At 37.4% G+C, this 57671-nt stretch carries 54 protein-coding genes (2 of these 54 running past the window's edge); 22 read left to right on the top strand and 32 right to left on the bottom strand.

The genetic code is table 11. The features are described from left to right. Positions 1-56: the 3' portion of a flagellin gene (locus tag ACRXC1_RS09835; RefSeq protein ID WP_392909494.1), read on the top strand. The gene continues 763 nt to the left of window position 1, outside the view; the window shows 56 of its 819 coding nt (coding positions 764-819); its start codon lies beyond the left edge, outside the window; its stop codon occupies positions 54-56. On the opposite strand, the gene ACRXC1_RS09830 is transcribed toward ACRXC1_RS09835, so the two are convergent. Next, positions 53-2233, bottom strand: coding sequence for a protein-disulfide reductase DsbD family protein (locus ACRXC1_RS09830; protein ID WP_433658405.1), 2181 nt, complete (start codon positions 2231-2233; stop codon positions 53-55). The two genes, ACRXC1_RS09835 and ACRXC1_RS09830, sit on opposite strands and share 4 nt — an antisense overlap. Positions 2234-2476: 243 nt before the next feature. Here ACRXC1_RS09830 and ACRXC1_RS09825 point away from each other — a divergent pair, with 243 nt between their 5' ends. The 4 genes from ACRXC1_RS09825 (at position 2477) to guaA (ending at position 7579) form a co-directional block, all read left to right on the top strand. Continuing rightward, positions 2477-3196 carry a tetratricopeptide repeat protein gene (locus ACRXC1_RS09825; protein ID WP_103219163.1) on the top strand — a complete coding sequence of 240 codons (720 nt, stop codon included), beginning with the start codon at positions 2477-2479 and terminating at the stop codon, positions 3194-3196. Further along, on the top strand, positions 3162-4442 hold the full coding sequence (locus ACRXC1_RS09820; protein ID WP_433658402.1) for a hypothetical protein: 1281 nt from the start codon (positions 3162-3164) through the stop codon (positions 4440-4442). Before ACRXC1_RS09825 ends, ACRXC1_RS09820 begins: the two co-directional genes overlap by 35 nt. 93 nt (positions 4443-4535) lie before the next feature. After that, positions 4536-6014, top strand: coding sequence for an IMP dehydrogenase (gene guaB / locus ACRXC1_RS09815; RefSeq protein ID WP_433658400.1), 1479 nt, complete (start codon positions 4536-4538; stop codon positions 6012-6014). A gap of 11 nt (positions 6015-6025) precedes the next feature. Then, positions 6026-7579, top strand: coding sequence for a glutamine-hydrolyzing GMP synthase (gene guaA / locus ACRXC1_RS09810; RefSeq protein ID WP_433658398.1), 1554 nt, complete (start codon positions 6026-6028; stop codon positions 7577-7579). 504 nt (positions 7580-8083) lie between these two features. Here the strand turns inward: guaA and ACRXC1_RS09805 are convergent. The 9 genes from ACRXC1_RS09805 to ACRXC1_RS09765 all read right to left on the bottom strand — a co-directional run bounded on the left by ACRXC1_RS09805 (position 8084) and on the right by ACRXC1_RS09765 (position 16969). Next, positions 8084-8431, bottom strand: coding sequence for a hypothetical protein (locus ACRXC1_RS09805; RefSeq protein ID WP_433658396.1), 348 nt, complete (start codon positions 8429-8431; stop codon positions 8084-8086). 104 nt (positions 8432-8535) lie between these two features. Continuing rightward, complete coding sequence (locus ACRXC1_RS09800; RefSeq protein WP_433658394.1) at positions 8536-11310, bottom strand: fibronectin type III domain-containing protein; 2775 nt, start codon at positions 11308-11310, stop codon at positions 8536-8538. Positions 11311-11601: 291 nt separating this feature from the next. Beyond that, positions 11602-12513, bottom strand: a complete 912-nt coding sequence (locus ACRXC1_RS09795) for a hypothetical protein (protein ID WP_433658392.1) — start codon at positions 12511-12513, stop codon at positions 11602-11604. 106 nt (positions 12514-12619) lie between these two features. Further along, on the bottom strand, positions 12620-13696 hold the full coding sequence (locus ACRXC1_RS09790) for a hypothetical protein (protein ID WP_433658390.1): 1077 nt from the start codon (positions 13694-13696) through the stop codon (positions 12620-12622). Next, entirely contained in the window at positions 13693-14556 is an 864-nt protein-coding gene (locus ACRXC1_RS09785) for a TIGR02147 family protein (protein WP_433658388.1), read from the bottom strand. Before ACRXC1_RS09785 ends, ACRXC1_RS09790 begins: the two co-directional genes overlap by 4 nt. Position 14557: 1 nt before the next feature. Beyond that, positions 14558-15064, bottom strand: a complete 507-nt coding sequence (locus ACRXC1_RS09780) for a hypothetical protein (protein WP_433658386.1) — start codon at positions 15062-15064, stop codon at positions 14558-14560. Positions 15065-15081: 17 nt separating this feature from the next. After that, a complete protein-coding gene (locus tag ACRXC1_RS09775; RefSeq protein WP_433658384.1) occupies positions 15082-15711 on the bottom strand; it encodes a hypothetical protein in 630 nt (209 codons plus the stop codon). A 24-nt stretch (positions 15712-15735) separates the two neighbouring features. After that, positions 15736-16362, bottom strand: a complete 627-nt coding sequence (locus tag ACRXC1_RS09770) for a hypothetical protein (protein ID WP_433658382.1) — start codon at positions 16360-16362, stop codon at positions 15736-15738. A gap of 133 nt (positions 16363-16495) precedes the next feature. Then, on the bottom strand, positions 16496-16969 hold the full coding sequence (locus ACRXC1_RS09765) for a CBS domain-containing protein (protein WP_392909508.1): 474 nt from the start codon (positions 16967-16969) through the stop codon (positions 16496-16498). 97 nt (positions 16970-17066) lie between these two features. On the opposite strand from ACRXC1_RS09765, the gene ACRXC1_RS09760 reads away from it, so the two are divergent. From ACRXC1_RS09760 to ACRXC1_RS09735, 6 genes are all read left to right on the top strand, one after another. After that, entirely contained in the window at positions 17067-17504 is a 438-nt protein-coding gene (locus tag ACRXC1_RS09760; protein ID WP_433658380.1) for a YqaA family protein, read from the top strand. Positions 17505-17582: 78 nt separating this feature from the next. After that, a complete protein-coding gene (dnaE, locus tag ACRXC1_RS09755; RefSeq protein WP_433658378.1) occupies positions 17583-21212 on the top strand; it encodes a DNA polymerase III subunit alpha in 3630 nt (1209 codons plus the stop codon). Between the two features lie 36 nt (positions 21213-21248). Further along, positions 21249-22646 carry a hypothetical protein gene (locus ACRXC1_RS09750; RefSeq protein WP_433658376.1) on the top strand — a complete coding sequence of 466 codons (1398 nt, stop codon included), beginning with the start codon at positions 21249-21251 and terminating at the stop codon, positions 22644-22646. Continuing rightward, positions 22643-23566 carry a hypothetical protein gene (locus tag ACRXC1_RS09745; protein WP_433658374.1) on the top strand — a complete coding sequence of 308 codons (924 nt, stop codon included), beginning with the start codon at positions 22643-22645 and terminating at the stop codon, positions 23564-23566. Before ACRXC1_RS09750 ends, ACRXC1_RS09745 begins: the two co-directional genes overlap by 4 nt. Next, positions 23566-24606: a quinone-dependent dihydroorotate dehydrogenase gene (locus ACRXC1_RS09740; protein ID WP_433658372.1), complete on the top strand. Its 1041-nt coding sequence runs from the start codon at positions 23566-23568 to the stop codon at positions 24604-24606. The genes ACRXC1_RS09745 and ACRXC1_RS09740 overlap by 1 nt, the downstream gene beginning before the upstream one ends. Positions 24607-24703: 97 nt before the next feature. After that, positions 24704-25525: a hypothetical protein gene (locus tag ACRXC1_RS09735; protein ID WP_433658370.1), complete on the top strand. Its 822-nt coding sequence runs from the start codon at positions 24704-24706 to the stop codon at positions 25523-25525. Here the strand turns inward: ACRXC1_RS09735 and sfsA are convergent. Further along, positions 25520-26272, bottom strand: coding sequence for a DNA/RNA nuclease SfsA (gene sfsA, locus ACRXC1_RS09730; RefSeq protein ID WP_433658368.1), 753 nt, complete (start codon positions 26270-26272; stop codon positions 25520-25522). The genes ACRXC1_RS09735 and sfsA overlap by 6 nt on opposite strands. An 81-nt stretch (positions 26273-26353) precedes the next feature. On the opposite strand from sfsA, the gene ACRXC1_RS09725 reads away from it, so the two are divergent. Next, positions 26354-27706 carry a hypothetical protein gene (locus ACRXC1_RS09725; protein WP_433658366.1) on the top strand — a complete coding sequence of 451 codons (1353 nt, stop codon included), beginning with the start codon at positions 26354-26356 and terminating at the stop codon, positions 27704-27706. A gap of 10 nt (positions 27707-27716) precedes the next feature. Here ACRXC1_RS09725 and ACRXC1_RS09720 read toward each other — a convergent pair whose 3' ends face one another. From ACRXC1_RS09720 to ACRXC1_RS09710, 3 genes are all read right to left on the bottom strand, one after another. Next, on the bottom strand, positions 27717-29588 hold the full coding sequence (locus tag ACRXC1_RS09720; protein ID WP_433658364.1) for an Lnb N-terminal periplasmic domain-containing protein: 1872 nt from the start codon (positions 29586-29588) through the stop codon (positions 27717-27719). 58 nt (positions 29589-29646) lie between these two features. Continuing rightward, positions 29647-30078, bottom strand: a complete 432-nt coding sequence (locus ACRXC1_RS09715; RefSeq protein WP_433658362.1) for a DUF3015 family protein — start codon at positions 30076-30078, stop codon at positions 29647-29649. A 130-nt stretch (positions 30079-30208) separates the two neighbouring features. Further along, entirely contained in the window at positions 30209-31573 is a 1365-nt protein-coding gene (locus tag ACRXC1_RS09710) for a hypothetical protein (protein WP_433658360.1), read from the bottom strand. 179 nt (positions 31574-31752) lie between these two features. Between ACRXC1_RS09710 and pyrE the strand changes: the two genes are divergently transcribed. The 3 genes from pyrE (at position 31753) to ACRXC1_RS09695 (ending at position 34888) form a co-directional block, all read left to right on the top strand. Beyond that, positions 31753-32385, top strand: coding sequence for an orotate phosphoribosyltransferase (pyrE, locus tag ACRXC1_RS09705; protein ID WP_433658358.1), 633 nt, complete (start codon positions 31753-31755; stop codon positions 32383-32385). A gap of 130 nt (positions 32386-32515) precedes the next feature. Further along, the gene (locus tag ACRXC1_RS09700) at positions 32516-33787 is read left to right on the top strand and encodes a citrate synthase (RefSeq protein WP_392909533.1); all 1272 of its coding nucleotides are present in this window, start codon (positions 32516-32518) and stop codon (positions 33785-33787) included. A 69-nt stretch (positions 33788-33856) separates the two neighbouring features. Next, entirely contained in the window at positions 33857-34888 is a 1032-nt protein-coding gene (locus ACRXC1_RS09695; protein WP_392909535.1) for a small ribosomal subunit Rsm22 family protein, read from the top strand. Between the two features lie 80 nt (positions 34889-34968). On the opposite strand, the gene ACRXC1_RS09690 is transcribed toward ACRXC1_RS09695, so the two are convergent. Both ACRXC1_RS09690 and ACRXC1_RS09685 read right to left on the bottom strand, forming a co-directional pair. Further along, on the bottom strand, positions 34969-35463 hold the full coding sequence (locus ACRXC1_RS09690; RefSeq protein WP_433658355.1) for a hypothetical protein: 495 nt from the start codon (positions 35461-35463) through the stop codon (positions 34969-34971). A 214-nt stretch (positions 35464-35677) separates the two neighbouring features. Next, the gene (locus ACRXC1_RS09685) at positions 35678-36103 is read right to left on the bottom strand and encodes a hypothetical protein (RefSeq protein ID WP_392860119.1); all 426 of its coding nucleotides are present in this window, start codon (positions 36101-36103) and stop codon (positions 35678-35680) included. Positions 36104-36342: 239 nt separating this feature from the next. Here ACRXC1_RS09685 and ACRXC1_RS09680 point away from each other — a divergent pair, with 239 nt between their 5' ends. Beyond that, the gene (locus ACRXC1_RS09680; RefSeq protein WP_433658353.1) at positions 36343-36927 is read left to right on the top strand and encodes a hypothetical protein; all 585 of its coding nucleotides are present in this window, start codon (positions 36343-36345) and stop codon (positions 36925-36927) included. Between the two features lie 56 nt (positions 36928-36983). On the opposite strand, the gene ACRXC1_RS09675 is transcribed toward ACRXC1_RS09680, so the two are convergent. Together ACRXC1_RS09675 and ACRXC1_RS09670 are read right to left on the bottom strand one after the other, a co-directional pair. After that, positions 36984-37250: a type B 50S ribosomal protein L31 gene (locus tag ACRXC1_RS09675; RefSeq protein ID WP_392860122.1), complete on the bottom strand. Its 267-nt coding sequence runs from the start codon at positions 37248-37250 to the stop codon at positions 36984-36986. Between the two features lie 123 nt (positions 37251-37373). Continuing rightward, complete coding sequence (locus ACRXC1_RS09670; protein WP_392860124.1) at positions 37374-37670, bottom strand: hypothetical protein; 297 nt, start codon at positions 37668-37670, stop codon at positions 37374-37376. A gap of 126 nt (positions 37671-37796) precedes the next feature. Here ACRXC1_RS09670 and rpmG point away from each other — a divergent pair, with 126 nt between their 5' ends. Next, positions 37797-37973 (top strand): 50S ribosomal protein L33, encoded by a 177-nt coding sequence (gene rpmG, locus ACRXC1_RS09665; RefSeq protein ID WP_021268365.1) that lies wholly within the window; start codon positions 37797-37799, stop codon positions 37971-37973. A gap of 114 nt (positions 37974-38087) precedes the next feature. On the opposite strand, the gene ACRXC1_RS09660 is transcribed toward rpmG, so the two are convergent. The 10 genes from ACRXC1_RS09660 to ACRXC1_RS09615 form a co-directional block, all read right to left on the bottom strand. Further along, entirely contained in the window at positions 38088-38588 is a 501-nt protein-coding gene (locus tag ACRXC1_RS09660) for a hypothetical protein (RefSeq protein ID WP_433658350.1), read from the bottom strand. A 16-nt stretch (positions 38589-38604) separates the two neighbouring features. Continuing rightward, positions 38605-39129 carry a hypothetical protein gene (locus tag ACRXC1_RS09655; RefSeq protein ID WP_433658348.1) on the bottom strand — a complete coding sequence of 175 codons (525 nt, stop codon included), beginning with the start codon at positions 39127-39129 and terminating at the stop codon, positions 38605-38607. Between the two features lie 113 nt (positions 39130-39242). Continuing rightward, complete coding sequence (locus ACRXC1_RS09650) at positions 39243-40184, bottom strand: ABC transporter ATP-binding protein (RefSeq protein WP_392912494.1); 942 nt, start codon at positions 40182-40184, stop codon at positions 39243-39245. A gap of 15 nt (positions 40185-40199) precedes the next feature. After that, complete coding sequence (locus ACRXC1_RS09645; RefSeq protein WP_433658346.1) at positions 40200-41162, bottom strand: ABC transporter ATP-binding protein; 963 nt, start codon at positions 41160-41162, stop codon at positions 40200-40202. 11 nt (positions 41163-41173) lie between these two features. Next, complete coding sequence (locus tag ACRXC1_RS09640; RefSeq protein WP_392860132.1) at positions 41174-42070, bottom strand: ABC transporter permease; 897 nt, start codon at positions 42068-42070, stop codon at positions 41174-41176. Continuing rightward, a complete protein-coding gene (locus ACRXC1_RS09635) occupies positions 42070-43095 on the bottom strand; it encodes an ABC transporter permease (RefSeq protein ID WP_433658344.1) in 1026 nt (341 codons plus the stop codon). The genes ACRXC1_RS09640 and ACRXC1_RS09635 overlap by 1 nt, the downstream gene beginning before the upstream one ends. Positions 43096-43108: 13 nt before the next feature. Beyond that, positions 43109-44710 carry an ABC transporter substrate-binding protein gene (locus ACRXC1_RS09630; protein ID WP_433658342.1) on the bottom strand — a complete coding sequence of 534 codons (1602 nt, stop codon included), beginning with the start codon at positions 44708-44710 and terminating at the stop codon, positions 43109-43111. A gap of 249 nt (positions 44711-44959) precedes the next feature. Then, the gene (locus ACRXC1_RS09625) at positions 44960-46201 is read right to left on the bottom strand and encodes a hypothetical protein (RefSeq protein WP_433658340.1); all 1242 of its coding nucleotides are present in this window, start codon (positions 46199-46201) and stop codon (positions 44960-44962) included. Positions 46202-46400: 199 nt separating this feature from the next. Then, a complete protein-coding gene (gene ald / locus ACRXC1_RS09620; RefSeq protein WP_392860138.1) occupies positions 46401-47510 on the bottom strand; it encodes an alanine dehydrogenase in 1110 nt (369 codons plus the stop codon). A gap of 85 nt (positions 47511-47595) precedes the next feature. Then, complete coding sequence (locus ACRXC1_RS09615; protein ID WP_433658337.1) at positions 47596-48384, bottom strand: MBL fold metallo-hydrolase; 789 nt, start codon at positions 48382-48384, stop codon at positions 47596-47598. A 66-nt stretch (positions 48385-48450) separates the two neighbouring features. On the opposite strand from ACRXC1_RS09615, the gene ACRXC1_RS09610 reads away from it, so the two are divergent. Both ACRXC1_RS09610 and ACRXC1_RS09605 read left to right on the top strand, forming a co-directional pair. Beyond that, positions 48451-49839 carry a M16 family metallopeptidase gene (locus ACRXC1_RS09610; protein ID WP_433658335.1) on the top strand — a complete coding sequence of 463 codons (1389 nt, stop codon included), beginning with the start codon at positions 48451-48453 and terminating at the stop codon, positions 49837-49839. A gap of 19 nt (positions 49840-49858) precedes the next feature. After that, positions 49859-51238, top strand: a complete 1380-nt coding sequence (locus tag ACRXC1_RS09605) for a M16 family metallopeptidase (protein WP_433658333.1) — start codon at positions 49859-49861, stop codon at positions 51236-51238. Here the strand turns inward: ACRXC1_RS09605 and ACRXC1_RS09600 are convergent, their stop codons facing one another. Continuing rightward, a complete protein-coding gene (locus ACRXC1_RS09600) occupies positions 51239-52168 on the bottom strand; it encodes a hypothetical protein (RefSeq protein WP_392912512.1) in 930 nt (309 codons plus the stop codon). Between the two features lie 134 nt (positions 52169-52302). On the opposite strand from ACRXC1_RS09600, the gene ACRXC1_RS09595 reads away from it, so the two are divergent. Beyond that, positions 52303-52914, top strand: a complete 612-nt coding sequence (locus ACRXC1_RS09595; RefSeq protein ID WP_433658331.1) for a hypothetical protein — start codon at positions 52303-52305, stop codon at positions 52912-52914. Between the two features lie 17 nt (positions 52915-52931). Here ACRXC1_RS09595 and ACRXC1_RS09590 read toward each other — a convergent pair whose 3' ends face one another. From ACRXC1_RS09590 to ACRXC1_RS09580, 3 genes are read right to left on the bottom strand one after another with little or no spacing between them, the layout of a single operon-like run. After that, a complete protein-coding gene (locus tag ACRXC1_RS09590) occupies positions 52932-53270 on the bottom strand; it encodes a bactofilin family protein (RefSeq protein ID WP_021268087.1) in 339 nt (112 codons plus the stop codon). 9 nt (positions 53271-53279) lie between these two features. Further along, positions 53280-54017 (bottom strand): hypothetical protein, encoded by a 738-nt coding sequence (locus tag ACRXC1_RS09585; RefSeq protein ID WP_392860146.1) that lies wholly within the window; start codon positions 54015-54017, stop codon positions 53280-53282. Positions 54018-54028: 11 nt separating this feature from the next. Next, positions 54029-55090 (bottom strand): L,D-transpeptidase family protein, encoded by a 1062-nt coding sequence (locus ACRXC1_RS09580; RefSeq protein WP_433658328.1) that lies wholly within the window; start codon positions 55088-55090, stop codon positions 54029-54031. A gap of 226 nt (positions 55091-55316) precedes the next feature. On the opposite strand from ACRXC1_RS09580, the gene ACRXC1_RS09575 reads away from it, so the two are divergent. Both ACRXC1_RS09575 and ACRXC1_RS09570 read left to right on the top strand, forming a co-directional pair. Continuing rightward, complete coding sequence (locus ACRXC1_RS09575; protein ID WP_433658326.1) at positions 55317-56954, top strand: hypothetical protein; 1638 nt, start codon at positions 55317-55319, stop codon at positions 56952-56954. A gap of 8 nt (positions 56955-56962) precedes the next feature. Beyond that, on the top strand, positions 56963-57671 hold the 5' portion of the coding sequence (locus ACRXC1_RS09570; protein WP_433658324.1) for a GGDEF domain-containing protein. 254 nt of this gene lie beyond the right edge of the window; the window shows 709 of its 963 coding nt (coding positions 1-709); its start codon is at positions 56963-56965; its stop codon lies off the right edge, out of view.

The raw sequence follows: 57671 nt of genomic DNA, 5'->3' as shown, positions 1-57671 counted from the left end.
CATTCCTAGCGCAAGCTAATACTGCGCCAGGAGCAATTGCAAAGCTTATTGGCTAGTTAACTCCAAGGGCCTTCTTTACTTTTCCAAGTGTAATAGTTTCACCAAGTTTAATTAATTCACCATTTTTATTAATCACAAAATAAGCTGGAACTCCAACCATACCTTGAGACTCTAGCCATTTTCCTATGGCCTCGTCTTTACGTGTCCAGTCACCAAGAAGAAGGTCAACTTGATTCTCTGCAACCATATCTTTAAATGAGTCAGTGTTGATCACAAGTTTTTCATTTACCTTACAAGTTATACACCAGCGTGCTGTGAAGTCGATAAATGTGAGCTTCCTTTGATCAATACGCATATTCATTTCGTCCTCTGTCCACTTCGTCCAGTTAAGACCCTCTCTCTTCTTGTCTTCAATGAGAGAGTTTCCGTTTCCACCAGTATTAAGAGGAGTTGTAATGGCCGAGTATCCTAAGTATAAAACAGGCATGATGATAAGTAGTGTTGTTACTACTTTCTTCGTCATATGTTTTCTCATATAGAAAAGGAAGAAAGTAAAAACAAGGGCCGAATTAATATACATCATTGCAACAGGAGAGCCTACAAGTGCTGAGTAGACATCAAGTAGCCAGACAACTGTTAGGATAAGCGTTAGCCCTAAAATCTTCTTAACGTGATCCATCCACATTCCTGGCCTTGGAAGAAAGCGAATAAGTGCTGGAAAGATACCTGTTAGAATAAATGGAGCACTTAAACCAAATCCAATTGCCAAGAAAATCATGACGATATTTGTGCTTGATTCAGAAAAAGCAAAAGTCAGAGCTGTTCCAAGAAATGGAGCTGAACATGGTGTTGAAAGAATTGTTGCTAGGACCCCACTAATAAAGTCTCCGTAGAAAGTATTTCTAACTTCAACATTTCCAAGCTTTGTTCCTCCTGGAGTTTTAAATTCAAAAAGGCCAAAAAGATTTAGGGCCATTGTAAAGATGACAAATACCATGATGGCAACAAACATCGGTGATTGAAGCTGAAAACCCCAACCAATTTGCTCTCCAGATGCCTTTAGTCCTACAACAGTAAAGGCGAGGGCCGCAAAAGTAGCGAGAACACCTAGTGAGTAGAATAAGTTATGCTTTAAAACTTTTGAACGACTTTCATTTGAGTGCTTGATTAATCCAAATAGCTTAAGTGAAATTACAGGTAATACACAAGGCATGATATTAAGGATTAATCCTCCGATAAATGCCATTAGTAAGAAGTAAGGCAGTGAAGAAGAGCCTTCTTCATTACTTACAATTTTTGTATCTTGAATCGGTTTATCATTATTAACTTTAGTCAGACGTGAGTAGAATGTTTTGAAAGATTCTTCATTTGTTCCAAAAGAATTGATATCGAAATCAACTCGATATGTCTCCCCATTAACAGGATCATTAAAAACAAATTTAAAGGCCAGGGGCTCATTAAAACGGCCATCTGTTGGTAGGGGATATTCTGGTTCTAAGTATTCTCCATCCCAGTCCAGTTGATAAAGCCCATAGTGGTTTCCCTTGGTGTCCTTATAAAGAGCTTCTCTTTTAAAACTAATAGGGCTTGTCGTGTATGGAGTTAATACATTTTGTCCGGGACTAAGCTTTTGATTCTCTCCTGTAATATTATAGACGAGAGCTAGTCCGCCTTCATACTTTGTAAGTTGTAGGTTTAGGTATGTCGGAGTTTCTCTTAGTGTCGGAAGATTATTAAATCTTTTTTCCATTTCAGAGTTTGCAACTCGAAACTGATTATCATTTGACTTATAGATCCCGTCGTTAAAGTCACCCTTAATAATTCTTTCCTGTGGGATACAAATGTCGTGGCAAATTAAATACTTTAAATGAACTTCGAAATTTTTTGCGTTATCAAATGAATTTCCTAAATAATAAAAGTAAGTGTAGTCACCTTTATGACCAAAGGTTTGAATATCACCTTTCTCAATAAATTTATGAGGAGTTGGCCATTCTACTAAATCAAGTACGATCTTATCGCCACCTTGTCTAAACTCAACTTCAGTTGCTAGTCCTGAATCACCAGGGTTTTGCCAGTACGTATGCCAACCATCTTTGTTTCTTAAGTTGATTGTAAGGTATTTATTACTGTCCTTCTCAATTGTTGTTACCTGGGCCTTTAGTAGGTCTGAGTAATCTTCTTTATCGGCGTAGGCAAAGAGGGTGATGGCAAGGGCCAGTAGGATTTTGTACATTATTTTTTCCTTAAAATTTCTTAATTAATTTCATACCTTAGCGGTATTATACGCTAAAGCATGACGCTAAATCTAGGAATTGACAAAGATTTGACGATAAAAGCTGATTCCTTAACATTGTGAAGAGATCTTAACATTCGCATTGGTAAATCCTTGAAAATACGTAGTTGCAAATTTTGCTAAATATTTTAGTCCATTATCCGAAAAGATGAGCGAAGAGGTACTAATAACGAGGAAAAAAAAGTGAAAACCGTTAATTCTTTATTCTTTGGACTTGCATTGATGTCGCTAACATCGTGTAGCTATGTGGAGCATTTTGAAAAACGCGCCCAGGCCATTAACGAGTTAGAGGATAAGATTTTAGTTTTATCAAAAGAGAATCAAGAGATGAATAATAAGCTTATGCAAGCTAATTACAAAATCAAAACTCTTGAAAGTAAGAATTACTATCTCGAAACACAATTGAAAGATAAGGCTCCAAAGAAGGAGAGTTATACAAAGAGAACAATTGCAAGTGTTGCTCGTGTCGACAGTAATGATCTTGTTAAATATGACGTGTACAAGTGGGACGCTAAAGAGATGGTCTCAATTGCACAAAAAGAATTCGATTCTAAGAATTATGAAAAGAGTGCACAGTTCTTCAATGCGTATACAAAGAATTTTCCTAATTCAAAAGAGCTTGATGCGGACTTCCTATTTCAGGCCGGTGTTGCAAGCTATGAGTCAGGGAAGCACTATGATTGGAGTGAGAAATACTTCACTTATTTAACAAAGAAGTATCCTACTTCAAAGTACTACCTAGGTGCAAAGCTATGGCTAGGTATGAGTTATTTAAAGCAAAATCGTAAAGATGAATTCTTCGCAGTAGTGGAAGAATTTAGAAAGAAATATAGAAACACTCCTGAATGGAATATCTTAAGTGGGCACTATGAGAAAATCGTACAGAAATATAAAAAGAACTAGTTTTCTAATCTTAGCATTTATCTCAAGTCTCGCTCTTGGTGCCGAAGCGGCAAAAACTCCAAGGGCCGTCGTTGCGAGAGTGCAGGGAAATGTTTTTGTTACTAGTAATCAACAAACAAAGAAATTAGATGCAGGTAGCTTCATCTATGATTTTGATGATATTTTTACTGAGGTAGGAGCTGAACTTGTTTTTAGAGACTACTTTGATCATGAATATCATGTTTCAGGCTCAAGTTATATTTCAATGCTTAATAAGATTGTAGAACTTAAGTCTGGATATGTTTGGGTTAAGTCAATTGAAGAAACAGATGATAAGTTTCAGCTTCAAACAGTAAATGCCACAATCTCTTACAATAGTGGAGAGTATATTGCTTCTTATGACCCAGAAAATGGAAAGACGCAAATTCTTAGTATTACAGGAACTCATACAATTAATAATAATGTTTACGAGTTTATGAAAGAGCAAGTTGGCCCAGGCCGTTTCTCTTTTGTTAAGGAAGATTATGAGAATGGTGCGCCAAGAGTTCCAACACCTATTTCTTCAAGTGCATATGAAGCGGTGACATCTTTATTTCCTGCTGTTAAGCCGATGAATGAACGCACTCTAGTTGCTAGAGCACCAAGACATAAGGATAATAAGATCTCGCAAGAGCTTTATAATAAGACTCCTAAGAGATCAACAGCTTCAGTTACTCTTAGAGAAGATATGAGAGTTTCAAATAGACCAGGTGAAATTGTCGTAAGACAATCTCATACAGTGAAAACTCGTCGTGATATTGCTTCTGTTGGAGTAGAAGGTGGGGCAAGAGCAACTCGTCTTGAGCAATTCTATGAAGAAAAACTTAAGGAGATGGCAAAAGAAGCTCCTAAGAAAAAGAAAGTAGTTAAGAAGTTTAAGCCAGACTATACAACTAAGTCAGATGTTGAAGTAAATGTTTACGGGCCGAAGTCTAGGGTTCCTGCTTCTAAAGAAGAAGGTCCAGTTCAAATGCAAAAAGAGCGTGAATATGAGAGGGAAGCTCCTCAAGAAGGAGTTCGTCCTGAACGTAAGTTTAGACCAGAGAAACCTCAATCATTACGTAATCCTGCATCGGTACCTTCTCCAGTTGATGAAGAGCTTAAGAATGATGTATTCGAGTCTTCACTAAGAAGAGAGTATTTAAATCAACAAAAGCACAGCGATGCTGTGAACAGTCTAATAAATGATCTTGAGAGTTATAGTCAGGATTATAAAGAAGCCTACTAAGAAAAAAATCCCGGTATGATAAAAAAATGATCTCAGTTAAAATATAAGCAATTATTTTGCTTATATTTTAACTATTTAGATGGGATCAGTCGTATGTCTATTTCACAAATTCCTCAGGCCCTTACTTATGATGATGTCTTAATTAAGCCAGGCTATTCAGAAGTTTTGCCAGGAGATGTTTCACTAAAAACAAAATTTTCACGTAATATTGCTTTAAATATTCCAATCGTCTCAGCTGCTATGGATACAGTTACAGAATCTAAGACTGCAATTGTTATGGCCCAACAAGGTGGTATCGGTGTTATTCATAAGAATATGACACCAGAGGATCAAGCCTGGGAAGTTGAGAAGGTGAAGAAATTTGAATCAGGAGTCGTTCTCAATCCAATTACAGTAAATCCTGAGATGCAACTAGAAGAAGTGATTAGACTTACTAGTAAGAATAAGATCACTGGAGTTTTAGTTGTTGATTCAGAGAACTACCTTGTCGGTATTCTTACTAGTCGTGATATTCGTTTTGAACAAAACTTAAATCAGAAAGTAAAAGATATCATGACACCAAAAGAGAAGTTGGTTTTTGCTCTTGAGGGAATTGAGTTAGATGAGGCCCAAAAAATTCTCCATAAGAATAGAATTGAAAAGCTTCCAATTGTTTGTAAGAACGGAAAGCTTAAAGGTCTAATTACAATCAAAGATATTCTAAAACGTATTAACTTTCCAAATTCAAATAAAGATGCCCTCGGACGTCTTAGAGTTGCAGCAGCAATTGGAGTTGGCGACAAGGAAGTTGGGCGTGCTAAGCATCTTATTGCAGCAGGTGTTGATTGTATTATCATTGATACAGCTCATGGCCACTCAAAGGGTGTCATCGGAATGGTAAAAACTGTTCGTGGCCTAATACCTAAAGATCAAAGTGTCGATATTATCGCAGGAAATATTGCAACACCTGAAGCTTGTATGGCCTTGATTGATGCAGGTGTTGATGGAGTTAAAGTTGGTATTGGCCCAGGATCAATTTGTACAACTCGTGTTGTTGCAGGGATTGGTGTTCCTCAGCTATCTGCCGTTATGGATTGTGCAGATGTTTGTTTTAAAGCAGGAATTCCATTTATTGCTGATGGTGGGATTAAGTATTCTGGAGATATCGTTAAGGCACTAGCGGCCGGTGCAAGTTGTGTCATGCTAGGTTCAATGTTTGCTGGTTGTGATGAAACACCTGGTGAGATGGTTCTTTATCAAGGTCGAACTTATAAGGTTTACCGTGGAATGGGTTCTCTTGGAGCAATGAAACTTGGTTCAAAAGATCGCTATGGCCAAGGTGATGTTGATGATCAAAAACTTGTTCCAGAAGGTATTGAAGGGCAAGTACCGTATAGAGGAAGTCTTGCTTCTAATATCTATCAACTTAATGGTGGGATTAGAAGTGGTATGGGTTATGTTGGAGCTTCAACAATTGTTGAAATGCAAGAGAAGGCACAGTTTGTAAAAATCACGGCAGCATCTCTTAAAGAAAGTCACCCACATGACATTATGATTACGAAAGAAGCGCCAAATTATCAAATCGAAAAATAGGAATTAAAAATATGAGTACAAGACAAATTTGGATCGTGGACTTTGGTTCACAGTACACACAACTAATTACTAGAAAATCACGTGAGTTAGGTTACTCAAGTGAGATCATCACTGTGAAAAAGGCCCGTGAACTTTTCAGTGAAGGCAAGAAGCCAAATGCTCTTGTTCTTTCTGGTGGCCCACAATCAGTTTTTGAAGATGAAACAAATTATGACTTTGTCTTTGAAAATGAAAATCTTCCAATCCTTGGTGTCTGCTACGGTATGCAACTTATGGGCAAATACTTTGGTGGTGTTGTCGAGAAGGGAACAATCGGTGAGTATGGCCATGCCAAGATTCATTTAATTAATGGATTTAAAATGGATGGTGTCCCAGAAGAAGTTAATGTTTGGATGTCTCACTCTGATCATATTTCAAAACTTCCTGAAAACTTCAACCTTGTGATGGAGTCAGCAAATGGACTTGTTTCGGCCATTGAGCATACGACGCGTCCAATGATGGGGTTACAATTTCACCCTGAAGTTGAACATAGCGAGCACGGAAAGGATATTTTAAATCACTTCTTTAAAGATATCGCCAAACTTGAAAAAGATTGGGATGCAACTGAAATGCTTGAAGAAGCAAAAGAACTTGTACGTGGAATTGAAAAATCAAAAGTTCTATGTGCTTTCTCTGGTGGCGTTGACTCTCTCGTCGCAGCACAACTTTCACATGAAGTAATTGGTGATAACTTATATTGCTTCTTCGTTGACCACGGACTCCTTCGCCCACAAGATTACCAACATATTGAAACGCTAAAAGAGAAGACTCAGCTTAATATTGAAGTAATTGATGTTAAGGCCGAGTTCATGGCAAACCTAGAAGGGAAGTCTGATCCTGAAGATAAGCGTAAGGCCATTGGTAAAACCTTTATTGATATCTTTGAGATGAAAGTTAAGGAATACCAGGAAAACCACGGAATTAATTTTGAATACCTTCTTCAAGGGACTTTATATCCAGACGTTATTGAATCAATCTCTCCGCATGAAGAAGATGGAAAGTCAGTAACGATTAAGTCTCACCACAATGTCGGTGGACTTCCAGAGAGAATGAATCTAAAACTCCTTGAACCACTTCGCTACCTTTTTAAAGACGAAGTTAGAAAGATGGGTGAGGAGTTAGGACTTGAGCACGGCTGGGTTCATCGCCATCCATTTCCTGGCCCTGGAATTGGGATCCGTGTCCTAGGTGAACTTACAGAAACTCGTATTGCTCAAGTTCAACAAAGTGATCAAATCCTTTTTGAAGAATTACATAAGAACAATCTCTACGAATCAACTTGGCAGGCACTAACTGTTTTACTTCCAGTAAAAACAGTTGGGGTAAAAGGTGATGGCCGTGCATATGAAGAAGTGATTTGTCTTCGTATGGTTAACTCAAGTGATGGGATGACTGCGACGTGGACTGATATGCCACACGCTTTCTTATCTCGTGTTTCAAATCGCATCACAAATGAAGTTAAGGGCATCACTCGCGTGGTTTATGACATCACGTCTAAACCTCCTGGTACCATTGAATGGGAGTAGCACCCGCATCATTTTGCATCCGCAAATGGGATGCGGTGCTACCGCCCGTTGCCTGTAATGAAACAATACTTCAACCGACCGACGTTTATGTCGGTCGTGTTGTTTCCGGCGGTATGGGAAAGTTGTCGCATTTGAGCGAAAGCCGCACCTACGGTTTGCTTTCTTGAATCACATCCATCTCTGCATCAAAACTACCCTTTAGGGTACTTTTGCCGCAGGATGTGCCTCAGGCGCAATGGGAAAGTCTACGAATTGTAGTACCACCCAGCCTGGCCTTGGGCTTGGGTACGCGCCACCTTTTCGAGATTTTAAATACTTAAAAATTTATATTGTTCAAAAAATCGATCACAGGCCTACTCTGGCCAACTATTTTAAGTAAGCCTAATTTCTAGCTCTAAATATATTAGTTAATTTAATAAGACATTAGTTATTGGCCTTAGCTTTCTTGTCTAGGACTTAAATTATTCGCTAACTTATTTAAATCTCGAAAAGGTGGCGCGTACCTTACTTAGTGCAAACTAGCTTATAAACAGTTGCACCATCGACGTTAACTAGCTCAAAGCGGCTGTTTTGATCGAATGTTGCAGTTGAGACAATCCCTTTAGTGTAGTCGGGACCAAATGTGATTTTAGCGACAAATTGCTCTTCGTCGTACTTTGTGAAAACGAAGTATGCTTCATCGATATCTGCGTGAATCTTTGCATCTGTATAATCAAACGCTCTTTCAAGTTTTATTTCTTTAAGTTGAGATTGCCCTCTGTCATCTAGGTATCTCTTAGAGGCGGTACAATCCATTGATAAGGCAGAAGATGCTAAAAGTAGTAATAATGTAATTTTTGCGATCTTTGTCATTTGAACTCCTTATCTTGATTTATGAGATATGAAATTCTAGTGAAAAACAAGCGCCAAAGCAAAAGATGAAGCACAATAGTTAGAAAGTGTTAGATTTGATTGCGCTACCAGCCAAATAACACGGTCTCATCTTCGTCACCACTTGCACTATTATTATTAGGCTGATACCAAGCTTGAAACTTATCAGGGGACTCAAATACTGTGCCAGAAGCAATATTGGTGCTTAGGTAGGCACGATAAGGGACGTTGTCCTCGTTAGTTGTGCGCGTCAAAGTTATTGTTGATGTTGAACCATCGCTTCCATCAGTTACTGTGATAATAGCTGGTGAGAGGGAAGTGAAGGCAACAAAGTCAGCATTGGTATTAATTCCAAACGAGTTCTTCATTAACGCTGTTGGTACAAATGGTGCTGCACAGTATCCGTTTGAATCAGCTGTTGAGTTTCCAATCATTGGGATGGAGACGTCTGAAACAATACGTGTTGCCTGTGTGTCATAGAGGTTTCGATTTCCACTCACTATGTGTGCGTAAGTTGTACCTGCCGTAAGAGTCGCAGCTTGAGTTGTGGACTCTGAGTTGTAGATTGTTACACTATTGCTACTGGCCGCAGTTGTGATATTTCCAGTTGTTGATGGGAAGCCAATGATGTCTGTGGCCTTTGGTAGAAGAGGTTTGGGATCCACATGATCAGAACCTGTTCCTGCCATCATATAGGCCAGTATATATCCCGTTGAGTTAAGCTCATAAGAAGCATATGTTGAAACCGTTAGGGTTGTTGAAGTTCCTGCAACTAGACTAGCAGAGGTAACGACAGAACCATTTCTTGTGATTTCAATATCAGAGTCAGTGTAGGCGTAAACTGAAATATTGCTGACATTTTGTCTTGTATGATTAAAGAGAAAGCTTTTTCCTACCCAGCTTGTAGGGTTCCAAACGATATTAGCGTTCTTACTTGCTGAAGTACTATTGCTATCACTTCTTCTTCCTGCAACAAAGAATTTTCCTGTTGCTTCAATAGTGTCGAATTGAGCACAGGTGAAACTATGGGTATCAGTCTTATTAAAAGTTCCTGCAATTGGTGTTCCATTGTGTTCAAAAGTGTTTCCATCTTCAAGCGAAACGAGACGACAAGAAGTTGCGCCTCCTACATTGACGGCCATATAGTTGGATTGAAATATAGGAATATCTGGAAGAGTCTCTGAAATTAGTATATTCGATGATTCAGAATTATAGGCACCATTTGTTGCATAGACTCGGTAGCTATACTCTGTTTCTGGTGTAAGTCCTGTGTGCGTAAAGTCAGTTAGGGGATGCGAAGTCGTGATTGTTTGCCAACTTCCAACACCTTCTTTGTAATCAATTTGATATCCTGTAATTGCTGGGCCATTAGGATCTGGAGTAGTCCAAGCAATCTTAATTGAATCAGTTGTTCTCTCTACTAGAGAGAGGTTTTTAATCTTATTTGGCGGTGCTAGAACGTACCATGAAGTAGATGAAGTTATTGTTTCATTTCCTGCAGCATCAATTGTTTTTAAAAGGAGATAATATTGCTCTCCTTCTGTTAGTGTGACACCAGTGTATTGATATGAAGCTGACATAAAGGGAGTATAATTTGCTCCAGGTAAAATATCTGCTTCTGCCGGAGATGATGAAATTGCCACTTCATAAGCCTTAATAGTGCTTCCAGTTGCGTCAGCGTTTGCTAATGAAAATGAATCCGATGCGTTTATTGTTGCATCTGAATTTAAATTTATAGTAGGGGCCGTTGGAGCGATATCATCGTGAATGATGTCATCACTAAGGCAGTCCGACTCATAAAGTGTTGCCGTTCTAAATTTAATATAGACATTGTTGACACTATTTAATGAAGAAAGAGTCCAAGGAAGAGATGTTGCATAGGTTTGCCAGCTACCTCCCGATGAACAACTCGCATCTGTTGTAATATACATTTCATTAGCATTTGAAGCTGTAATACTTAAAGTTGCACTCGTTTGATTAGTTGCACTTGCGCCACTATTGATTGAAAAACTTATTGTGTGTGGAATATCATTTGTAATCTTGATACCACTAGTGTCCCCTGTCGTTATGGCCAGGCTTGCATCATGGCCAGCATAGTCTTTAATTGTTCCACCGTTAAGCTCAATTAATGATGAGAGAAGAACTCCATCTGTTGGGTCATTATCAGCACTTGTGATTGTATATTCAAAGTTAAGTGTATTTGTTCCTGAACCACTCTTGTAATCAAGAAAGACGTTACCACTATCAAGTTGTAGCTGAATCCTTGGACTTCCTGTTACCACAATACTTTCATCAAAGGTTACTGCGAAGTTTAAGATATCATCAATGATGTAGCTGCCATCTGTTGGAAGTGTTATTGAAGTAAAACTTGGTGCTTGGGTGTCGACAAAAACAGAAGGGAAGTTCTTATCGGTAAAGATACTTGTTAATGTATTTTCTTGGTCGTCTTCAATCGTTGCACTTGAAACATCAAGAGGGGAGATCGCTGATATGCCATCACCGTCATTATCTGTTACGGTCACGATATATTCAAAAATAAATTCATCAGTTCCACTTCCTGAGACATAGTCTGCAAAAACAGTTGTGGCACCAATTTCTAATTCAAGTCGGGGAGTGCCACTAATAACTGTTGCGGCCTTATTAAAGTTAACCGAGATCGAAATAGTCTCTCCCAGAGTGTAGTAACCAGGGGTTAAGATCGTAATATTATCGATATAGAGCTCTCCCAGAGGAAGCTGCTCATTGCCAATATTTACTTTCTTTAGGGTTTCCTCGTCTGCTCCTGCAGAACATGACGTTAATGTTACTAAGAGGAAAGCGATAGAAGTTATTAATATTACAAACTGTTTTACTTTGAACATGTTTGTATTATCGGATAGAGATAATAAATATTTATAAATAAAATAACTGATAAAAATCAGCTTCTTTAGAAAGTAGTGTTAAATTGCTGTAAATATTAAATGTTGTTACTGGATTAGCTTTAAAAGGTCCTTACTAAATGCATTGGACATTAGGGCCGAAAATAAGAAGATGAAGAATGTTGCGAAGACTTGCTTGATAAATTTCTTTTCCATGGAGAAATCTTACTGGATTTTAACAGTTGAAAATACTTTTTTGATAATTGCCTAGGCAGTGTTCAGTTTTTTACTAGATTATTGTGCAAAAAGGTTAAGCTGGTCTAGGCGTGACTCATGCTTAGAGAAAATTGTTTCAACAGAGTGCTCATGAACTTCGCGTTTTTCAAAACCATTGTCATAAGTTTGAATAACGAAGAAAGACATACGTGGAAACTTTGCCTTTAGCTCTTTCATTGCATCTGTAATCAGGTCGATATTACCAGCATCATCATCACTCATTCCAAAGCGGTGATAATCAGAGTAGCCGTATTTTTGAATAGCAAGTTCAACTGATTCAATGATGGCCTTGTACTTAAGCTCAGGCACATTATAATCTTCATCGCGTCCACCAAGGCGTACACGTGTCTCAGGGTTTGAGACGGCATAAACAGTGTGGAAGTTTGGCATATTAGGCAGGTGACCTTCATTATAAATAACTTCAATCCCTTGCTTAATCGTATCCTCTCTGTGACCACGAGCTGTAATGATTGAAACAGGTCTTTGATTATAAGTTGCATGGAAGAAGTGATTCCAACTCGGAGCTTTCCAAGTCGAATCACTTCTTTCAAGTGCATCCTGGATATCTGTGATAAGTGATTGCTTTCTTCCGGTTAGTCGTTGAGTAAGCGAAAGGTCTGAATCGCGGAAATTTCTAAAAGTTCCCGTCTCATCGTCGAAATCCATGTGATAATTTGCGTATGGGCCTTCTTTTCCAATGATCTTGTTATGAGCAGCAAATTCATGAGAAGAAAGAAGTTTTTCTTCACCTGTCTCATTGTGAAAGATGATAATTGGAGTCGAAAGGAAAACGACATTGTCGTCAAAATCGAAGAAATAGAAAGACTTTCCACCTAGGTGGAAGTTGCGATCCTTTTCGCGAGGAAGCTCAAAGTTAAACTCAAGCTGTTCCTTATTCTTTGGTGTTTTTTTCTTACGAGTAAAAACCATGTTGTCTCTCTATAAACTTTTATGCCGTATATTCGCAGAAGTCATGGTCACGTTCAAGAAAAGAGCTTAGTATCTGCAATATTTACAGATACTAAGTTATTGAAACCTAATAGCATTTACTATCGTTTAGTAGGGTAATCGTCGCGGAAGTCATCATTTTAAGATCGTTGCTATCAAATACCAGTGAACTATTTGATAGGGCCGTGAGACTTTGCTCAATTCCGGTACATATCATCCAGTCTTCTGATGCAAAGCTAATCGCGCTTAAAAGATCATTCGTATAGTTTGAAATAATATAACTATTTTCTTCAGTCGGTTCAAAATTAGTCATTCTAATTTTAAAGAAGAAGTCCCTTAGAAGGATAAGAGTTAGGCGATTTAATAAAGCGTAGTTCGGATTATTATCAATCTGAGAAAATGATAATTGGTCCACCATTGGGATGATATCTCTAAGAAGTTTATAATCTGCTCTTAGGTTCTTTAATCGATTTAGATCATCAGACTTTGCATATAGCTCTTTTGATAACTTCAGATTAAGAGTAATGAGTGGCGCAAGATCGATAGTGTTATAGCTATCAAGAGCAGTATTTCCTCGCATAAAGTATGAAAGTTCTTCTTTGATTGAGCGTGAATTAAAAGAGCGCAGTTGAGTGTTTTCGACAATATCAAAAGACTGTTTGGCCCATTTCATTTTAAAATCTCCAAAACTTAAAATATCTTGTTTAACCAATACTTTTGTTGAGTAGACATAATTATCATCATTGATTCCCTGGGCCCTAAGTAGCTCATGAAGAACCATGATATTAGCAAGGCGAGAGTTCTTAAAAATATTATTCCAGTGAAGCTCTGGTATTGCCTCTCCAACATAGAGTGTGATTTTACCGGGCTCTCCAATAGCACTAACTGGGTTTCCAAGGTTATCAATTAAGATTTCCTTCGATGTACTAATTGTTTTGATATTTAAATGGGGCTTCAGAAATAGAGGTGATATTAGTACGTCACTTATCGACTTAAAGCCTTCTTTATAATATTCCAAAATTCCATTTCCTGTACTGATAAAACGTAGTCTAACAGTATCGCCACCATTACCAACTCCTGAGCCACCTTCTCGAAGAAGTGGACGTTCTCCTGCATGAGTGGAAAGAGTTAAAAAAGATAGTGCTAAAATTAAAAGTACTCTCATTGGTCAACCTTATTTGAAATAGCAAAAAAATTAATTGCTAAGTGATATAATTGATTTCCTTCAAAGTCCTTTTCGATAAACTTTTGAGAAAATTCTTCTCTGAATTTTCTTAATTCTTCTTTTGCTTTTGGAAGATTCTCGCAGCGTATTCCAAATGTAAAACCAGAGAACTCTCGCTCTTTCACATCTTGTTTCTCTACGGCTTCTTTTGCTAGTTCTGCAATATTCTTGTGATACTCTTGCTTAGCAAGATTTGGGATGTCATTTGCTGTAAAGACTGTCCCATGGGCCTTGCGGTAGCTCCCATCAATAAGAGTGAGCATTTCAAGCTTTGTTAATAAATCGACACTCTTTCTAATTTCAGTAAGAGGGTAGTTATGAATTAATAATTTTTGAATCTTAATTGGTGTAAGATTTGTATTAATCAAGCAAAATAATTCAAGGATAAAGAAGTTAAGAGGGTTACGAATTAACTCGTAACTATCGACTTCATAAACTTCAAGAGTTTCATTATTTCTTTGAATCGATTTTAAATAGAAAATCTTTTCTTCTTCAGACTTCGCGGCCTGAAGTTTAACAAGCTTTTCAAAATAGTCAGCTTCTTCTGGTGTAAGTTTTAAGTCCTTTGTAAGAGTCATAATATACTTACTTGGAAGATTGCGTTTCCCATTAAGAACTTGGTGAAGCTGAGAATGAGAAGTTATTCCTAGCTTTTGGGCCCATGATCTAATTGAGAAGTTGGGGTTAAGTTCTTTCTTCTTAAGCCACGTATCTCTTAGATAAAGAGAAGCATTCACGTAGTTGTAAATTTCTACAGAATGCTTTTCTGATAAATATGGGGAAGTTGTTTGAATATCCAATCTATTTTACTTTTAAATCAAGTCCGTAATCTAAATTCCAAGTACAATTGTAATTATTTGTCCCCTTTGTTTTTTGGGTCATATTCTCAGGGATTGAAATATTCACTTTACCTTTTTGGTAAGTCAGAGTTCCGATATTAAGGTTTTGTAAATAGTCTTTCTTGTTACGATATAAATCGTATCCTCCGAAACCGTCTTCTTCACCGATGAAACTCATTGCAAAACCTGCACATTTCTTTCTGTCTTGTGACTTTATTAGAATAGTGATTCTGCCTGTACTTGATTTTGTAATCTGAACGTCTAATTTAATATTTAGAGTCTTACTTTTTGGATAGTAGTCTTCGTAATCAAAACAAAGAAACTTGCCACAATCAATCTCAAAATAACCAGTGTAAGTTAAAGAGATCTTTTTCTTTCCACTATATTCGCCTTCAATTGATTTCTTTCCAAGTGCCTGAGTACTTAAAGAGAGTGTCAGTAGGGTAATTGCTGCAATTAATCTTTTCATTCTTTATCCTTATAATATTATTTTTTTAGGTTTACGTTTAATCCGTGCTTAAGATCCCATATGCAGTTGTGTCCATTGCGACCTTTTGTTAGCATTGAAATCTCTTGTGAAATTGCAATATCTAATTCTTTTTGCGCATAAGTTGCAGTACCAAAGACCTCATTTTTTAAGTATGATTCTTTGTTTTTGAATAGATCATATCCTCCAAAACCATCGGGCTCACCGATTAGCTTGATTGAGAAGCCTGCACACTTTTTCTTGTCTTGTGAAGAAATCATAAGAGTAATTCTTTCTGAACTTGTCTCAACAACTTTTGCTTCAAGTTTTACTTTGAAAATATTTTCGCGAACATAGCTATTGTTAAAGCATACAGATTGCTTGTAACTTTGAACCAGGATGAATGTTCCGATGATCCCAATTGGTCCAAGTGACCACGCTGCTCCAGCAGCACCTAGTGAAAGTGCATTGTAGCCAAGTCTTCCATCGAATGAGCATTTGTTAAGGAGTTTAACACCATCGTAGTTTAAGGAAATGCTTTCTTTACCCTTGTACATTCCCGTGATGCCATTATCTTTACCACCAAAAAGTGCATAAGTATTTGTACTTAAGATGACTGTACTAAATACTGCGATTAATACTTTTTTCATTTCTCTCTCCCTAGTTCTAACTTATTAGTTACAACCATTATTTCTCATAATTCTGTATGCGCTTAAAACATTCTTTCTCTTAGTCACGACATCGTTTGTGACAAGAACAAAAGTTAAGCTCTTTTTTGCACATTCATAGCTTCTAGAAAATGTACTTTCTTCGATCAATTCAATGGCCAGAGCTGCAACACGATTTAAGACTGCAATTTCTGTTTCATCATTCTTTGATCTTTCACCTTCAGAGATACCTCTTGAAAGGATATCTTCAACGTACTCTCTATGGTTTCCGTAACACCAAAGACAAAGTCTTCTAGAGAGTCTGTCGTGAAATTTATTTAGGTCACCAATCGCGTCTCTTAAATGTCTTCTTAGAAAGAGAACTTTGTGTTCTGGTGAATCGTAAATTTCTGTCCCCTCAATTGCACTTGCAAGAGTTGTGTAGAAGTAGAAGAAGTTCTTTTTTGGAGTGCTATCTAGAACAAAGTGTGAAGCATCTAAAAGGATTTCTAATTCCTCTTCGTATGTCACGCTTTCAAAACCTGATACAATTGCGTTCTCTAAAATAAAACTCGTGTCTTTACACCACTTGCTAACTTGCGCGTTAGTTGTGAGTGCTAAAAATGTACAAATAAAAACTAATAACTTTTTCATCGAATCCTCCCAGATTGTTTCCAATGGGGGAGTTCTATCGACTTAAAAGTAAAAGTTGAACGCATTTGTACACAAACTGTATCAAAAATGTAAACAGCCGATTTGAATGTCAGTAAGATTTATGTAGTTTGGTCTACCAGTTGGTCCCTTTCATATTATGAATCACTTCAAAAACAGTCGTTCTTTCAATGATTCCAATGACTTTTCCATTTTCCACCACAGGAAAGGCATGAAAGGGATAGTGAAGGAAGAGCTCAACAATGAAGGTTAAAGTGGACTTTGCTGGGATCGTCACTACATTTTCGCTCATATAGTGTTCAACAAGAGAAGAGGGGTGGTTGTAATACTTAGCGTCGAGGCTGTATTTGAGGCAGTCTTTTTGTGAAAGAAAGCCCACGATATTTTCATAATCATTTACCACGGGAAGTCCCGTTATATTGTGTTTTATAAAGTATTCTCCAGCTTCCTGCATATCCATATCCGTATGGAGGGGGATGAACTCCTTGATAACTCGATTGATAATATTATAACTGGAAGTGAATAATTCATCTTTTTCTTTTTGTCTTGGGGCCTTATCTCTTTCGATAGGCGGAGTGTAGTTAACCATTACTTATCCCTTTTTCGTTTGAACATATAACAAATTGTATTGTTAAAACTTGAAAAGATTTTGATTAAATGTAGAGAAATCATCATAATAACTCGTAATGGAATTTATTCATGAATATGGCATAGTAGGGCTCTTCTTTATCAGCTTTGCCGCCGCAACCATTCTTCCTTTTAGTTCAGAAGCATTTCTCTTTGGTGCTGTTAAGGCAGGGCTTTCAAAGATTGATATCTTTTGGTCTGCCAGTCTTGGAAACTTTCTGGGTGGGGTAAGTTGTTTCTATCTTGGTCACATGGGAAAGCTAAGTTGGTGTGAAAAATATCTAAAGATTAGTAAAGATCAAATCAATCGCTGGCAGGGCCTAATTCAAAACTATGGGCCAGGACTAGCAATTTTGACATGGCTTCCCATTATTGGGGATCCACTGGCCGTTGCACTGGGTTATTTTCGTTGTCATCCCAAATATGTTTTTCTCACCATGTATATTGGCAAGGCTGTGCGTTATGTGTTTGTAATTTGGTTAGCAAATAAACTCTAAGAATATGACAAAACACCTTTAAAATGGGATAATTTAAAAGCACGACACACTGATTAATTAAGACATTTTGAGGACTCCATGGAACAAGATAGTAACGTCGAATCTAATGAAACTAGCGAAACGAAATCACTAAAAGAAACACACCCTGATAGTTTTGTTCACTTACACCTACATACGCAATATTCTCTTCTTGATGGAGCGATTCGCTTAAAGGATCTAATTCCTGAAGCGCAGAGGCTTGGGGTACCGGCCATTGCTCAGACAGATCATGGAAATATGTTTGGGGCCATTGATTTCTATACTCGCTGTAAGGATGCAGGAATCAAACCTATCCTTGGTTCAGAAATTTACTTTACTCCTGGTTCTCGCTTTGATCGTCGTGCTGCAAAGAAGTCCGCAAGTGTTAGTTCCCAAGATGCGGAAGAGTCTTCAAGACAAATTCACCACCTTATTCTTCTTGCAAAGAATAATACAGGTTATCAAAACCTATGTAAGCTTCTTTCAAAAGCGTATCTTGAAGGTTTCTATTATAAGCCGCGCGCTGACGTTGAACTACTTCGAGAGTACTCAGAAGGTCTAATCTGTACGACAGCATGTCTTAAGGGAGAAGTTGGTTACAACTTCTTTACTGGCCAAGATGATAAGGCCATCCGTGCTATTGAAAAGTTAAGAGATATCTTTGGTCCAGACGACTTCTATCTTGAGATCCAAGAAAATGGTATTCCGGAGCAAAGAATTGTAAACGAAAGAGTTATTGATTTTGCTCGCAAGAACGACATTAAGCTTGTTGCGACAAATGACTCACATTATATGACTCCTGAAGATGCGACTGCTCAGGAAGTTCTTCTTTGTATTCAAACAGGAAAGACCTACGCCGATGAAAATCGTATGCGTATGACGTCGCAAGAATTCTATTACAAGTCACCTGAAGAAATGAGGGCAGCATTTCACTATGCACCAGATGCTTGTGATAACACGCTTGAGATTGCAGATAAGTGTAATGTTGAACTTTCTTGGGAAGATGAAAACGGTAACCAAATTTATCATCTGCCAGATTATGAGATTGATACAGGAGAAACTCTTGAAGAATATTTCATACGAGAGGTTAATGAGGGACTTCAGGCCCGCTTTGATGGACCACAATTTAGAAATATTGTAAATCAACCAGACTGGGAAGAGCAGAAGCCTAAATATTACGAACGTCTTAAATATGAAACAGATCTTATTATTCAAATGGGATTCGTTGGGTACTTCCTAATCGTTGCCGACTTTATCCAGTGGTCAAAAGATAATGGAATTCCTGTAGGCCCTGGACGTGGTTCTGGTGCTGGTTCACTTGTCGCTTATTCACTTACGATTACCAATATTAACCCGCTTCCATATAACCTTCTCTTTGAGCGTTTCATTAACCCTGAGCGTATTTCGATGCCTGACTTTGACGTTGACTTTTGTCAGGCCGGACGTCAGCGAGTTATTGAATATGTAACTCAAAAGTACGGTGAAGATAAAGTAGGTCAGATTATTACTTTTGGTAAGCTTCAGGCAAAGGCCGTTGTAAAAGACGTTGCCCGTGTTTATGATTTAACATTTGCTGAAGCCAATATGATTTCAAAGTTGATTCCTGATGAAATCGGAATCACTTTAGATAAAGCAATTGAGATGGAGCCGAAGCTTCAGGAGCTTATTGAAACAGATCCTAAGATTCGCCAAATCTTTACCATTTCAAAAAGACTTGAGGGACTTTATCGCCACGCCGGTATTCACGCGGCCGGAGTTATCATTACCTCAGAGCCACTTGTAAATTACTGTCCACTTTTTAAAGGTGCTAAGGGTGAAAAAGTTGTTCAATTTGATAAGGACTTTTCGGAGTTAATTGGACTTGTAAAATTTGACTTCCTTGGACTTAAAACTCTAACTGTAATTGATTACGCTTCGGATTTTATTAAGCGTGACTATATGCCTGACTTCGATATTGAGGCAATCGACTACGAAGATGAAAAAGTTTATGACCTCATTTCTGAAGGGGATACGATTGGAGTTTTCCAACTGGAATCTTCGGGGATGCAGGATTTATGTCGTCGTATTTCTCCAGACACACTCGATGATATTACGGCCATTAACGCTCTTTATCGTCCAGGTCCGATGGGATCGGGAATGCACGATGAGTTCGTTGAAATTAAGCACGGGCGTAAGGAAGAAACTTATCCATTTGAAGATCTAAAGCCAATCCTGAACGATACTTACGGGATCATTATCTACCAAGAGCAGGTTATGAATATCGCCCGAAAGGTTGCAGGATACTCTCTTGGTCAAGCGGATATGCTTCGTAAGGCGATGGGGAAAAAGAAGCTTAAGGAGATGGAGCGCCATAAGCAAATTTTCTTAGATGGTGCTAAAGAGAGAAATTACGATCTTAAGATTGCAGAAACTCTCTATGATCAGATGGCGAAATTTGCGGAATACGGTTTTAACAAATCTCACGCCGTTGCTTATTCATATATTGCATACCAAACAGCTTTCTTAAAAACTTATTACCCTCCAGAGTTTTACGCTGGTCTATTAAGTACGGAACTTTCTAATACAGATAAGATTACGACAATTATTAACGATGCAAGAAATCACGATATTGAAGTACTTGCTCCATGTGTGAATGAGTCGCTTTGGCTATTCAACGTTGTTGATGGCAATCTTCGTTTTGGTATGGGTGCAATTAAAGGTGTTGGTGAAGGTGCTGTTGAAGAGATTGTACGCGAGCGTACCGAAAATGGGCCATTTGTCGGCTTCATTGATTTCTGTGAGCGAGTAAATCTTAGACAAGTTAATAAGAGAACAGTTGAAGCATTAATTCGCGTAGGTGGATTCGATGGTTGCGAAAATGAACTAAACCGTCGCACGATGCTTGAAAATATGGAAATGGTTGTTGCTTACGCAAGTAAGCGCCAAAAAGAAAAAGAGATGGGACAGACTAATCTCTTTGATATGGCCGAAGGGTCTGTCGATACCGGTGCTAACCAACTTGATATTGAACATACGGCCGACTGGGACGATAGAGAAAAACTTCTCTATGAAGCTGAGTTAATCGGAGTTTATGTATCAGGTCACCCGCTTGATCGATATCAAGGCGTGATTGAGCAGATGGCCTCAATGCCAATTGGGCAAATTCAAGATATTGATGGAACTTCAAAAAGAGATATGGTCCTTGCTGGGATGATCGTTGAGAGAAAACCGATCATGACAAAGAAAGGCGATCGCATGTGTTTTGCTACCCTAGAGGACTTGTCAGGTAAAATTGAGTGTATTGTCTTCCCAAAAACATTTGTTCAATATGAAGAAATTCTATTAAGTGATGATCCAATCATTATGACAGGACAGGTCAATTTGGCCGAAGAACCGCGAAAATTCTTCCCGTCAAAGATTCAAAAGCTAAAAGAGCAGGCTGAAGAAAGAGTGTCATCTGTTCGTCTTAATGTTCCAATGACTTCTTTAAATGAAGGCCGTTTAAATCGTCTTAAGCAGACGATTTTAGGTCATCGCGGAACTGTTCCTCTTCATATTATTTTTGAACATGATTCTGGAAGAGCGAGGATGCCACTAGGAAGTGACTATCTAGTAAACCCAACACCACAAATGGCGGCAAAAATTAATGAGATTTTTGATGCTGATGCGGTGAAGTTTATTATTGATGGAAAAATTAGCGATGTAGGGTAAAATACTTAAAGATATATTTAAATCTAGGGATGGATAATGAAGAAACTAATATTATTGCTATTTTTAGCAACAAATACTCTTGCAGCATCAGTAAGTGCAAGAGGCCAGTTCACATCAAAAACAGGAGACTCTTTATCTTTTATTAAAGAGCAGCTTTATTCTAATGCAGTTAGAAATGTTCTTGATTCAGAGCTTGAAAAACTAGGTCTAGACACTAAGACATTTTGGCAGAATTATGAAACGCAATTCGAAGAGTACTTTGCTCCGATCAAAGAGACATATGATCGCCAAACTGGTGCTGTGGATGAAGAAGGGAATCCTGTTACTCTAACTGGTAGTGCTCTTGAAAGATATGAAAGAGGATTAAGAAGTAAGAGACTTAAGGCACGTGCTTCTTTTGGTGGATTTAACTCGATCATCTCTTCTTATACAGTAAAGAAAATGTCTAAGTCTCTATCTCGTGCAGATACTCACTACTACAATATTGATGCAAAAGTTGACCGTAAACTTGTTTCTGAGATCTATTATCGCTATATCGGGCAAGGTAAGACAAGGAACTTCACTAAGCTATATCTAAATATCAATTACAAGCTTAAAGACCTTACTTGGGAAGAAGTAGGGGTAAGTTCTAAATCTAAATTTACAGATGTTGTAGAAGACCATTGGATCAAAGAATTAACGGGAAATATTGGTGGTGTCTTTTTAGAAGGAATTGAAATTGTCAATCCGTCGACAAGACAAGAGATCTTTGAGCATTTAAAGAAGCCTCTTTCTACTTTACGCTCAAGCGAAGGTGAAATCTTAGGGAGTCGTCAGGAAGAATTAAGAAATTCACTTATGCTAACTCTTGATATTGTTCTTGAAAAAGAATTTAAAGACGAAAAACAAAAACAAATCAATATTCAAACTTATGGTGGGATTGTCCTAACGGATCTACGTGATGGAACAATTGTAAACTTTAAAGACTTTGAGGCCAAAGGACAGCAGTACTCAACAGTAGACCCACATAAGCAAAGTTCAGATATCGCAAGCTTTGTTTATCAGCTACCAATTTCTGAAATGAAAGGCCTAAAGAGAACAATAAAAGAGAAAGTCTCTGTAAAGAACTCTTTTGATATTGTTCTAAGAAATACTCGCAATATTAATGAAGCTTTTGATTTTGCAGGTATGCTTAAGGAAGAGGGCGTTGTTTACTTCTTTGATCCACAAATTACTTCAACTCTTCAAAATGTTGTAAGTATTAGTATTACATTCTCTGGTGATAAAGATAAGGCCATGGATGTATTAAAGAAGTTTTCTAACACAAAGCTATCAGATCAAGCTTCAATTATAAGAGATGAAAATTTACCATTTGTCTTCAATATTATTCATGCTGGAGAGAATGGAAAAGTTATTAAAGAAGATAAGGAAGCCACTAAGGCCAAGAATCTATGATTAAGTATTTATTGCCAATTTTACTGATTATTACAACGTCGTGTTCTCTTCTAGCACCTCCGCAAAGAAGAGACTATCACGGAAGAAAAGAAAGAACGACTCAGCGTCAACACTTTACAGGTGTTAAGAAGAAAGTTGCACTATTAACTTTCTTCAACGAATCCCCATTTGGAGGGCAAGACCTAGGTGTTGTAGCTACTGAAGAATTACGCCGTGAACTTCAAAAGACAGGACAATTTATCGTTGATCCGATGTCAGCAAGATTATTTGGTTCATCTAAGCAAGTTTATTCGCAAGGTGGCTCTAAGCTGGTTCAAATGACAAGAAAGGCCAAAGGTGAAGGTGTAAACTTTGTCATTTTTGGACGAATTATTGAGGCCCGAGTTAGAGAGAAGTCTGATGAGGTTGGATTCGTTAGAAGTACAAAGAGCTACAGTGAAGCAAAAGTTGAAATTAGAATTTATGATGTAAATTCAAATAAAGAAATCTATACGGATACTCTCGATGGTTATGCTGATGATAATAGCTATCGTTTCTTTAAATCTGATCGAGACTCTCAGTCAAAGTATCGCCAAGATCTTCTTCGTTATGTAACAAAGGTTTCTGTTAGAAAATCAATCCCAAGGATTCTTGATACGGCCCAAAAATTAGAATGGATAGGCCGTGTTGCAAAGATTATTGGAAATAATATCTATATTAATGCTGGAAGAGATTCGGGGCTTAATATCGGTGACGTTTTAAAAGTTGTAACTGAAGGTGTTGATATTTATGATCCTGAGACAGGGGCACTCATTGGTGTTTCTAAAGGGGAGATTAAAGGAACAATTGAGATTGTCGATTTTATCGGTGCAGACGCTTCAATTGGTATCCTACACTCTGGAGGCTCTGTTCACGAAGGTGACTTTGTTAAGCTGTACTAATGATTTATTCTCTTGCACGCAATTTCTTATTCAAACTAGATGCTGAAGATGCTCATGACCTAACGATTGATCTGATGGAAAAGTTTCCAGTTATGTCTGAAATTTTTCCAAGCTATCGTCGTGATAATTTAAAATTAAAAGTTGGAAATAATATTTGGGCAACTCCTATTGGACTTGCTGCTGGTCTTGATAAAAACTGTCGAGGCTATCAATTTCTTTCAAACCTTGGTTTTGGTGCGGTAGAAGTTGGAACAGTTACCCCTAGGCCACAGGCCGGAAATCCGAGGCCAAGACTCTTTCGCTATATTGAAGAAGAGTCGATTCGCAACTGTATGGGTTTTAATAATGAAGGTGGAGAGTTTCTTAAGAATCAGGTTCGCTTGGCCCAACGTTCAATTCCTTTAGGGGTAAATATTGGTAAGAACAAGGATACGCCAGATGAACTTGCTTACGAAGACTACGCATCTCTATATCAAGATTTTAAAGAATTAGCTGATTATATTGTCATTAATGTCTCTTCTCCTAATACCCCAGGACTTCGCTCTCATCAAACTCGTGAATCATTAGAGAAGATTTTTGCAGCTCTTGAGCGCAAAGAAGGTGAGGTCGATCTCTATTTAAAGATATCTCCTGATATCGAAGAAGATGAGATTGATAGTATTATCAAAGTTGCAAGTGATTATAGACTTACAGGGATTATTGCTACTAATACGACTATTATGCAGGAGCGTGGAGCCGGTGGTGTCTCTGGAAAGCTTCTACTTAAAAAGGCCCGTGGAATTCGTAAGGCCTGTCTTGATAAAATGAAAGAGTATCCTAATTTAGAATTCATCGGTGTAGGTGGATTTTCATCCTATGAAGACGTTGTGGAATACTGGCGTGATGGGGGAAGGTGCTTACAAGTATATTCTGCATTTGTTTTTCAAGGTCCAAAGCTTTTACAAGATCTTAATAAGGCCATCTTAAATGATATGGAATTAAAGGGATTTAATTGTGTTGAGCAATTAATTGAGCACTATCATCATTTAAATTCATTGTAAGTTATCAAATTTACATATGAACTAAAACTAAAACTTAATTTTTTCCTAAAATTAACCGAAACGAGTAAAAAGGTTGGTTAAACATTTAAGGAAAGAAATGATTAAAGGCTTAGTTCATACTGTCGTTATTGCATCATTAAGTGCATTTGTATTTTTCACGAGTAGTGATATTGAGAGTACTCTTAAGCAAGAGCTTGGCAGTGGTGCGAACCCTTATAAGCATGTTGATCGCTCACCTGATTTTGTTAAACGATCTATTGCTTCCTTGTCTGATGACGTTACGGCCCGCGCTCTAAAGAAGAGAAGGGTTGAGGACATGCATATGTATAAGTCTTATGAAGAGTCCTTATCTAAACTCAAGGGTTGTATGCGAAATATTTGTCAGGAATACTTCACAAGTGAAGAGGTTTCTGAAAATTATGATAAGTATGGTGATTTTGTAACGGCCAAGATTAATGAAAATATCAATCAACTATATAACTTCACATTAAAAAGAGGCTTTCGCTCTCATTCTATTATCACAACAGCTTTAGACTTTATTGACCTTGGAAATGAAGATTTAAAGAAGAATCTTGTTTTACTATTAAGTACACAAAAGAGTGATCTGAGATCATTAAATGCACTTATTCAATTGTCGCAAGGAGTGTACGGAAAAGATCTTCATTCACTTATTATTTTAGAATTAGAAAAATATGCAGTATCTAAAGAATTTAAAGATAAAGTAAGTGATCAAATTGTAACGGTCTTAGCTTCTAGTCGTAGTAATGAGAACTCTCTTATTACAAAAGAGCTTTATCGCTTTATTAATAAAGATAACCTGCAGAAATTCAATCATCTTCTGACAAAGATTCCAAACGAGAGTCGCGTTTACTCTCAGCTCGCAAATCATATTGAGAAATTTGAATCCACTAATTTATAGGACAACTTTCAATTTTTTTGCAATTGCTATTTCGTTCTCATTTAAACTAAGTTGATAGGCAAGTATCTGTACCCCAACTTCTTTGGCCTTAATTAGTAATCTCTTGTATTCCTTATCGATATCACTAACATTGAAGCTTTTCACATCTTCGCGTGAAATAATATAGAGCATTGTGGCCTCATGACCTTGCTCTTTTAAGGCCATAAGCTCTTCAAGATGCTTTTGTCCACGAGTTGAGACTGCATCCGGAAATTGAGCTTGCTCACCAACTTTTAAAGTAACATTCTTTACTTCAACAAAGTTATACTTAAAGCTTGAGTCTTCAAGTTGTAGATCTTTCTTATCGATCTCTTTATTACTTAAGAGAAAGTCAATTCTACTTTTTCCTATTTTTACTTCACTTTTAAAGTATTCATAATTTTTAAGCTCTTTAAATTTTCCTAATTCAAGGCCCTCTTGAACAATTTTATTTGTCAGCCCAGTATTAACCATAATCCAAGAGTCACCATTAGATATCATTTGAGCAGAAAATTTTAGTTTTCTTTTTGGGTCATCTGAGTGAGTCATGAGAACTTTCCAGTCTGGCTCCCAACAGGTCTTCATACTTCCTGTGTTAGCGAGGTGGGCAGTTAAGGTATCCTTAGACTTATACTCTTTAAAGTTCTTATCCAATTTAAAGTCTAATAAAAAACGTTTATAGCGTTCAATAATTGTTCCTAAAACCAATTCATTTTCTTTAAATTGCATATTTTTCCTTGTGTGCAAGTTGCTAAGCATCTGTAATTATATGTTACAATCAACAATACGATATCATTTTAAGAGGACTTTGTGAAAACCGCTTTAGTTATTTGTGACAATGAAGTTTTAAATTCAATTTATAGTGTAAATCTCAAAACATATACTGAGTTGAATTTAATATTTACGTCATCGCTAGATGAGGCGCTCATTCATATCGAAGACACAGAGGTTCCAATTGATTTACTCGTAACAATGGCATCCATTGGTGAGGAAGATACGGCGCTTTTGGCCTTTCATAATCTTATTGAAAATGATCGTGACATCCCTTCAATTGTCATTGGGGAAGGGGATCTTGTTCCAGATGAAAATTATGTCGTAAAGAATCAATTTGATATTCCGGGAATTTTACAAAATATTTTTGAATGCTTAAAAATAACACCAAGAGAAGTTTTGGCCGTTGTAACTGAAGAGTTATATGAAATGCCAATTCGTCTCTTTTTTCCATTTAATAAAGCCTTTTGTGACACATACTATATGCTTGAAAATGATGGTGTTAAAACTCCGACTAAAATCTATGATACAGACAGTGATGTTTGGCCCAAGGTAAGAGAGTTCTTGGATCAGAATGTTTCCCATCTTCTTATTCCTGCAAGAGAGCGTTTTGCTTTTACGAAAAGAGTTACAGAGTTACTTATTGAAAGTATGGAAAAAGTAACACCAGAGACACCACAACAAGAGTCTCTTGATTTTGTCGAGCAGAGTATTGATGCGATTGCAGAGCAATTATTTGAAGATGAAGGCGTGACTAAAGAAGTCGTCCAGCTATCTCAAATGTGTATGGATACAATGGAAGAAGTTATCGATAGTGTGCCAGACCTTAAATCAATTTTAAAAGATCTAGCTGCTCTTAAATCGGGCTTTCTTTATAGTCACTCAATTATTGCAGGTTATGTTTCTTCTCACATTCTTGAGAATGTTGAGTGGGGTGGCCCTGCTCACAAAGAAAAGCTTAAATTCGTTCTCTACTTTCATGATATGTACCTTGTTCAGGTGTATAAGAAATATCCTGACCTTATGTATGAAGATAAAATTATCTTTGATCCTCAAGTATCTGAAGAGGATAAGGAAATCATTATTAATCACGCTGCTGAGGCCGCGGATGCTATTAGGCGCTATCCTTCCTGTCCACTAGGTGCTGATGTTATTATTATGCAGCATCATGGAACATCAAATGGACTTGGCTTTGCCACAAGTTTCAAAGATGATATCTCGCCACTTGCAAAAGTTCTTATTATTGCTGAAGCATTCACTGAAGAGATTTATCAGCGAATTGAAGATCGTCAGAAAATCAATGTTGAAGATGTAATCACCAAATTACGTGAGCGATTTACTAAGCATACATATAAGAAAATTATTGAAACGCTGGCAACAATTAAAATTTAACTTATATTAATTAGTAAAAGTAGTTTAATCCCGCCATCGCTCTCTGGTAAATACTATCATAGTACTCATAAGCGATCTTTAGGCTTACATTCTTAGTGAAGTGAAACCTTGCCTCAGTATTCCATTCATGGAGCTTATTTAAGTTCGTGTGGTTCCTAAAGACGTACTGATAGCTTCCTTGCCATGATAAGTACTTACCTGAATAAATAAGCCTTAGCTTTGGCCCATAACTTAGAGCATAGTCATAATCTGATTCGTAGATATACGAGTTTTGAGTAGCGATAAGTGCTGCTAATGCAAATGTTTCATTTCCAAGTGTGTAGCCAAGATCAAAGTCGAGATAGGGATTTAGCGTACGACTTTGATATGTAAAGCTTTCAGCAAATCCAAAACCAAATTGCCAGCTAAGCTTCTTTGCAAAGACACTAACGGGCCTTAGGGCCTCAATACGGGCAAGCTTTAGATCAACTAGTCTGAGTCTATCTTCTTGATAACGATTGTAATCAAACTTTAAGTTAACGAGCTCAGTCGTGGACATTGGTAGGTAGCCATCTTGGCGATCGAGTGCATTGTGAAGGGCGCCACGAAATTCGAAGTTTAGGTATTCTCCATGTGTATCAAAGCTAGAACCTAGAGTTATCTGATTTGTGTGGTGGCCCTTATCAGGGGACTTTGGCATAAGAAATTCATAGTTAATATCTTGTGACTTTGATGCAAGCTTTGCACGCTTACTATTGATACGAAACTTCTTTGTTCGATACTCTTTCTTCTCTTTATTTTTTAAGGACTTGGTTGCATCTACATCAGCATTTTTAAAGTCCACATAGAGGTTGTAAGTATCAAGAACAAAGAGCTCCTTTGGATTATCTTTGATATTGCTAATATTTTTTGAGTTCTTTACAAGTACTTTAAAAAGTTCAACTTGCTCAGGAGTCATCTTATTATATCTTGCCTTTAACTTAGTATAAGAAGCAGGCCTAACTTTAATATTCTTTACGATATCATTTTGTTTGAAGAGAGCATAGATCGTATCAACAGGTGGAACAGTAGTATCAATATTGTCGATTAGTTTCCAATCTGTTCTTATGGCATCAACGAAGGCCAAAATATGATAAGAGCAATTCTTCGTGAAGTAGAGGTAATCAAAGTAGGCCCTATTCATTTCAAAAAGGTGGGCCTGAAAATAAATGAGATCTTTCTTATCTAGGTTTAATTCATAATCCCAAAGGTCTCTTGATTCCATATTATTATATTCTTTAACTTTTACATAGTATGGCATCATGGCATACATGCCCTTAAACCCACCAAAGATCCCTTTGTATCCATAGACAAGAGGATTGATAGTATCAACCTTTGCACTAAAGTCGACTCCATAATCTAAGAGATCATTATCTTGGTTTTCCGAAGAGCTTGATCGAACACGAAAGAAAGTGTGGCCAAAAGTTGAAGCTGGCTTCTCGATAAAGTAAGAAGAAAAAATGATTGATACAGATGAGATATCGATTTTTTCAATATAAGCTTGATAAGCAGGACAGTCCTTTAAATTAAGAGACTGATTAATTAACTTATGTTCTTTTAAAAGCATAAATCTTGCAGGGAAAAGACACTTCGGATGATTATTCATATCTTCAATTGCAGCAGATTCAATGCCTGAGATTGATTTCTTTAACTCTTGGAGAGGTGAAGTTTTTCCCTCTTTAGAGAGAAAGTACTCATTCGCTTTCACAAGGGATTCGTAACCGAGCAGTCCTTTTTCATAACGGATAAGCTTTAACCACTTTTGTGACTTTGAAAAAGAGTCTAAGCTAGAGGGGGCCCACGTTGCGTAGGAAGTTTGTCCAAAGACAAAGGCGAGTAGTGTTGCAGTAATAAGTAATTTCATTCTTAATCAACTTTGGCGTATTAAAAATAGCCTACAGCTTTCACTGTAGGCCATCATATTACATCGCTAATATAGATTGGATGTTATTGTGGATTGTTTGAGCGTCAGCATTTTCAGCAAAGATCATATCAAAGTTTTGCTTAAGGCTAGTTTTGTTAGCTGCTGGAGCATCTACTAGTGCAAGGTATGCATCTAGGCTTTCACCTTCACCGCGAGCAATATCACTTGATAGTGCGATCATGTTGTTTTCTACAAATGAAACAGCTGCAACACGTGCAGATTTTGCGTCTTCACAACCAAGAGTACCTGTTGACATTGCAAATGTCTGGTTACCAAAGATACCGTTTGTTGTTGCTGCTAATACGTTAAGAGCTAGTCCTGACTTTCCTTCGAAAATTACTGCACCAAGACCACAACCAGCTGGCCCGTGAGCTGCCATTGCAGAAGAAGTAACAACTGTAAAAAGAGCTGCGCATAATAGTTTTTTCATCAATAGACTCCTTAATATTGAGATATTTGTAAAACAATACAAAGAGTTTAGTTTACTCAGGACGAATGTAAATTAAAGTTTACTCGTTTTTAATTGTGTAAAAGTTCTCCATTTTTAAGAAATCTTTAATTTACAGAATCGTCCTTTGTAGAGCATTAAGCGGGTCTTTAAAGTTACCTTGATTATAAACTTCCTTAATTTCTCGGAAGATATTTAATAAGTTTTTTTTGCCACCAGTACTCGTACATAACTTTAAAATATAGTTATTTGCTAGGATGAATGCACATGAATGGGCCGTTAGCTTATTTGTACTTAGCTTATTAGGAAAGCCATCTCCCTTTGGTTTTTCGTGGTGTTGGGCCACGACAAAGTCTGCTTCAGGATAGCCTGTGAAATGTTGTGCAATTTCGGCGGCCTTAAGAGGGTGGATGCGATAATTTTCCTGCTCACTTTCCTTAAACATTTTAAGCTGCGGATCTTCAAGAGACTGTATCGAAGCAAGGTCTTCGTTATCAAGCATTGAATCATAGAGAAGTGAAGCAAGTCCAAGTTTCTTCTTAGAAGTTTCAGAGGCCCAGCCTAGCGCCTGGAGAATAAAGTGAGATAAATAAAGAGTCATAATTGATTGTGTTGCAACATCAAATGGCCCTTTTGGAAATAATGAAAGAACATTACGATACTTCTTATTTTCAAGAATAATATCGCGACTGCAAAGAATTACTTCATCACATAACTTGATGACATTCTCAGATACACCAACTGTTTTTACATATTGGTGAATAAGAAGAACCGCCTTAATTTGGTTCTCAATAACTTCTGAGTCTTGTAGTTTCTTTCTACTTTCAAATGTTTTTAGTAGGTTCTCGATTCCTTCTTCTAGAAATTTTAAATAATCGTTCTTCTTTAAATAGAGAACCTTGATATTCTTTCTTGCGTAAGAGTGGATTGTTGAATGAGAGTACTTCTTATTAGCTGATATGATCTTCGTATACTTCGTTTGTGTTAGCTCTAGGTAGACATCATAGGCGATGGTATCAAATAAGTAGAAGCCACGAATTTTCATTGGTAGCAAGTCTTCTTCTTCGAATTCTTCGATGCTTGAGCCAAAGTCTTCACTCTTGACCCAAGCTAAGGCCTTATTTACTGCGGCCATAAAATCTTCTTCTTCAATAGGGCGTAAAAGGGCCGAGCTTGATTCACTTCGTGCATACAGAGCATCAGGAATTCTTTGTTTGATCATTGCTTCCATACCAATAAAGATAAATGGCCTTTGACCGGTAATAGAAAGTATCTTTCCTGCTAGTTGAGAAGGGTCTTCGTTTTTAAGAGAAACTTCTATAATGATCATGGCAAATGGACCTTCAAAACTTAATAGGTCAATTGCATCATCACCACTAATTGCGCAATGAAGTTGGATATTTGGAAAACAATTAGAGAATGAATCTCTAATATATCCCCATTCATCTTTTTCATCACAAATATATAATGCTTTCAAAAACGTACTCCTTTAATCAACTAAATAATCAATTCTTCAAAATATATTCTCTACATCGGTAAGTTATTGAAATAATAAAATTTAGTTAGTAAAAAAAATAAGCAAACAATTGGTAATTATACAAGAATTCGACTTTTTAAGATGGATAAATTTGTTTAAACTATTTTAAAGGGGTTAGCATGACAGAAAAGACAGTCGCTCTTGTAAAAGAGATGATAAAATTTGGCTTAATTAAAATTTCTCCACAAAATCCATTTAAATACGCTTCTGGTAAAACAGGGCCTATTTATTGCGACAACCGTCTTATGTCTTCAGACCCAAAAATGTGGAAGCTTGCTATTGGATTAATGAGTGAGCAGATTGACGAGAATCAACTTTCTTATGACTTTATCACAGGTGTTGCAACTGCTGGGATATCTCACGCAGCAGCATTAGCATATCATCGTGGTGAGCCAATGAATTACGTTCGCTCAAAGCCAAAGGCCCATGGCACTGGTAAAGTAGTGGAAGGAAAAGTTGGCGAAAATAGTAAACTACTTTTAGTGGAAGACCTCGTTAATCAAGGCTCAAGTATTGAAAAAGTCATTAAGCTTATTCGCGAGCAGGGCCATGTGGTAGACTCTGTGCTGTGTTTGGTCGACTACCAAACTCCCAATGCCAAAAGAGTTGCCAAAGAGTTAGGAATTGAGATTTTTTCTTTAATAAATCTGAATCAATTAGCCGATATTTGTTTGTCGCAAAAATTGATCGAAGAAAGAGGTCACGCCCTTCTTATGAAATGGCAGCAAGACCCAGATAATTGGGAGAATTAATGCAACGCTGTGCATTTTAGACGCAAGACGTGTCGACAGATTTAGCAAAAAAAGATATGTATCTACTTAATTTAATTCGTATTTTTTAACGTATTTAAGTTATATCCAACTTAAATTTTGGAGGAATAAAATGGCCGATAGTGCAAAAATTGAAATCAATGGTCAAACTATTGAAGTTCCTGTGATCAAAGGAACTGAAAACGAAGTCGCTTTAGACATCTCAAAGCTAAGAGCACAAACTGGTGCAATTACTTTAGATATTGGTTTTGTTAACACAGGATCATGTACGTCAAAGATTACTTTCTTAGACGGAGAAAAGGGTATTCTAAGATACCGTGGTTACCCAATTGAACAACTTGCTGAATCTTCAAACTTTGCTGAAGTTTCATACCTTCTTTACAATGGAAAACTTCCAACTGTTAAAGAACTAGATGCGTTCAATAAAGAAATTTCTGCTTATAGTAAGCTGCCAGGTGGTGTTGAAAAAATCATCGACCAATTCCCTGGTTCTGCTCACCCTATGGGTGTTCTAGCTGCTGCGATCTCATCTCTAAGTGGTTTCTACCCAGAGTTCCTAGATCCAGAAGCAACAGAAGAAATCAAGAATAAAGCAATTGTTCAATTGATGGGACAAGTAAAAGTAATGATGGCGCAATTCTATCGCAAGACGATGGGAAAAAGCCCACTTACTTCAAATGCTAAACTTGACTACTCTGCGGATTTTCTAAATCTAATGTTTGATGGTGAAGTAGATCAAGACGTTGCAGACGCCCTTGATACTCTTCTTATTCTTCACGCAGACCACGAGCAAAACTGTTCAGCTTCAACTGTAAGAGTTGTAGGTTCTTCACACGCTAACGTATTTGCTTCTATTGCAGCTGGTGTAACAGCTCTTTGGGGACAATTACATGGTGGTGCAAACCAAGCAGTTCTTGAAATGCTTGAAGAAATTAAGAAAGATGGTGGTGATTACCAAAAATTCATCGAGAAAGCGAAAGACAAGGAAGATCCATTCCGTCTTATGGGATTTGGTCACCGTGTTTATAAGAATTTTGACCCACGTGCAAAGATCATCAAGAAAGCATGTGACACAATTCTTACTAAGCTTAAAATCGAAGATCCACTTCTTGATATCGCCAAAGGCCTTGAAGAAGTTGCTCTTAAAGATGAGTACTTCGTTAAGCGTAACCTATATCCAAACGTAGACTTCTACTCTGGTATTATCTACAAAGCACTTGGAATCCCAACTAATATGTTTACAGCAATGTTCGTATTAGGACGTCTTCCAGGTTGGCTATCTCAGTGGAAAGAGCTAAGAGAAGATGGAGCACGTATCTCACGTCCTCGCCAAGTTTATATTGGTGAAAACGAAAGAGATTACGTAGCACCTGAAAAAAGATAGTATAATCTTTTAAAGCATATTTAATTGAGGCCCAAGGACTTCTTGGGCCTTTTTTTTTAGGAAGTAGGAATGTTTGAATACGATAAAATCTTAAAGAGTCTTTTAAATCCAAATCTTAATAAGCAACAGCTTGCAAAACTCATTGGAACTCAATCAACACAATTTACAAGCGAGCGTACCAAGCTTAAGAATAATTATTCTGATGAAGATTTAATCAGTGCTTATACATCATTTTATTTTCCTACAAATGCTCTAAAGCTTGAGTTCTTAGTTGAGCATTTAAGTGAGCAGATGAAGGCCGAAATATCTAAAACTCATATCTTAGATATTGGAACAGGGCCTGGAACTTATGCCTTTGCGGCCAGTGAGTTATTTTCAGATGCTCTTTCATTTACGGGAGTTGATGAATCGAAGCTTATGATTGATCAGGCCAATAAGCTGAATGATGAGTATTTTCAAAATTCTAAAATTGGTTTTTCGCAGACTCTTCCAAATGTTGATGATGAGCCAAGAACTCTTATCTTTGGAAACTCTATTAATGAGATGGGAATGCCTGCGGCCTTTAAAATCATTAAACGTTATAACCCTAAGTTCATTATCTGTATTGAACCAGGAACAAAGGATGTTTTTAAGGACTTGCTTGCTCTTCGAAAGAAACTTCTACTTATTGATTATAAGATTCAATATCCTTGCATGGGACAGGGGACTTGCCCTCTTGAAGGAATCGATGACTGGTGCCACCAATCAATTAAAACATCATTAGATTTTGAACTAGAATCTCTATCACAAGTCGCAAAACTAGACCGTAAGGTTATGCCTGCAACCATTCACTTCTATGCACTTGAGCATGTTGAAGATAAGGCCGGACAAGCGAGAATTATCCGTCTCAAAAAGAATGTTAAGCATGCATTTCTTTGGGATGTTTGTGATGAAAATAATAAGTCTGTTACTTTGGAAGTTCCAAAGAAGCTTTTTAAAAAGAAAGTCGTCAAGCAACTAGAAGAAATCTCTTCAGGAATAAGTGTACGCTATACGATCGATAAAGAATTAGAAAACTCTACAGTACGAGTGAAGACGATTGAAGTTGAAGGGATTGAGTAAGGGAGCACTTTGCTCCCTTTAGTATTTTTTTATTAGATATACGATTTAATGCGTAGTGTTCAGAAAGTAGATATAAATAGCTATTCTAGTCTTTTGATATTTTTAAAATCTTTATTGTAGACATATATCTTTTCATTGTTCAGGTAAAATACATGACTTGGAGGGGTTTTAAGATTTTCTTCTTTAATTTTTGCTGCAATACCTGAGACTTCTATATTATTGACCCAGGGAAGAAAAAGACCTACTCCATATATAGCGGCCCAACCGTAATGGGAGTCACAATTTGGAGAGGAACTCATATATTCATCTTTTTTCCAACGCACATTGATGACAGCGTTACCACCCTTTGATTTGGCATTTGCTGCTAATTGAGCTAAAGCTGTTTCGGCCAATTTGTTACAGCTGGTAAGTATTGATCCCGACTGTTCTGCAAAAACTGGACCGATTTCCAGATACTTCATATTTCCTGAAATTGAAGATGAATACAAATTGTAGCGTGAATAATCTAAGTCTCTTACGACACTGCTTGAACAAGATACAAGTGTTAATATACCAAGTATTGTCAGTAGTTTCATAACCTCTCCCTTTTTATAAACTTTTCATTGTTAAGATTATCGGTCTTTATATGGCCATGATTTATAATAAAATAATACTTAAGATATTTATCAACTTCGAAGTATATCTTCCTGATATTAATGGAATTATCAACGTTGTAGTTGGAATAATATTAGAGGTGAAAAGGTTATATCTTGCGTCTCTGTAGAAAAGAATGCTTTTTGGAGATAGTCATTATTTAGACTTTAACTCTTTGACTTCGTAGATAATTTTTTCTTTATCCATTTTGAAGTGTGGCATCGTTAAAACTTTAGAGAGAACATCTTTAGCTAGTTTTCTCATCTCTTTCGTTTCGAGAATGGCCATAAGTCGATTTACTTCTTCTTCAGTGTAATTGGCCTTTATACGCTTTTTGATTTCTTCTTTGATATCAACGAAGCTTGTATTGTCATCAATAATCTTTTCGAGTTTCTTATTATCTAAACTCTTGGCAGACTTTTCTATCAATTGTCTTTTAACAAAATCCGCACGTTCTTTTGAGTCGTTGATTAAGTATTGTTCTTTGATAAGAATGTCGGCGATATAATTGATCTTATTATCAAGGTTTGCCAATGCCGAATTTGATAGTAGAAAAAATGAGAGAAATAAAATCTTACGCATAGAAGTCCTGTCTTTATATTTTTAAATTTTAACATGGAATAAATTTTTAACCATAAGTGTAACCAAAGTTTTTTTGTAGATGATTCCTTAAGCTTTGTTACGCAATCACTCAATTTTATATTATCTCCATTCTGATATGTTCAATGATATCAGTATGTTACAAATTTTTCTTCTCATTTTTTTATTTAGTCACGCCGAATAGTATTTGAGTGATTAACTAAGACAAAGGAGAGAGGGCCTTGAAGAAAATTATCATGTTACTTTTTATGCTAGCTACTATGACTAGTTGTGTGTCTGAGGATGATTTAGATTCTGTTTTTGGCCACTGTCCTTCAAGTGAAGATATTTCGGGACCAGGTTATTCAGTTGATTTAACATCCGGCCAGAGAGTAGCGCAAGAGTTATGGATGAATGGGATAGTTGGGGCAACTATTTATATGGATCGAATTCGACTTTTTATGTCTTCTGAAAACTTAACTTCAGTTACAGTAAGTGTTTATAGAGACCTTGAGGAAGCACATTTACATACTCCTGATGATGGAACACTTGTAGGAACTGCTACTTTGACTAGTGGCCTGGGAAGTGCCGATCCAGCAACGGAGCATGATCTCTACTTTTCTTCTCCCGTCCCTTTTCAAGTTGGAAAGACTTATTACCTTGTTGTTGATACTGCAGGAGGTGACTTTTCGATGTCTATTACTTCTCCTGGATATTTATCTTATACAGGGGTTAGAGTCTATAACGGATCAAGTTGGAATACTCCGTACGGTTATGACACAAATATCTCATTTGATACGTACTACTCAAATTGTACAGGTATCTAAAAAAAAAGCCTCGCATTGCGAGGCTTCTTTTATATTCGAAAAATTTAATTCGATAATTACTTTTTCTTACCAAGTGAAGCGTAAGAAGTACCAAATTTCTTTCTGAACTTGTCAATACGACCTTCAGTATCAAGAACTTTAGTTTTACCAGTATAGAATGGGTGAGAAAGGCTTGAGATATCAAGCTTTACGTATGGGTAAGTTTTCCCATCAAACTCTTCTTCTGAATCAGCTTTGATTGTTGATTTTACTACAAATTTAGTGTCTGCAGAGATGTCATGGAAAAGAACTTCTCTGTACTCTGGGTGAATACCTTTTTTCATTTTAAACCTCGTTATCTTTTGCATTGCTTGGTACAATGCTGATTTAGTATTAATTAGAGATTTGAGCAATTTCGCCCATATAGGACCATTTGTCAAGATCTAATGTAGTGCTTCCAGTACTTCCTAGTGAGCACTACAAGAACCACAGCCTCCGCCAGACTTGTCGGTAGGATCATTGAATTGCCAATGTCCATATTTTTCATTGATAAAGTCAATAGCGCTCTTTAAAGAGCTGAAATCTCGTTGGAATACTTCCATGTCTTCACCGTCAACAACGGTAACTGAATAGAGGATAAGCTCTTTGATTTGCCCATCTACCTCCTGGACATCTCCTGTCATGCCAATGAATGACTTAAAGTGCTCGCTATTGAAGTGAGCGAAGTTCCAGTTCTTTAGATTTACAAGATTTTGTGTTTCCATGCTGTATTTTTAGCAGTTGGCCCTTGCCATGACAATGTATTTCTAGTAAGTTTCTAACCTACGAATTGTAATTTGTATCAATTAGAGAAAACAATTTTAAGGTTTTATATATTTTAGGAGGCAGTTATGGCAAAGGGGCCAAGAGTTATCATTACACTTGAGTGTACAGAAGCGAGAAAGAATGGACAAACTCCATCTCGTTACACAACGACTAAGAACAAAAAGACTCATCCAGAGAGACTTGAAGTTAAGAAGTACAATCCTTTCTTAAGAAAGCATACACTTCACAAAGAAATTAAGTAATTTGATTTTTCAAATCTACATATAAAAAAGCCTCGCATTGCGAGGCTTTTTTTTGCCTATTTTTCAAATTTACATATAAAAAAAGCCTCGCAATGCGAGGCTTTTTTTTATCTATTATTCAAACTGACATTCGTATTCAGCTGTTTCTATCGACTTCTTTGAAAAGAATTTCTTTTTAAAGACATGGACCTTCATTGAAGAAGGGTTATCAAGATTGAAGTCAACTTCTGTTGTGTAACCACGGCTAGGGTCTTTATATGAGAGATATGTATCTCCATTATCTTCAACTTCTACTTTGGCCTTTTCAAACATTTTTCCGTTCTCAAGAATCGTTGGGATAATATTTAGCCCTTCGTAATTCTTTTCTGTATTCCAAAATGAAACTTTAAATGTCGTAGTCTTATAGTCAGTAAAATGTTCCTTAATGATTCCAAAACAAGCGACTTCACCAAGTAGCATATTCTCTTCAAGAACATAAGACTTTGCTTTCACGCGATTACACTTAATAACATTCGTAATTTCGTTCTTTGGCCAACTTGGGTCAAAGATGGCCTCATCGGCACAAAAATTTGCAAAAACAGAAGATGTTAGAGTCAGTAAAATTATTGCTTTCATATACGTATCCTTTTTCTTAAAGAGTTTTCTTTAAGTATTTTAAAACTTGATATTGTGAAGGCGCTTTAACTGCCTTGCGCTTTCTATTGTCGTTACGATGTCCACCAGTCATTGTGTAGAAAATTGATCCATCACAAAGAGCACCGGTTTCATTTAGCATCACAAGCTCGTTAATAATTTCTTCTGTCGATACATCAACACCTTTCTTTGCAAGCTTTGTTTGCAATTGTGCTGCTTGTTTTTGTTGAGATTCTGCACTGTTGAAGAACTGAACATAGCCTTTAAGTTTTTTCTGCTGTGATGTTAGCGCCAATCCAACGAGTGGGAGAGCAAAGTATGCAGGAAATGCTGGAACTCCAATCATGTATAGACCAATTGCTGTTACCGCATGGTAGGCCGACGTATTCTTTCTAAGTGATTTAACTAGCTTGTTATTATTGTATGCAGTGATATCTGCTTGATATTGCTCAGAGCAACTTGATGCTACTACTGTAGAGCAGATCGTTGCAACAACTAGTGCTTTAGTGATGATTTTTTTCATCAGGTCTCTCCTTCATTTTTCTGTTTGAAGGCTTATAGCAGTTTTCGATATTAAATAAAAATAAGTTGAAATAATTACAAAAAAAGGCCTCCATATGGAAGCCTATATCATATCTATTTTTCAATAACTTCGTGGCAAAAGACATCTCTGCTGTCGATATGGCGACAATCTGGAACTTTGCTCTTGCAATGCTCGACTGCAAGAGGACAGCGAGTATGGAAGTTACACCCTGTAGGTGGATCTAGAGGAGAGGGAAGTTCTACATTCTTTAGTGGAGGAAATGTTTTAATCACTTCATTTTCAACAGCATGAGCTGACTTTAAAAGTGTTTTTGTATATGGATGCTGAGGAGTATTGAAAATAACCTTACTCTTTCCATATTCACAAACCTTTCCAAGATACATGACGAGAACCTTATCTGCGATATAGCGAACGACAGAGAGGTCGTGTGAAATAAAAATATAAGTGAGGTTAAACTCTTCTTGAAGTTCTTTTAATAGATTTAAAACTTGTGCCTGAACCGAAACATCAAGGGCCGATACTGGCTCATCGAGAATTAAAACTTTTGGTTTTAAGATAAGTGCTCTTGCAATACCAATTCTTTGGCGCTGGCCCCCACTGAACATATGTGGGTACTTATGAGCATGTGCTCGACGAAGGCCTACTGTTTCCATTAATTCACAAGCACGCTCGAAAGCTTCTTTCTTTGTTACTTTTTCATTAATAAGAAGTGGATCTGCAATAATCTCCCATGCCTTCTTTCTTGGATTTAGTGATTCAAGAGGGTTTTGAAAAACCATTTGAATGGATTTATATAATTCTTTTGATGAAAGAGTTGAGAAGTCTTTTCCTCCAATTGTAATACTTCCATCTGTCAGTTGCTCAAGTGCCATCAGACATTTTGCAAGAGTCGACTTACCACAACCAGATTCACCAACAATTCCAAGAGTTGTTCTTTCTTGAAGAGTAAAACTTAGCCCATCAATGGCCTTAACGAATTTATCTCCAACTGGATAATACTTTTTTAAATCATTTACTGTAATTGTATCGATCATATTTATACCTAATTCTTAATTTAATGGATGAATACAACGAAGAGAGCGATCGTCGTGGATCACAAGCTTCGGTAGTATTTCACATTGCTCTGTCGCATATTCACAACGCTTTCTGAATTGGCAACCTGTAGGGCGATCTCCTAAGTCTGGAACCATTCCTTTAATTGAGTAAAGAGGAGCGTTGATATCATTCGTAAATGATGGAATTGACTTTAGAAGCCCTGATGTATACGGATGGCGAGGAGAGTTGATCACGGCCATTGTAGGGCCTCTTTCAATTACTTCTCCTGCATACATTACCTGTAAATTTTGCGTAAAGTCCTTAACAACTGCAAGGTCATGAGAGATGAAGATAACTGCCATGCCAGTTTCTTTTTGGATCTCATCTAAGAGTTCCAAGATTTGCTGTTGAACAGTTACATCAAGGGCCGTCGTAGGCTCATCAGCAATTAAAAGCTTTGGGCTTGAGGCGATGGCCATGGCAATCATTACTCTTTGGGCCATCCCCCCCGAAAGCTCATGTGGGTAGGCCTTCATACGCTCTTTTGGCGCAGGAATTCCTACTTGAATGAGTAGTCTTTCGACGCGATTCTTACGTTCTTGTTTAGAAAGGCGTGGCTCATGGATGAGGAGGACTTCTTCAATTTGGTTCTCAACTGTATAGCATGGGTTGAGGCTACTCATGGCATCTTGGAAAATCATACTGATGTCACCACCACGAATTTGTTGCCATGATTTTTCGTTAAGATTTTGCAGGTCAACTCCATTGAAACTCAGCTCATCAGCTGTTACAACGGCGTTATCATCAAGAAGGCCCATGATGGCCATATTAGTAATACTCTTACCGCAACCAGATTCTCCAACTATTCCTAGTGTCTCACTTGCTTCAACTTCAAATGAAACATTGCGAACGGCGTGGATGAGTCCTTTTTTGGTTTTAAATTGTATATTTAAGTTTTTTACTTTTAATAAGCTCATATATTATTTCTTTATCGTTTAAGTTTAGGGTCGAGAGCGTCTCTTAGTCCGTCTCCAAAAAGATTAAGTCCAAGAACTACTGCAAGAATACAAAGACCTGGAAGAGTCACTAGCCAAGGAGCACTTTGAATATAAGGTCTTGCATCACTTAGCATGATTCCCCATTCAGGAGTCGGTGCCTGGACACCAAGTCCTAGAAAGCCTAGTGCCGCAGTAGAGAGAATTCCTTCTGACAGTCCAAGTGTTACTTGAACAATTAATGTCGCCATACAATTTGGTAAAATCTCTTTGAGCATGATGCGAATAGGAGAGGCTCCAAATGTTTTTGCTGCTTGTACGTACTGAAGGTTTTTAATCTCTAAAACATTTGCACGAATAAGACGTGTAAATGAAGGAATACTCACAAGAGCAACTGCAAAGACTGCATTCATAAGTCCTGGACCGATAACAGATACAACAATGATGGCAAGTAAGATACTTGGGTAGGCCATGAGGATATCGATGAACCTCATGATAACAGCATCTGTTTTACCTCCAAAATATCCCGCAATAAGGCCAAGCATTGTACCTACTAATGTTGAGATTAGAACAATTGAGATACCAACAAAGAGAGAGATTTGAGCACCATAGATAAGACGACTTAGAACATCACGTCCTAGATCATCAGTTCCTAAGATGAACTGAAATGATCCACCTTCTGCCCAAAAAGGAGGAAGGCGTAGCTGACCTGGAAAGATCTCACTTGCTCCATGTGGTGCAATTAAAGGTGCAAGCAGTGCGATAATAATAAAACCTAAAACAAGAGCTAGACCAAAGACTGCTCCTTTATTGTCACTGAAGTGATCAATAAACTCTTTAAGAATTTGGATATTTGTTACATTTGAATTTTGAGTATTTTGCGCTTCCATTATTTAGAACCTGAAATTTTTGGATTAACAATTGAGTAGATAATATCCACACACATATTGATGAAAATAACCATCAGAGCAATAAAGAGGATTCCGCCTTGTATTACAGGATAGTCTCGAGCGTGGATACTTGCGACTAACCAGCGGCCAATACCTGGCCAAGAAAAGATTGTCTCAGTTAGGATGGCACCAGTGATGATACTTCCAAAAAGTAGACCTATGACTGTTACAATTGGAATGAGGGCATTACGTACAGCATGCTTCCAAACGATCTTTTGATAGCTTTGGCCCTTGGCCTTGGCCGTTTGGATATAAGGTGCTTTTAAAACTTCAAGAACACTTGATCTCGTCATACGAGATATAACGGCAAGGGGAATTGTCCCCATGGCAATAGTCGGAAGAATAAGGTGTTTAATAGCTGATGTAAAAGGCGCAAACCCATCAAAAGAAATTACCTCAGGGTTTAATGTGTCGATCAACATTAAACCTGTAACTCTAGGGACGTCAAAGAGAACATCCATTCTTCCCGATACTGGTGTGATTCCCATATTAACGGAGAAGATAATAATGAGAATTAATCCCCACCAAAAAATTGGCATTGAATAGCCAACGAGTGAAGTTCCCATTAGAAGATAGTCCATGAAGGAGTTACGCTTTAAAGCGGCATAAACACCTGCTGGTATTCCAATTAGGATGGCAAAGATCATGGCACAAATTCCAAGCTCTAAAGTCGCAGGAAAACGTGAGAAGAATTCATTGATAACAGTTTGTTTCGTTACAATGGAGATTCCAAAATCACCAGTGAAGATATTTTTCATATAGATGAAGTATTGCTCCAAGATTGGACGATCAAGTCCTAGGGTTTTTTGCATGGCCGCATAGACCTTTGGGTCGGCCCCACGTTCTCCTAGTAAAAGTAGAACAGGGTCTCCAGGGACTAAGCGAACAACTATAAAGGAAAATAAGCTAATCCCAATGAGTGTTGGGATTAGCTGTAAAAAGCGTTTTTTTAAGAATTTTTTCATATATTAATCTAAATTACTCTAGTGAAACTTTATCGAAAATATCATTTCCTAACGGGTGAATCTTATATCCCTTCACATTACTTCTCATTGCACGGTGTACAGTTGAGTGGAATAAAGTGATCCAAGGAACTTCTTTTTTGAATACTTCTTGGGCCTTCATATAGTGGGCCGCTCTCTCTTTCTTATCACTTAGGCGCTTGGCCGCAATAACCTCGCGGTCATAATCTTTATTACACCAGTTAGCATAATTTGAGCCGGCCTTCGCGCCTTCACAACTAAGAAGCATATATAGGAAATTATCAGGGTCTCCATTATCACCAGTCCAACCCATTTGTAGCATTGCATGTTCACCTGCGTGGGCCTTCTTTAGGTAAGTTGGCCAATCGTAAGTAACCAGCTCAACTTTGATGCCAATCTTAGCAAGGTCTTCTTGCATAAGTTCACCCATCTTCTTTCCATTTGGATTATATGGACGTGAAACAGGTAGCGTCCAAAGAGTTGTGCTAAAGCCGTCTGGAAGTCCTGCTTTCTTTAACTCTTCTTTGGCCATCTCAATATTGTAGTCATAATCTTTGATGTTGTTATTATATCCCCAAATTGTTGGTGGCATTGGGTTCTTAGCAACTGTTGCATAACCAAGATAGATTGGCTCAATATATGTTTTTCGATTAAGTGCATAGTTAATGGCACGTCTTACGTGAATATTATCAAATGGCTTCTTTTGTGTGTTTAGAGCAAGATAACCAACATTTAGCCCTGGCCCTGAAAGAACAGTAATGTCCTTATTTGCATCAAGTGCAGCAATATCGGTTGGCGCAGGTTGAGTTGCAAGGTGACATTCTCCGGCCACAAGTTTTTGCGTTCTAACTGAGGCATCTGGTGTGATTGAAAAAACCATTCGCTTAATTTTTGGAACACCATTAAAGTATTCTTCATTAGCAACGTAGCGAATCATCGTATCTTTCTGGTAAGACTTAAAAATAAATGGTCCCGTCCCAACTGGTTTTCGATCCAGAACTTCTGGAGTTTGTGCGGCCAACATTTTTTCACCATATTCACGAGATAAAATACTAGTGAAGGCCATGGCAAAGTTTGCAAGTAGGGGAGCCTCAGGGTGGTGTAATGAAATCTGAACTTGATACTTATCTGTTTGCTCTATACTTTTAATAATATTACTCATTCCCATTCCATCCCAATACTCGTAGATCCCTCCACTTACTTTGTGGTATGGGTGATCTTTCTTGAACATGCGATTAAATGACCAAACGATATCACTCGCATCGAGATTACGAGTTGGCTTGAACTCTTTTGTTGTGTGAAATTTTATATCTTTCCTAATGTTGAAAGTATAAGTTAGCTGATCATCAGAAATCGTCCAGCTCTCAGCAATTGAGGGAATGATATTCGTCGATCCTGTTTCAAATTTAACAAGTCGATTATAAAGAGGGTAGACTGCAGCATTATGTGATGGGCCATCTGTTAAGAACTGTGGGTTAAAGCCAGAAGGAGAGCCCTCTGAACAATAAACAAAAGTTGATTTATTGGCACCGCTCTTTCCTGAACATGAGACAACGAGTGTGGCCACCATTAATGTGGCCATTAAGCTTTTAAGCATTCTTCTCTCCCTTACTTAAAATAAATTAAATTAAATTTTGTTTAATCAAAATGATACGTAGCATTTAAGCTTCCGTAAACAATGCCTAGCGGCAATTTGATTAAATATAACTTCTTTTTACTAGATTATTGTGAGGAAAAAATAATAGAAGAACCCTCTACGCAATAGCAGAGGGTTCTTTATTATAAGTGGCCTTCATCAATTCCCTAATATTGAAGAAGGCCCTTATTTTAAATAAGGGCCAATTTATTAAAACTTAGCTTTTGTATTTAATGTGTGTGTTACAGACTTTAGCTCTTGCCCTGGAACTTTTGATACCAGTGGGAAGAATGTTAGTGTAACCTTAAGCTCACGTGCCTTTTCAAATGGCCCGAGAGGAAATTTCTTAATTTTTTCAAAACCATGCTTCTTTAGCTCTTCTTTGAATAGAATTTTTCCATTATCAAGTAGAGACTTATTGAAAGTTAGAAGATCAATTGTTTTCTTAAAGTGAATTTTCTTCTTTTCTTTATCGTAAACAACGATCTCTGCTCTAAGCTGATCCATTCCTTCTTTGAAGTTAGAAAGCTCTAATTCAAACTGACCCTTGATACCAACTTTTACGTTTTCTGGATTAACTAAAATTGGAGCCTTGGCCTCATCTAGATCAAAGAACTCTACTTTAAGTGTTGATTCATAATTGTAATCAGAAGATCTCGTGAAGTCTGATACTTGGACATTAACTTGAGTCGCTTCCTTATTTAAGTTTTGTACAAGAGTATCAAAGCTCTTTAGTTCATCACTAAACTTAAGTGTGAAGTTAGCATCGGCCTTATCAATTGCACCAAGGTATTGTACTTTTACTTTGTGAGTTACATTTTCCATTTCTTTGTAAGCAACTGTACGAGTCTTTGTACAAGAGTACGGCTCTGAACGGTACTTCGTTACATCACGACATACATATTTTTGGTAAGGAACATTGTCACATACATTTCGTCCTGGACGAGTGTGGCATCTTCTTACTGGTACATTACGACAAACACGATCTTGGTATGGAACTGAACGACAAATTTCGCGTCCTGGCTTTGTTTCACACACGCGACGGCTATCACGTTGACGACATTCTTGTCTTCCGTTTACTGTGCGGCAAACTCTTTGCCCAGGAACGGTACGACACTCTTGTCTTGAAGGTCCTCGTGTACATTCACGACGATATTTTGTTTCATAACGACATTGGTAATCGTAATCTGTTTCACAGATTTGACGGCTTGGTTCCCAACGACATTCTCTACGGTAGTCTGTTTCATATCCACACTCTGTTTCTTGGTATGGAATTTGGCGATAACATGTCCCTTCGTATGGCTCTTCTTTGTACTTAGTAACTTCAACTTCCTTAGCTAGTACTTGTACATCATTATCACCACCATTGAATGAGAAGTTTAATTGATGATCGCTTGCATTCGCAGCGAGAGTGTAACATGCGAGCATAAGCCCGATTAGAATTTTTGACATTTCTCCCCCTTAAAAAATAACAGTTGAGAGTTTTTATCGAGTTTTAAGTGAAATTGAAAAAATTAGGGTGGTAAATTTTAAATTAACCGCAAGATGTAAGATATTTTGAGAAAAATGACAGTTATTTAGTGTGGATATTTATGGGCGAAACGATTTTTGGTAAGAAAATGGCCCCAGGTTGGGGCCAATATTTTAAATCTTAGTTTAAATTAAGTGGAGTGTACTCAAGGTTTAGATCTTCAGCAACTTGCTTGTACACAAGTTTACCTTTGTAGATATTAATCCCTTTCTTGAATGCATCGTCCATCATCGCTGACTCTTCAACACCGTATTTTGCAATCATACGAGCATACTTAAGAGTTACGTTTGTTAGAGCATAAGTTGATGTTTGAGCAACAGCTCCCGGCATATTTGCAACACAGTAGTGAACAACACCATCAACTAGGAAAGTTGGATTTTGGTGAGTTGTTGGCTTACAAGTCTCAATACATCCACCTTGGTCAACAGCAATATCAACAACTACTGAACCTTTTTCCATTTTAGAGATCATCTCTCTTGTTACAAGCTTTGGCGCCTTTGCTCCTGGAACAAGAACTGCACCAATAACAAGATCTGACTCTTGTACTGCTTTTTCAATATTGTCGATATTAGAGAATAGAGTAGTGATTCTGTTATCAAATAGATCATCAAGTTCAGCAAGACGCTTAGTTGATAGATCGATTGCAGTAACATCTGCACCCATACCCATTGCCATTTTAATTGCGTTAGTTCCCGCTACACCACAACCGATAACAGTTACCTTTGCTCTTCTTGTACCAGGTACACCACCTAGAAGAACACCTTTTCCACCGTGGTCAATTTGTAGGTAAGCAGCACCAATTTGAGTTGCCATTCTTCCTGCAACTTCTGACATTGGAGTTAGAAGTGGAAGTGAACCATCTGCTGGTTGGATCGTTTCATATGCAATACAAGTTGATCCTGATTCCATTAGACCTTTAGTTTGTGGCTCATCTGCCGCAAGGTGAAGGTATGTGTAAAGAATATGGTGAGGTTTTAAAAGAGCGATTTCTCTTGCTTGAGGCTCTTTAACCTTGATGATCATTGTTGATTTTTCAAATACTTCTTCAAGTGATGGAAGAATCTTTGCACCAGCTTGAATATATGCTTCGTCAGAAATACCAATTCCAACACCAGCATTAGTTTCTACGTAAACTTCGTGACCATCGTGGATAAGTTGTCTTACACCACCTGGAACTAGACCTACGCGATTTTCGTTATTTTTAATTTCCTTAGGAACACCAATAATCATAAAAACTCCATTGAATTGAAGGCGTTAAAATACTCATAAAATTTATGAGGCAAATATAATTGTTTTCATTTGCTATTACAATATATTAAAGCTCGAATTTTAACCCGTCATAGGCAACTTTGACACTTCCATCTGGAAAGTGATGGTCACACTCTTTTTGCAAGCTGTCGTGATCCAGTTCATGGCCCATATGGGTAAGGTAGTTATGCTTAGCGCCTATTTTTCTGATGTACTCAAAACTTCGTTCCACGTAGAGGTGGGCCGGGTGTGGCTTGTGTCGCACACAGTCAATGATAAGTGAGTCCAATTCATATGAACGCAGTTTATCGATCTCTTTTTGTGGAATCTCATGACAGTCTGAAATAATGGCCAGCTTTCCAATAATGAGGCCAAGCGTTATGCCATTTCCATGTGGGAGGTTTATGAATTCACAATCTAAATCACAAATCTTACTTACTGTATTCGGTTCAATTTCGTTGAGCAAAAGCCTCGGACTTGAGCCGATATGGCCAGGGTTATTTCCAAAAATATAACCAAATCTTATATTGATTATATCGGCACTATTTTGATCAGTATAAAGGTTAATAGGGTGCTTAAATGTGAATGGCCTTATATCGTCAATGCCGTTCAAGTGGTCTGCATGGGCATGTGAAATAATCACCGCACTAATGTCCTTAACTCCTTCACGCAATAATTGCGTTCGAAGATCTGGCCCCGTATCAAAGAGAATTGTGGTATCATCATGTTGGATTAAAAATGATGTTCGTAAGCGTTTATTGTGTTTATTAGAGCTCGTGCAAACTGGACAGCTGCAGCCTAACATTGGAATACCTGTACTTGTTCCGGTTCCTAGGAACGTAACTAATAAATTCATAACTTTATATTGCCAAGAAAATCATAAGTTTTTAAGCTATTTATATTAACTTTTATTGGAGATTTGATGTTTAAAGCAATTAATTTATTTGCCTTTATTACTGCAGCTCTTATTCTAAACTCATCATGTTCATCAACTAATGAAGCTAAGCACTCTAGTGACACAGATCTAGGGTCACTTGAGCTTAATATTGATGTTCAAAAGCACACTTTAGATAATGGCCTGCGCTTACTACTTGTTCGCGACTCGAAATTACCGATTGCCTCAATTTACACATTCTATGATGTTGGCGGCCGTTATGAAAGAAAGGGCACAACTGGAGCAACTCACTTTCTTGAGCATATGATGTTTAAGAAGACGAAGAACTTTCCTGCAGAGTATTTCTCTGACTATATTGAAACATATGGTGGGAATTCAAATGCCTACACGACATTTGATAACACGGTTTACTACGAAAATATCGCAGCTCCAACTGTTGAAAAAATGATTGAGCTTGAAGCCGAAAGAATGGCAAACCTCATGCTTGAAGAAGTGCCTTTTGAAAAAGAAAGACAAGTTGTTCTTGAAGAAAGAAAGATGCGCTATGAAAATAGGCCAAGTGGAAAGATTCATCTTGCGATGATGAAAGCAATGTTTAAAGGTACTCCATATGGAGGCTCTGTTATAGGGGACGCAAAGGACGTAAAGGATTTGGACCGCAAGCAAATGCTTGAGTTCTACCATGATTTCTATGCTCCAAATAACGCCATTATGGTTATTGTTGGAGATATCAATCTTTCTTCAACACTTTCTAAAGTGAAAGAGACAATTGGAAATATTCCAATGAATAAGAATCTTGAAGCAAAGAAGGCAAAACTTGATGATGCTGGAAGATATAAGAGACAGGCAAAACTTCCTTATGTAAGAAGCCTTAAGGGACAATCTAAGAACCCAATGTTTAGACTAGCTTTTCCTGCAGTATCAGTTACTCATGAAGACTCATACGCTCTGGACTTCTTATCTGACATTTTAGGAACTGGTACAAGCTCTTACCTTGTTAAGAATTATGTTGTTTCTAAGTCACCAAGACTATCAAAAGTATATTCATATAATTATGGCCTAAAAAATGGTGGGATCTTTGTCATTGGAGGAGAGCTTCTTCCAAAGAAAGGGATCAAAGATACTCGTCGTCGATTACTTCGATCACTTAAGCAGTCTTGTTCTAAAGCGATCACTCCACGTACTGTTCAAAAAACTAAGAATATGCTTCTTAAGCAGTACTATGAAGCAATCTCGACAAATGATGGTTTAGCAAGCTTTCTAGGCTCATCAGAGTTCTTTAATGGTGACTATAAAGAATATAAGAAACAACTAAAGAGCTATAGTGAAATGACTGTTGATCAGGTGCGTGATGTTTGTCATCGTTACATTTCTGGTAACGATTATGTTTTCTTATCAATATGGGATCGTAACTAGAATGAAAGGATTAGTAGCTATGAATAAAATTTTAAAATCATTAATCATTGCATCCACATTCGTAAGTGTTGGTGCCAATGAGCTTGTCGATAAAATTGAAAAATTTAAGTGGGATAATATTGATGTCACTTATATTCAAGATGATAAATTTCCAACCTATAATGTCACTATTTTCTTTGCAGATGGTGCTATTAAAGATGGACGCACTAAAGGTGTGACTAAGATGATGTTTGATCTACTGGAGAGTGGGACAAATCGCTTTAGCTTAAATGAAATTGCGGATAACTTAGAGTTCTACGGTGTTTCAACTTCTTCAAATGTAACGCATGAGTTTTCAAGTTATTCTTATAGTGGACTTGTAAAAGATGTGGTTCCAACGACGAAGAAGATTTGTCATATCTTTAGGGATGCAGTTTATCCAAATCAAGAATTATCTAAAGCAAAGAAGTCTCTCATTGCTCAAAGACAAAACCTTGTTTCAAATCACGGTGAACTTGCTTCAACTGCATTTCGTGCAATAAGCCTTAAGGGAACTCCATATGTTTCAGATGTAAGAGGTAGGCTTGCTGATATTAAGCGTATTAAGAGAAGCTACCTTCAAAGTCGTCTAAAGTATTTTAGAGATGATGTGAAGAAGAAAGTTTATATCACAGGACCTCGCTCCCTTCTTAAAGTAAAAAATATTATTACTGACGAATGTGGCTTTAATGCGAAGGCCAACTTCATAAGAAGATTGGACACTGAGGTAAAAGAGATAAAGAAATTTAACCCTGAAAAACCACTTATCCACTTTGTTGAAGTCCCTAAGGCAAATCAAGCACAAGTGAGAGCAGGGGTTTATATTGCAAAGAAACAGGACCCTGGTTTTGAAAATCTTGAATTTATGTCGCAATACCTAGGTGGTGGATTCACATCGATTCTTGTTAAAGAATTAAGAACAAAAAGAGGTCTAACATATTCAGCATGGGCAACAGCTGGTATGCAAAAGGATTATGGACGCTCGATACTTTCAACTTTTACAAAGGAAGAAACAGTAGGGCAGATGGTTCAAGAAGTCGTGAAGATTTTAAAAGATAACTCTGAGGCCACAAATATCTCAATGGAAGAAATTGAAAAAGTTAGAAAGGCCGTTAAGGGTGGATTTGCCTTTCAATTTCAAAAGCCTTCAAGTTTTATGAGACAGCTTGTAAGTCTTGATAACTCTCAAGTTGATATCAAACGATTCCTTGAGTACACAAAGTCTGTTGATAAGATCTCACAAGAGGATGTTGCAAAGACTGTCTATGCAGCTTTTCCATATGATAAGGTTCAAATTGTCGTACTTGGTGACAAGTCCATGAAAAAGTCCCTAAGCAAGGTCGGAAAGATTAAAACTTATTCTTATAAGAATTTTCTCTAATCAATACTCTGGAACAACCAGAACATGGGTAGGGCCTGAAAGGCCTTGCCCAATTGTCCTAACCAAAGAATAATCACTAATATCAATCTCGACTAAGTGATTATATGAATAATCAGAAACAATAATATTACCACTATGTAATTGTGCAATACCTCTTGGATTTGCAAGATATGTTGTATTGCTATAGCTTGCTCCTGTTGCGCTTAGAGTACTGTCATATTCGACAACTTGGTCTGTAGTCCCACTCCAAATACCGACAATATCTCCATTATCTAACTCGATAGCAAAGTAGCCATCATTTGCTCCAGCAGGACTTCCCACACTATTTTGTTGAACTCCATCTTCGTCATAAGTTCTAATTTGATCGGATCCACGAGAGCTTATTAAAAAACCACCATCTGCTAGTGGCGCCATTCCTTGTCCAGTATTAATAATATTTGCAATAGGGAAGCCTGAAGTCTCTCTTTGATGGCCATCTCCTAGAGGAGTGAATACTTCGAGGGCGTTAGACTCAAGAACAGCGATATTTCCATTTACTAATTCTGTCACACCCCTAAGGGCACCGTTTAGGCCGGAGTGAACTATTACATCAGATACCTTTCCGGTATAAGCATTAATTCCCAGAACTCGGTCATTTCCATCTGTTGTAAAAAGAAGTTGATTATTTTCAGCTGACCAACCAAGCGCCAGCAGCAAGACACTATTGCCAGTTGCTTGATAAATTGTTCTTTTGAAAACCCCATCACTATCAAGTTGAACAATTGAATCAGCAGTATAATTCATCACAATGATATCTCCAGGTTCAAGATAGTTTCCACTAGGTGCTGGCAGGGGCTCAGCTTTAATGATTGACTCAACTTCCTTACAAGAACTAAGGCCAAGGATTAAGGTGATAAAAAATGTCAGGTGTATCATCTTTAACTTTCTCATGCCTAAAGAATCGGGCCAAGCCTAAAATAAAGTTAATTGGATGTTTAAATAGATAAGATTGAGAAAAAACTTCCGCTTATCTTGTTTCAGGAAAATTTATTTTCTTTTTGTTACAATAGGTTAGAGGTGTTTAATTGAGCTTAGCTAAATATTTAAAACTATTCACTTTACTTCTTCTATGCTTGCTTGGCCTAGCTGCACGGGCCGAGTTCTCATACCTAAAAATCGATGGAGTCTTTGGAATTGGAACCAACGACAAAATGGACCAATATGATACGGCAACTAGCGGTATCGGCTACAATCTTTCATATGGGGTAAGAAATCGAGTCATTGGAATTGAGACCTTCTACACAAGTGTGGAATTAAGTGGTGATATTAAGCATGGAGGAGCTGAGCGTGTGGCCATTCAATCTCTTAATATTTATGGTGTCGAACTTCACTTTTATCCGATCCCAAGGCTTGCGATAAGACTAGGTTACGCATTAACTTCTTTTAATGATTACCTTGAAAATAATTCTGATGAAAATATCTTTGCGGGGGCCGCAAATACTTATGGACTTAAAAGAAATACAATATTAGGTGGCCTTAGAGTAGGAGCGGCCTATGACTTTTTTCATATTGGAAGAAAGATACACTTTCAATCAAGCTATACTTACCAGGAAAATGGTGATGGCCATGAGAACTTAATCTCATTAGGAATTGTCTTTAAGTTCAACCGTGGGATTCTTGATCGTTTAATTCGCTAAATACTTATACAAAAAAATTACGACTCTAGTGTATGGCCTTGCATATTAACCTTTGCTCCCGGAGCAATATTAATATTCTTAGCAACAATTTGGCCTTTAACCGTTCCGGTAGGGAAGACCTTTACCTTTCCTTGTGCAGTAATATCACCACAAACAACACCGTAGATATTCAAGTCACCACAACGAATGCGTCCTTTAACATTTCCTTGTGGCTCAATTGTGAGTTGATGTTTTTCATCAATTTGAATATCGCCCTCGATTGTTGAACAAATATGTGAGGGGCCCGCTAGAACGATATCACCTTTTATAACTGAGCCAATACCAACAAATGTAAAATTCTGATCTCTTAAATCCATAATTGGCCCTTACTTAATCTCTTCTCTAAAAAGTTGTTGATGGACAATATCACCAAGACGATTAAAGATTAGTATTTTAAACATAACGGTTTTATTCTTTGGCATATCAAACTTAGCTGTTACAGGACGAAAGCGTGATGTCGCAAATGATTCACCCTTTGTGTAGTTAAGAGAGAAGTTTCTAATTGAATCCCCACCTTCAGGATAGTGAAAGTAGTTATTTCCATCAAATAAGAAGATATGGATATAACCTGAAACCTTATTATTATCTTTAGTTATATTGATAATATTAAAGTTTAGCTCGGCCTTATCATCTTTCTTTGTGACTTTTAAGTCTTCGATATTGATACTAGCTGGACTCGTTAGATCTTTCTGACCTTTAACAGGAGCAATAATATTAAGTGAACTAGCACTAACGGCACTAATTGTTTCATTAGCAAGACGGTTTGTTAGATCAAGATTAAGAGTTGTTAGCTCAGTATTCTTCTGGGCCAGAGTTGAGTTTTCGTCTCTTAAATTTTTGATAATAAGAGGTTCTTTGGCCTTAATAAGCTTTTCGATATTCTTCGTATAGAAATATGACCCAGCTAGGGCAAAGATCGAAAAAACTGTTAGGACAACTGGTACATAAAGAATTGCTTTATACTCGCGCGGAGAAAGCTGTAAGTATCTTGGTACTTTATTATTTTCATAAAGAATGAAAGACAAATTATTCTTTGCCTTCGAACTACTTGATGGTGTGGACATCCCGTTCCCTTTTAATTTTCGCTATATGGTCTCGTTAAAGTGAGATTCAATGTGAAAATTTGTTTTGGGTCTTGCGAAGTAAAGAACCTCTGTGAAGGTTCAAAACTTAAGTGCTCCCTCTCGTTTGTAATATCCATTGGAATACGTTGCCATCTTTCTGCTACAATTTTCCATTTGTAGTAAGCATCACGTTTTAAATAGAGCGTTTTCTTTCCAATGTCGTTAATTGTATTACTAGTGTAGTCTTGCTTAAACGTTACGACAACATAGTCATCAGCTTTTAAGACTGTAAGATCCTTTAGTTGAATTGATGGAGTCCCTGGGTTTGCAAATACGGCCCTTTTGTATTGTGCAAAAGAGTTATAGCGCCCACGGTTTGGATCAACAAAGTCTGTGCGCGAGTAGAAGCTTAAATAGTCTTTGATATTCTCTGTTGACCATGCTGTTAGCCAACCATTAACTGTATCGAGAACTTCATTCTTTTCTTTTAACCATGTTTCTTTGTTGAAGAACTTCAGGTTGTGAACAACAACAATATTAGTCTTATTAATTTCAATAAACTTTGAAATATCAATAAGGTTGATATTGTGTGCAACTAGACATCCTTTAGAATCAAGACCTTTATCAATTCTTGGTTCGTTATCTGTTGAGTGAAGCCAGATTCCGCCACCTGTTTTTCCCTGGGCCTTATCAATTGGGTTAGGGTAGTTAAGAACAAATGCTCCAACACCATATTGCGCACCAAGTTCTCCATGTCTCTTGATGAGGTCTTTGTGCTCAATAAATTGATTAAAATGGTAAACACCTTCTGGTGTTCTTCGATCACCTTGGTATGACTTATTTCCAACCTTCTGACCTGTGGCCATTTGATAAGTTTTAATTAAGCGTGGTAGGCCATCGTTATTTTCATATAGGTAGAGAGTGTGGGTTGATTTCTCTGCAACGATCACATGGTGAGCGAAGTAATCATTTAATAAAAGCAGATTTGATGGATAGAATTCCTGAGCGACACTACTCATAGAAAAAATAGTCGATGTAATAATAGTCGATAAAAATAATAGTTTTTTAATCATGAAAAGCCTTTATATTTGATAACTACCTAATATTGTAGAACATTTTTTTACCACTTCTCAAGTATTTATCCCCCAAAAAGTGAAATAACTTTCGACAAAATAACTTTACGAGTCGTAAATACTTAACTTTTTTCAAAAAAAGGCGAAAAGTAGAGGGTAAGGATTTAAGAAAAGGCCATATTTAAATAAATTTCATACGTTTTGCATGGCCGCGATGGGGAAAAATATGTCAGCAGAAAAGAAGCAACAAGAAGAGTTACTCGCTGAAAGTGAGAAAATTCAAAATGCAGTTGATGAAGTTCTTGGAAGCGATACTGAGGCAAACAGTGACGCACAGGAGAAAACTTCTTTAACGCTTGTTGACACAAATATTGACTTTTCACAGTTGAACAATGAGGCCAGCTCCCCACTGGACGAAGGTATCGAGCTTAACTTTGATGACGTAAGTGCTATTGATCTTTGTGCTGAAGGGGATATTATTGAAAATGCTCCTGCAAATGCAGATTCTCCAAATGATCTGGATATGGACTTTTCATCAAGTATAAAGATCAATCTTACTCAAGAAGGGGATACAATTCCTAATGCATCAATTGATGCTGCTCGTGAAGATGATCTCGATTTAGATAATAATCCCATTATTGTTGAAGATAAAGCTGAGGAAGTACCTGAGACGCAACTAGAAGAACCAGAAGAAGTTGAAGCAAATGCCTCTGAGGATGACTTTGAGGTGAGCTTAGGGGACATAGACAATATAGACGATTTAGATAATCTGGATGACGAACTAAGCGAAATGGAGATGTCACTAGGTGATGATCTTGATGATGAGCTTGGGGACCTGGGCGATCTTGATGACCTAGGGGACCTCGATGACTTAGGAGATTTCGAGGATGTTGATGAAGACTTAGATGCAGACCTTGATATGTCTTTTGATGCAGTAGAGTCACATGACATTACTGACGAAGTTGAAACACCTGTGATGCAAGCTCCTGTTGAACCTGAAGACACGATGGCACAACTTGATGGCATGGTTGAGACAAACCAAGAACACCATGAGACGCCCGCAGTTTCATCAGAAGAAACATTAACTGTGACGTCAGTATCGCCAACAGAGGTAACTTCTAATTTTGATATGAATGACTATGAAGCAGTGGAGACTCCTGCAGCAGAAGTTCCACAAGACCTTGCTTCTACTGATCATGGGACAACTCAAGCTTATGCTAGTGCAAATATTAACTTTCATCCTGGGCATATTTTAAGCTCCCTGAGTGAGGATCAGCTGCTTGACCTAAGAGTTACTGTAACTGAGTTGAAGGAAGATCGTATCAATCTTCTGTCTGAGTTAAACGAACTTAAGGCCATGGTTGAAATTCTAAAAAGGGAATCACTTAACTTAAGAACTGAAGTTGATGAGAAAAATATCGAGCTATCAATTGCTAAAAAACGACATGCTATCGAAGTTGAAGAGACTAAGTCTCAGCTTGATAAGTATAGGCATGGCCTCGAGTTAAGTGAGGCGAAGAATAAGGCCATGAAGGAAGAAATGGCCGAAATTGGCACACGCCTAAAGATTGATCATACAAGTATTAGAGCTCGTGAACAGGAGCTAGAAAGTCAGTTGGAATTAATGGCAATTGACAGTGACAATAAGATAAAAGCAAGAGATGAAAAGATCTTGGAGCTTAAGCGTAAAATAGATACTCTTGAGTTTAATATGGAAAATGTTGCAATCAACGAGAGACAAGCAAAGAAAGAGAGAATGCTAGCACAGCAAAAACTTGAACGCCTTATTACAAACTTAAGGGGATCTTTGAATGTAGTTGCTGATACATTAGAATTAGATGATGACTTAGGATTGGATGATTAATAATTAATATGCTGGAAAAACAATACAAAGCACTTTTAGATTTTATCTGTCAAAATGTTGAAGAACATAACTTCAATATCGTTTTGAAGTCCTTTCGTGACTTTATTAGAACAGAGTTTGATTCAAAAACGCCACTTGTTTTTGCAACACTTGATAATGACTCTGCAAATCCGATCATTCGTGATTTTTATAATAATAAGGTTATTGAAGAATATCCAAGTAAGGTCTATCAAGAACTTATGGGGGCCTTAAAGACACAGAAGCTTCATGTTGATATTGAAGGTGATAAGTATCGCTTTGTGGAAGTGGGCTTCAACGGTAGTCAAAGCCTATACCTAGTTCTCAATGGAGAATTTTCAACAGATATATTTAGGCAAATTGAAAACTATATACAATCAAAATTTAGAAGTCTTCTGCAAGTCAAAGAGCTACAGCGACTTCAGTCGTTAGCACATGTGGACGATGTTACAGGTCTTTATAACCAAAGAAAATTTAAGAGTGATATTGATGCTGCTATTAGAGAGTTTGAAGCACTTGAGCGCTCGTTCTCTTTAATCTTCATTGATATTGATTATTTTAAAAGTATCAACGATGGGCATGGCCATTTAATTGGAACGAGCTTACTCCAACAGGTTGCTGAAACTATTCGTTCAACAGTTAGAGAGGACGATCTTTGTTATCGTTATGGGGGAGATGAATTTGTTGTCCTTGCTCCGT

The organism is Halobacteriovorax sp. GFR8 (assembly GCF_050955245.1).
In the GTDB taxonomy this organism is placed as follows: Bacteria; Bdellovibrionota; Bacteriovoracia; order Bacteriovoracales; family Bacteriovoracaceae; genus Halobacteriovorax_A.
Note: the sequence above shows the minus strand (reverse complement) of the source record. Positions and strands in the feature narration are given on the sequence as shown.

Excerpts from the sequence above, each read along its gene's own strand:
- ACRXC1_RS09830 (WP_433658405.1), bottom strand. The coding sequence starts at position 2,233 with ATGTACAAAATCCTACTGGCCCTTGCCATCACCCTCTTTGCCTACGCC.
- ACRXC1_RS09820 (WP_433658402.1), top strand. The coding sequence starts at position 3,162 with ATGAGAAAATCGTACAGAAATATAAAAAGAACTAGTTTTCTAATCTTA.
- guaB (WP_433658400.1), top strand. The coding sequence starts at position 4,536 with ATGTCTATTTCACAAATTCCTCAGGCCCTTACTTATGATGATGTCTTA.
- guaA (WP_433658398.1), top strand. The coding sequence starts at position 6,026 with ATGAGTACAAGACAAATTTGGATCGTGGACTTTGGTTCACAGTACACA.
- ACRXC1_RS09805 (WP_433658396.1), bottom strand. The coding sequence starts at position 8,431 with ATGACAAAGATCGCAAAAATTACATTATTACTACTTTTAGCATCTTCT.
- ACRXC1_RS09800 (WP_433658394.1), bottom strand. The coding sequence starts at position 11,310 with ATGTTCAAAGTAAAACAGTTTGTAATATTAATAACTTCTATCGCTTTC.
- ACRXC1_RS09795 (WP_433658392.1), bottom strand. The coding sequence starts at position 12,513 with ATGGTTTTTACTCGTAAGAAAAAAACACCAAAGAATAAGGAACAGCTT.
- ACRXC1_RS09790 (WP_433658390.1), bottom strand. The coding sequence starts at position 13,696 with ATGAGAGTACTTTTAATTTTAGCACTATCTTTTTTAACTCTTTCCACT.
- ACRXC1_RS09780 (WP_433658386.1), bottom strand. The coding sequence starts at position 15,064 with ATGAAAAGATTAATTGCAGCAATTACCCTACTGACACTCTCTTTAAGT.
- ACRXC1_RS09775 (WP_433658384.1), bottom strand. The coding sequence starts at position 15,711 with ATGAAAAAAGTATTAATCGCAGTATTTAGTACAGTCATCTTAAGTACA.
- ACRXC1_RS09770 (WP_433658382.1), bottom strand. The coding sequence starts at position 16,362 with ATGAAAAAGTTATTAGTTTTTATTTGTACATTTTTAGCACTCACAACT.
- ACRXC1_RS09765 (WP_392909508.1), bottom strand. The coding sequence starts at position 16,969 with ATGGTTAACTACACTCCGCCTATCGAAAGAGATAAGGCCCCAAGACAA.
- ACRXC1_RS09760 (WP_433658380.1), top strand. The coding sequence starts at position 17,067 with ATGGAATTTATTCATGAATATGGCATAGTAGGGCTCTTCTTTATCAGC.
- dnaE (WP_433658378.1), top strand. The coding sequence starts at position 17,583 with ATGGAACAAGATAGTAACGTCGAATCTAATGAAACTAGCGAAACGAAA.
- ACRXC1_RS09750 (WP_433658376.1), top strand. The coding sequence starts at position 21,249 with ATGAAGAAACTAATATTATTGCTATTTTTAGCAACAAATACTCTTGCA.
- ACRXC1_RS09745 (WP_433658374.1), top strand. The coding sequence starts at position 22,643 with ATGATTAAGTATTTATTGCCAATTTTACTGATTATTACAACGTCGTGT.
- ACRXC1_RS09740 (WP_433658372.1), top strand. The coding sequence starts at position 23,566 with ATGATTTATTCTCTTGCACGCAATTTCTTATTCAAACTAGATGCTGAA.
- ACRXC1_RS09735 (WP_433658370.1), top strand. The coding sequence starts at position 24,704 with ATGATTAAAGGCTTAGTTCATACTGTCGTTATTGCATCATTAAGTGCA.
- sfsA (WP_433658368.1), bottom strand. The coding sequence starts at position 26,272 with ATGCAATTTAAAGAAAATGAATTGGTTTTAGGAACAATTATTGAACGC.
- ACRXC1_RS09720 (WP_433658364.1), bottom strand. The coding sequence starts at position 29,588 with ATGAAATTACTTATTACTGCAACACTACTCGCCTTTGTCTTTGGACAA.
- ACRXC1_RS09715 (WP_433658362.1), bottom strand. The coding sequence starts at position 30,078 with ATGAAAAAACTATTATGCGCAGCTCTTTTTACAGTTGTTACTTCTTCT.
- pyrE (WP_433658358.1), top strand. The coding sequence starts at position 31,753 with ATGACAGAAAAGACAGTCGCTCTTGTAAAAGAGATGATAAAATTTGGC.
- ACRXC1_RS09700 (WP_392909533.1), top strand. The coding sequence starts at position 32,516 with ATGGCCGATAGTGCAAAAATTGAAATCAATGGTCAAACTATTGAAGTT.
- ACRXC1_RS09695 (WP_392909535.1), top strand. The coding sequence starts at position 33,857 with ATGTTTGAATACGATAAAATCTTAAAGAGTCTTTTAAATCCAAATCTT.
- ACRXC1_RS09690 (WP_433658355.1), bottom strand. The coding sequence starts at position 35,463 with ATGAAACTACTGACAATACTTGGTATATTAACACTTGTATCTTGTTCA.
- ACRXC1_RS09685 (WP_392860119.1), bottom strand. The coding sequence starts at position 36,103 with ATGCGTAAGATTTTATTTCTCTCATTTTTTCTACTATCAAATTCGGCA.
- ACRXC1_RS09675 (WP_392860122.1), bottom strand. The coding sequence starts at position 37,250 with ATGAAAAAAGGTATTCACCCAGAGTACAGAGAAGTTCTTTTCCATGAC.
- ACRXC1_RS09670 (WP_392860124.1), bottom strand. The coding sequence starts at position 37,670 with ATGGAAACACAAAATCTTGTAAATCTAAAGAACTGGAACTTCGCTCAC.
- rpmG (WP_021268365.1), top strand. The coding sequence starts at position 37,797 with ATGGCAAAGGGGCCAAGAGTTATCATTACACTTGAGTGTACAGAAGCG.
- ACRXC1_RS09660 (WP_433658350.1), bottom strand. The coding sequence starts at position 38,588 with ATGAAAGCAATAATTTTACTGACTCTAACATCTTCTGTTTTTGCAAAT.
- ACRXC1_RS09655 (WP_433658348.1), bottom strand. The coding sequence starts at position 39,129 with ATGAAAAAAATCATCACTAAAGCACTAGTTGTTGCAACGATCTGCTCT.
- ACRXC1_RS09650 (WP_392912494.1), bottom strand. The coding sequence starts at position 40,184 with ATGATCGATACAATTACAGTAAATGATTTAAAAAAGTATTATCCAGTT.
- ACRXC1_RS09645 (WP_433658346.1), bottom strand. The coding sequence starts at position 41,162 with ATGAGCTTATTAAAAGTAAAAAACTTAAATATACAATTTAAAACCAAA.
- ACRXC1_RS09640 (WP_392860132.1), bottom strand. The coding sequence starts at position 42,070 with ATGGAAGCGCAAAATACTCAAAATTCAAATGTAACAAATATCCAAATT.
- ACRXC1_RS09635 (WP_433658344.1), bottom strand. The coding sequence starts at position 43,095 with ATGAAAAAATTCTTAAAAAAACGCTTTTTACAGCTAATCCCAACACTC.
- ACRXC1_RS09630 (WP_433658342.1), bottom strand. The coding sequence starts at position 44,710 with ATGCTTAAAAGCTTAATGGCCACATTAATGGTGGCCACACTCGTTGTC.
- ACRXC1_RS09625 (WP_433658340.1), bottom strand. The coding sequence starts at position 46,201 with ATGTCAAAAATTCTAATCGGGCTTATGCTCGCATGTTACACTCTCGCT.
- ald (WP_392860138.1), bottom strand. The coding sequence starts at position 47,510 with ATGATTATTGGTGTTCCTAAGGAAATTAAAAATAACGAAAATCGCGTA.
- ACRXC1_RS09615 (WP_433658337.1), bottom strand. The coding sequence starts at position 48,384 with ATGAATTTATTAGTTACGTTCCTAGGAACCGGAACAAGTACAGGTATT.
- ACRXC1_RS09610 (WP_433658335.1), top strand. The coding sequence starts at position 48,451 with ATGTTTAAAGCAATTAATTTATTTGCCTTTATTACTGCAGCTCTTATT.
- ACRXC1_RS09605 (WP_433658333.1), top strand. The coding sequence starts at position 49,859 with ATGAATAAAATTTTAAAATCATTAATCATTGCATCCACATTCGTAAGT.
- ACRXC1_RS09600 (WP_392912512.1), bottom strand. The coding sequence starts at position 52,168 with ATGAGAAAGTTAAAGATGATACACCTGACATTTTTTATCACCTTAATC.
- ACRXC1_RS09590 (WP_021268087.1), bottom strand. The coding sequence starts at position 53,270 with ATGGATTTAAGAGATCAGAATTTTACATTTGTTGGTATTGGCTCAGTT.
- ACRXC1_RS09585 (WP_392860146.1), bottom strand. The coding sequence starts at position 54,017 with ATGTCCACACCATCAAGTAGTTCGAAGGCAAAGAATAATTTGTCTTTC.
- ACRXC1_RS09580 (WP_433658328.1), bottom strand. The coding sequence starts at position 55,090 with ATGATTAAAAAACTATTATTTTTATCGACTATTATTACATCGACTATT.
- ACRXC1_RS09575 (WP_433658326.1), top strand. The coding sequence starts at position 55,317 with ATGTCAGCAGAAAAGAAGCAACAAGAAGAGTTACTCGCTGAAAGTGAG.